The sequence below is a fragment of the Dactylosporangium sp. NPDC005572 genome, assembly GCF_040605515.1.
Taxonomy (GTDB): domain Bacteria; phylum Actinomycetota; class Actinomycetes; order Mycobacteriales; family Micromonosporaceae; genus Dactylosporangium.
Map to the genome: position 1 here is coordinate 1 of NZ_JBEXCY010000017.1, position 57,671 is coordinate 57,671.

At 71.2% G+C, this 57,671-nt stretch carries 38 protein-coding genes and 1 pseudogene (1 of these 39 running past the window's edge); 20 read left to right on the forward strand and 19 right to left on the reverse strand.

The window, feature by feature from the left end; all coding sequences use genetic code 11:
• Together ABZS66_RS11730 and ABZS66_RS11735 are read right to left on the reverse strand one after the other, a co-directional pair.
• Positions 1–254: pseudogene (locus ABZS66_RS11730) on the reverse strand (hypothetical protein); the annotation flags it as partial.
• 452 nt (positions 255–706) lie between these two features.
• Positions 707–1,027 carry a GYD domain-containing protein gene (locus ABZS66_RS11735; RefSeq protein ID WP_354757066.1) on the reverse strand — a complete coding sequence of 107 codons (321 nt, stop codon included), beginning with the start codon at positions 1,025–1,027 and terminating at the stop codon, positions 707–709.
• Positions 1,028–1,151: 124 nt separating this feature from the next.
• Here ABZS66_RS11735 and ABZS66_RS11740 point away from each other — a divergent pair, with 124 nt between their 5' ends.
• The 8 genes from ABZS66_RS11740 (at position 1,152) to ABZS66_RS11775 (ending at position 7,754) form a co-directional block, all read left to right on the forward strand.
• Positions 1,152–1,556, forward strand: a complete 405-nt coding sequence (locus ABZS66_RS11740; protein ID WP_354757067.1) for a Scr1 family TA system antitoxin-like transcriptional regulator — start codon at positions 1,152–1,154, stop codon at positions 1,554–1,556.
• 535 nt (positions 1,557–2,091) lie between these two features.
• Positions 2,092–3,282, forward strand: a complete 1,191-nt coding sequence (locus ABZS66_RS11745; protein ID WP_354757068.1) for an ABC transporter substrate-binding protein — start codon at positions 2,092–2,094, stop codon at positions 3,280–3,282.
• Positions 3,283–3,475: 193 nt separating this feature from the next.
• A complete protein-coding gene (locus tag ABZS66_RS11750; protein WP_354757069.1) occupies positions 3,476–4,438 on the forward strand; it encodes a D-2-hydroxyacid dehydrogenase family protein in 963 nt (320 codons plus the stop codon).
• Between the two features lie 66 nt (positions 4,439–4,504).
• A complete protein-coding gene (locus ABZS66_RS11755) occupies positions 4,505–5,074 on the forward strand; it encodes a nuclear transport factor 2 family protein (RefSeq protein WP_354757070.1) in 570 nt (189 codons plus the stop codon).
• On the forward strand, positions 5,071–5,199 hold the full coding sequence (locus ABZS66_RS11760) for a hypothetical protein (RefSeq protein WP_354757071.1): 129 nt from the start codon (positions 5,071–5,073) through the stop codon (positions 5,197–5,199). The genes ABZS66_RS11755 and ABZS66_RS11760 overlap by 4 nt, the downstream gene beginning before the upstream one ends.
• A gap of 677 nt (positions 5,200–5,876) precedes the next feature.
• Positions 5,877–6,149 (forward strand): pyridoxine 5'-phosphate oxidase C-terminal domain-containing protein, encoded by a 273-nt coding sequence (locus tag ABZS66_RS11765; RefSeq protein ID WP_354757072.1) that lies wholly within the window; start codon positions 5,877–5,879, stop codon positions 6,147–6,149.
• Positions 6,150–6,183: 34 nt separating this feature from the next.
• A complete protein-coding gene (locus tag ABZS66_RS11770) occupies positions 6,184–6,939 on the forward strand; it encodes a class I SAM-dependent methyltransferase (RefSeq protein WP_354757073.1) in 756 nt (251 codons plus the stop codon).
• Entirely contained in the window at positions 6,936–7,754 is an 819-nt protein-coding gene (locus tag ABZS66_RS11775; RefSeq protein WP_354757074.1) for an HAD family phosphatase, read from the forward strand. The genes ABZS66_RS11770 and ABZS66_RS11775 overlap by 4 nt, the downstream gene beginning before the upstream one ends.
• Positions 7,755–7,980: 226 nt before the next feature.
• On the opposite strand, the gene ABZS66_RS11780 is transcribed toward ABZS66_RS11775, so the two are convergent.
• From ABZS66_RS11780 to ABZS66_RS11835, 12 genes are all read right to left on the reverse strand, one after another.
• Entirely contained in the window at positions 7,981–8,982 is a 1,002-nt protein-coding gene (locus ABZS66_RS11780; protein ID WP_354757075.1) for a class I SAM-dependent methyltransferase, read from the reverse strand.
• Positions 8,979–9,926 carry a hypothetical protein gene (locus ABZS66_RS11785; RefSeq protein ID WP_354757076.1) on the reverse strand — a complete coding sequence of 316 codons (948 nt, stop codon included), beginning with the start codon at positions 9,924–9,926 and terminating at the stop codon, positions 8,979–8,981. The genes ABZS66_RS11780 and ABZS66_RS11785 overlap by 4 nt, the downstream gene beginning before the upstream one ends.
• The gene (locus ABZS66_RS11790; protein WP_354757077.1) at positions 9,923–11,002 is read right to left on the reverse strand and encodes an endonuclease/exonuclease/phosphatase family protein; all 1,080 of its coding nucleotides are present in this window, start codon (positions 11,000–11,002) and stop codon (positions 9,923–9,925) included. Before ABZS66_RS11790 ends, ABZS66_RS11785 begins: the two co-directional genes overlap by 4 nt.
• Positions 10,999–12,003, reverse strand: a complete 1,005-nt coding sequence (locus tag ABZS66_RS11795) for a glycosyltransferase (RefSeq protein ID WP_354757078.1) — start codon at positions 12,001–12,003, stop codon at positions 10,999–11,001. The genes ABZS66_RS11790 and ABZS66_RS11795 overlap by 4 nt, the downstream gene beginning before the upstream one ends.
• The gene (locus ABZS66_RS11800; protein ID WP_354757079.1) at positions 12,000–12,995 is read right to left on the reverse strand and encodes a glycosyltransferase family 2 protein; all 996 of its coding nucleotides are present in this window, start codon (positions 12,993–12,995) and stop codon (positions 12,000–12,002) included. The genes ABZS66_RS11795 and ABZS66_RS11800 overlap by 4 nt, the downstream gene beginning before the upstream one ends.
• Positions 12,992–13,996: an endonuclease/exonuclease/phosphatase family protein gene (locus ABZS66_RS11805; protein ID WP_354757080.1), complete on the reverse strand. Its 1,005-nt coding sequence runs from the start codon at positions 13,994–13,996 to the stop codon at positions 12,992–12,994. Before ABZS66_RS11805 ends, ABZS66_RS11800 begins: the two co-directional genes overlap by 4 nt.
• A gap of 227 nt (positions 13,997–14,223) precedes the next feature.
• Positions 14,224–15,252 (reverse strand): glycosyltransferase family 2 protein, encoded by a 1,029-nt coding sequence (locus ABZS66_RS11810; RefSeq protein ID WP_354757081.1) that lies wholly within the window; start codon positions 15,250–15,252, stop codon positions 14,224–14,226.
• A 28-nt stretch (positions 15,253–15,280) separates the two neighbouring features.
• A complete protein-coding gene (locus ABZS66_RS11815; protein WP_354757082.1) occupies positions 15,281–16,234 on the reverse strand; it encodes a UbiA prenyltransferase family protein in 954 nt (317 codons plus the stop codon).
• Positions 16,235–16,247: 13 nt separating this feature from the next.
• A complete protein-coding gene (locus ABZS66_RS11820; RefSeq protein ID WP_354757083.1) occupies positions 16,248–17,306 on the reverse strand; it encodes an NAD-dependent epimerase/dehydratase family protein in 1,059 nt (352 codons plus the stop codon).
• On the reverse strand, positions 17,303–18,622 hold the full coding sequence (locus tag ABZS66_RS11825) for an aspartate aminotransferase family protein (RefSeq protein WP_354757135.1): 1,320 nt from the start codon (positions 18,620–18,622) through the stop codon (positions 17,303–17,305). Before ABZS66_RS11825 ends, ABZS66_RS11820 begins: the two co-directional genes overlap by 4 nt.
• Positions 18,623–18,811: 189 nt before the next feature.
• A complete protein-coding gene (locus ABZS66_RS11830) occupies positions 18,812–19,291 on the reverse strand; it encodes a hypothetical protein (protein ID WP_354757084.1) in 480 nt (159 codons plus the stop codon).
• Between the two features lie 240 nt (positions 19,292–19,531).
• Positions 19,532–22,714 carry a BTAD domain-containing putative transcriptional regulator gene (locus ABZS66_RS11835; protein WP_354757085.1) on the reverse strand — a complete coding sequence of 1,061 codons (3,183 nt, stop codon included), beginning with the start codon at positions 22,712–22,714 and terminating at the stop codon, positions 19,532–19,534.
• Between the two features lie 286 nt (positions 22,715–23,000).
• Between ABZS66_RS11835 and ABZS66_RS11840 the strand changes: the two genes are divergently transcribed.
• The 3 genes from ABZS66_RS11840 (at position 23,001) to ABZS66_RS11850 (ending at position 25,024) form a co-directional block, all read left to right on the forward strand.
• Entirely contained in the window at positions 23,001–23,738 is a 738-nt protein-coding gene (locus ABZS66_RS11840) for a helix-turn-helix domain-containing protein (RefSeq protein ID WP_354757086.1), read from the forward strand.
• A gap of 19 nt (positions 23,739–23,757) precedes the next feature.
• Positions 23,758–24,480 carry a sulfite exporter TauE/SafE family protein gene (locus ABZS66_RS11845; protein ID WP_354757087.1) on the forward strand — a complete coding sequence of 241 codons (723 nt, stop codon included), beginning with the start codon at positions 23,758–23,760 and terminating at the stop codon, positions 24,478–24,480.
• Between the two features lie 349 nt (positions 24,481–24,829).
• Entirely contained in the window at positions 24,830–25,024 is a 195-nt protein-coding gene (locus ABZS66_RS11850) for a hypothetical protein (protein WP_354757088.1), read from the forward strand.
• A 211-nt stretch (positions 25,025–25,235) separates the two neighbouring features.
• Here the strand turns inward: ABZS66_RS11850 and ABZS66_RS11855 are convergent, their stop codons facing one another.
• Both ABZS66_RS11855 and ABZS66_RS11860 read right to left on the reverse strand, forming a co-directional pair.
• On the reverse strand, positions 25,236–26,252 hold the full coding sequence (locus ABZS66_RS11855) for a LacI family DNA-binding transcriptional regulator (protein WP_354757089.1): 1,017 nt from the start codon (positions 26,250–26,252) through the stop codon (positions 25,236–25,238).
• Positions 26,253–26,256: 4 nt separating this feature from the next.
• Positions 26,257–27,732 (reverse strand): alpha-L-arabinofuranosidase C-terminal domain-containing protein, encoded by a 1,476-nt coding sequence (locus ABZS66_RS11860; RefSeq protein ID WP_354757090.1) that lies wholly within the window; start codon positions 27,730–27,732, stop codon positions 26,257–26,259.
• 184 nt (positions 27,733–27,916) lie between these two features.
• Here ABZS66_RS11860 and ABZS66_RS11865 point away from each other — a divergent pair, with 184 nt between their 5' ends.
• The 3 genes from ABZS66_RS11865 to ABZS66_RS11875 are packed head-to-tail and all read left to right on the forward strand — an operon-like array spanning position 27,917 to position 31,020.
• Positions 27,917–29,233: an extracellular solute-binding protein gene (locus ABZS66_RS11865; RefSeq protein ID WP_354757091.1), complete on the forward strand. Its 1,317-nt coding sequence runs from the start codon at positions 27,917–27,919 to the stop codon at positions 29,231–29,233.
• 27 nt (positions 29,234–29,260) lie between these two features.
• Positions 29,261–30,202 carry a sugar ABC transporter permease gene (locus ABZS66_RS11870; RefSeq protein WP_354757092.1) on the forward strand — a complete coding sequence of 314 codons (942 nt, stop codon included), beginning with the start codon at positions 29,261–29,263 and terminating at the stop codon, positions 30,200–30,202.
• Positions 30,199–31,020, forward strand: coding sequence for a carbohydrate ABC transporter permease (locus ABZS66_RS11875; RefSeq protein ID WP_354757093.1), 822 nt, complete (start codon positions 30,199–30,201; stop codon positions 31,018–31,020). Before ABZS66_RS11870 ends, ABZS66_RS11875 begins: the two co-directional genes overlap by 4 nt.
• 89 nt (positions 31,021–31,109) lie before the next feature.
• On the opposite strand, the gene ABZS66_RS11880 is transcribed toward ABZS66_RS11875, so the two are convergent.
• Genes ABZS66_RS11880 through ABZS66_RS11890 form a run of 3 tightly spaced genes read right to left on the reverse strand, consistent with a single transcriptional unit; the run spans position 31,110 to position 33,325 of the window.
• Positions 31,110–31,745 (reverse strand): response regulator transcription factor, encoded by a 636-nt coding sequence (locus ABZS66_RS11880; protein ID WP_354757094.1) that lies wholly within the window; start codon positions 31,743–31,745, stop codon positions 31,110–31,112.
• Positions 31,738–32,964 (reverse strand): GAF domain-containing sensor histidine kinase, encoded by a 1,227-nt coding sequence (locus ABZS66_RS11885; protein WP_354757095.1) that lies wholly within the window; start codon positions 32,962–32,964, stop codon positions 31,738–31,740. The genes ABZS66_RS11880 and ABZS66_RS11885 overlap by 8 nt, the downstream gene beginning before the upstream one ends.
• Entirely contained in the window at positions 32,954–33,325 is a 372-nt protein-coding gene (locus ABZS66_RS11890; RefSeq protein ID WP_354757096.1) for a hypothetical protein, read from the reverse strand. Before ABZS66_RS11890 ends, ABZS66_RS11885 begins: the two co-directional genes overlap by 11 nt.
• 759 nt (positions 33,326–34,084) lie before the next feature.
• On the opposite strand from ABZS66_RS11890, the gene ABZS66_RS11895 reads away from it, so the two are divergent.
• The 6 genes from ABZS66_RS11895 to ABZS66_RS11920 form a co-directional block, all read left to right on the forward strand.
• Positions 34,085–34,909 (forward strand): TauD/TfdA family dioxygenase, encoded by an 825-nt coding sequence (locus ABZS66_RS11895; protein WP_354757097.1) that lies wholly within the window; start codon positions 34,085–34,087, stop codon positions 34,907–34,909.
• A gap of 46 nt (positions 34,910–34,955) precedes the next feature.
• Positions 34,956–36,305, forward strand: coding sequence for a serine hydroxymethyltransferase (locus tag ABZS66_RS11900; protein ID WP_354757098.1), 1,350 nt, complete (start codon positions 34,956–34,958; stop codon positions 36,303–36,305).
• A 141-nt stretch (positions 36,306–36,446) separates the two neighbouring features.
• Complete coding sequence (locus ABZS66_RS11905; RefSeq protein WP_354757099.1) at positions 36,447–51,260, forward strand: amino acid adenylation domain-containing protein; 14,814 nt, start codon at positions 36,447–36,449, stop codon at positions 51,258–51,260.
• On the forward strand, positions 51,260–55,837 hold the full coding sequence (locus ABZS66_RS11910; RefSeq protein ID WP_354757100.1) for an amino acid adenylation domain-containing protein: 4,578 nt from the start codon (positions 51,260–51,262) through the stop codon (positions 55,835–55,837). The genes ABZS66_RS11905 and ABZS66_RS11910 overlap by 1 nt, the downstream gene beginning before the upstream one ends.
• Before the next feature lie 17 nt (positions 55,838–55,854).
• Complete coding sequence (locus ABZS66_RS11915) at positions 55,855–57,192, forward strand: diaminobutyrate--2-oxoglutarate transaminase (protein ID WP_354757136.1); 1,338 nt, start codon at positions 55,855–55,857, stop codon at positions 57,190–57,192.
• A gap of 13 nt (positions 57,193–57,205) precedes the next feature.
• Positions 57,206–57,671: the 5' portion of a cupin-like domain-containing protein gene (locus tag ABZS66_RS11920; protein WP_354757101.1), read on the forward strand. 590 nt of this gene lie beyond the right edge of the window; the window shows 466 of its 1,056 coding nt (coding positions 1–466); its start codon is at positions 57,206–57,208; its stop codon lies beyond the right edge, outside the window.

The window sequence follows — 57,671 nt, forward strand, 5'->3', positions numbered from 1 at the left end:
GTCGACGGGCGGAGGATGCCGGCGAGGTAGTTGCCGACGTCGGCTGCGCCGGCTGTGGTCTGGATCGCGGCGTTCGACGGCAGCGTGTAGGTCACGCCGGCCGCGGGCTGCGCCGACACCGGCGCGGGTACGACGTCGGAGAGGCTCACCGCGGCGCTGGCCGGGGAAGCCGCCAGCAGCCAGGCGACGCCGGTGGCGGCGGTCGCGATGGCCATGGCGGAGGCGAGCAGCAGGTTGCGCGGGGAACGGTGCACGGCATCCTCCAGCGAAACTGTTAAGTTTCCTGCTAGTTTGACGGCACGCTATGTCCCGCGCGGGAAACTGTCAAGGGAGTCACCTCCTTCCGAGCTGTTCCCAGCTGTGCTGGGGACACAACAGGGCGCCTCGCGGCGCACCGCTCATGCCGCCGATAGCGCACATTCAGCCGCCGATCGTCGCGAGGAAGTACGACCGTCGACTACCTAAGGTGACCGGCCGCGCCGGGGTCGACGGAGTCGTGGGGTACTGCCGGGTCCGGCGTCCGGCAGGAACCGCGCACCCTGGCGCTGGAACCATCACGTGACATCGCCGTTGGCGGCCCGCCCGAGCGACCTGCGGCATGCGGGCGTGAGCCTGCTGCTCCCGCCCGCGGTGCACACTCCCGAGGTTGCCGAGCGTCCCGGCCACGATCGTGCTCTCGCAACTGACTAGCCCGGATGCAGCTGGCTCAGGCGCCAGGCGCGCGGTAGTCGACGGTCTGCTTGACCGCTTCGTCGACCTCGGCCGGGGTCAGCAGTGCGATGGTCTTGGCGGTGGCCCCACCAGCTACGCCAATCGCGAGAGTCACGGCGGCGGCGGCCTTGCTGTCGGGCAGGTCGCAGATTACATGCACGTCAGGCTCCCCGAAGGAGAAGTCGAACGACTCCATTCGCCCGCCGACACTTTCGGCCATTTTCTCGACCGCCTCGACTCGTCCGCTGCCCCCTTCCTTGAGCAGCCCGTGGAGTCCGTCGGCCGTGTAGGTCGCCTCGATAAGGAATCTGGGCATCGAGATCACCCCCTCGAACCGAGTTTAGTCGCCGGGGCATGCCGGCCGAAGTGGCCCGACCCGCGGTAGCACCGCAGTCGTCCGGCTGCGAAGGATTGCGGCCTTCAAAGGACTGCCGGACGACGTGTCCGAGGCCGTGGCCGTTCGCATGATGCGGCAGAAGGTTCTCCAGTCCAAGGAGCGGCGGTTCTCGGTGGTGCTTGAAGAGGCTGCCGTGTCATCGCGCATCGGGTCCGTCGAGATGATGGCGGCGCAGCTCGGATACCTTACGGCTGCTGGCCTCAGGGAGAGCGTGAGCCTCGGGATTGTGCCGGCGCACATCGAGCGAACCATGTGGTCGAGCCCCGGCATCTGGATGTTCGACGACGACGAGGTGACGTTGGAGACTCCCACGGCGGCGCTCACCATCACGCAGCCGCGCGGGGTGCAGTTGTACGGGCGGGTGTTCGCCGAGCTATCGGGCATGGCCGTGGTTGGTAGCCCCGCACGAGCACTCATCATGGCCGCGATCGATCGTCTCGGCGTGTAGGCCTCGCGCCAACTTCGGGCGACATCGTGGTCCGTGGATGACCCGGCTTCGTCGCGTCTTCCTCAGGTCGCGGGGTGAGCGCCGATCCCTGAATCCGCTTGCCTCACGACCGTCAGTGACGCGGGGACGGGGAGGCGCGAATCCATGTCGGTGTACGCGGTCCGGAGGTTTCCGCGCGACGGCAGGCGCTATCCCCTTCGGGCTGCGTCCGCGCGTTCCTTGACTGAGCCCGAACAGACGGAGGGCGGCTTCGCTGAAGTCGCCACGAACCAGCAGGTCAACCCGCCGACGGGAGTATTCGGGACCCACCGGGTCGCCGTGATGACCGGCTTGATCGTTCTGTAACCCGCTCGACATTGTCGACCCTTGACACGGGACGGCGCCCGACGGGATATTGGGCAACCAAGCGCTTGCTAGGTTTCGAGAACTCCTCGTCAGACCCCGCACGACGTGGCGGTAGCGACGTAACAGTTGAGCCCATTTTCACTTTGTCCCAGTAAGGCAGGGGGTAGACGTGGCCACATCCAGGAGATCAGTGGCGCTTGCCGGCGCGCTGGTCGCCGCGCTGGTGGCGTTCGCGGGCTGTAGCAAGAGTGGCTCCGACGCACCGAGCACCGGCACGGCGACCGGTGATCCCATCATTATCGGCCTGGACCAGGACAGCACCGGTCCGGGCGCTTCATACAGCAACATCTCCGGCAAGACGATCCGGCTGGCCATTCAGGACATCAACGACAAGGGCGGCGTGCTGGGCCGTCCGCTCCAGCTTGTGGTGGGCAACGACGAGAGTGACCCGACAAAGTCGCCGGCCGTCGTGCAGAAGTTGGTCAGTCAGGGCGCCAAGCTGGTGCTGATGCAGACGGGTGGCGCGGCATCGGCGCAGGCCAAGCCGACCCTCACCCAGCTCGGCGTCCCGGCCATCGCCCCCACCAGCGTGACCCAGACGCTGGTCGACGCGCCGAACAACGAGTTCATCTACATGCTCGCCAACGCGACCGGCGACTGGGCCGAGGTGTACTGCGGAGCGTTCCAGAAGGCCAACATCAAGAAGATCGGCGTGTTGACCGATGACTCGTCGACCATCGCGGCGGTGAACAAGTCGCTGTTCGACGCGATGCCCTGTGTGCAGATCGCGGCGACAGAGAAGGGCGCCACCGCGGCGTCCGACCTGTCCGCACAGGTGGCCCGAATCAAGGACGCGAACGTCGACGCGGTGATGGTGACCAGCCTCGGTGGCGCGTTCGAGGTGCTCGCGCAGAACACGCTCGCCAGCCAGTTGGCCGCGAAGCCGCGGTTCTCGCTCGCGTCGATCGGCAACCAGCCGGAGGCCTGGAAGCTGGCCAACGCGGGTGCCCTCAACGGTTTGGTGTTCATGGGTTCCATCAACAACCAGAACCCTCGTACCCAGGAACTGACCAAGTTCCTGAAGGACAAGAACGGCGCCGACTACGAGGTCACCGCCTATGACGCCCAAGCCTGGGACACCGTGCACATCGTCAAGCTCGCGATCGAGAAGGCCGGCGGCGCGGACGACTCGAAGAAGCTGAACGAAGCGATCCAGAGCATCTCGGGATATCCGGCCTCGTTCGGCCAGGCGAGCTTCACTCTGTCCTACTCCGCCACCAAGCACCTCGGTGCGGATGGCCTCTGTGGCCTGTCGCTGATCGAGTTCGGCGCGGACAACAAGCCGAAGGGGCCGTGGGCGCCCTACCAGCCGCCCTGCTAGACCGATAGTCGGCCGTGGGGCGGACATCCTCCGCTCCACGATCCTCATCCGTCCCAGATGATGATGTGTTGCAGTTCGTGGACGAGCTGCCTCGCGGCTCGGGCGACAAGGTCGCCAAGGCGGAACTTCGCGCCTACCTTCGTCGCAGGATGTCCCTGACCCCGTAGCCAGCCTCATCGAGGGAGCCCGTGCCATGCCGATTCGGATCGCCGTCCTTGACGACTATCAGTGCGTCGCCCGGTCGAGTGCCGATTGGACGCCCCTCGACGGCCGGGCCGACGTCACATTCTTCCACGACCACATTGCCGACCCGACTGACCTGGTGCGCCGGCTGGAGCCGTTTGAAGTGGTCGTGGCGATGCGCGAGCGGACGGCGTTCCCGTCGGCGATCCTCGACCGGCTGCCCAATCTGGCCCTCCTGGTCACCACCGGTCCGTTCAACGCGGCGATCGACGTCGCGGCCGCACAAGCCCGCGGGATCGTGGTCTGCGGAACTGGCAGCGTTCCGCACACCACGGCCGAGCTGACCTGGGCCCTCATCATGGCAGTCACCCGCAGGGTTCCGGCGGAGGATGCCGCGCTGCGGGCAGGGCAGTGGCAGACCACGATCGGTCCTGAACTGGCTGGTTCGACCCTCGGCATCATCGGGCTGGGCAATATCGGCTCGAGGATTGCCCGCTACGCACTGGCCTTCGACATGGACGTCGTCGCCTGGAGCCAGAATCTCACCAACGAGCGGGCCGAGTCGGTGGGCGTGAAACTCGTCGGCAAGCGCGAGTTGTTCGAGCGCGCCGATGTAGCTACCGTCCACCTCAAGCTGAGTGAACGTACGAGGAACCTGATCGGTCGACCCGAGCTGGAACTGCTCGGCCCGCGGGGCTACCTGGTCAACACCTCGCGCGGGCCGATCGTGGACGAGAATGCCTTGGCCGAGACCCTGTCGGACGCCGTCATCGCCGGCGCGGCGCTGGACGTGTTCTCCGTTGAGCCGTTGCCAGCAGACCACCCGCTGCGCGACGCGCCGAACACTGTGCTGACGCCACATATCGGCTATGTCTCGGTGCCGATGTACGAGCGCTTCTTCTCGCACGTGGTGGAAGACGTCGTGTCATGGCTGCAGGGCACCCCGGTTCGGGTAATCCCGGCCGATTCGTAAGCGCCGAAAAGGTCGGGGAGGAGTACCACAGAACAGCCTTGACCAGATCCAGGAAGTGGGTGACCAATGCCGCGGGAAGGCCAGTTCGAGCAATCACGGGTCGATGTGACCATGGCCGTGACTGATTGCCTGTACCGGTATGCGAGGGCGGTCGATCGATGTGACTGGGACTCGGTGCGTGCGTGCTACCACGATAATGCCTTCGATCACCACGGCGCGTACCAGGGCGGGGTCGACGGGCTCATTGAGGACATGAAAGTTCGCCACGCACAACTGGACTCTTCGGTCCATGTCATCACCAACGTCCTCGTTGACTTGCCCGATCCGGATGTTGCATTGGTCGAGTCCTACTGCCTGTGCTATCTAAGGCGCCGTAAACAAGAAGCCTCTGGCGCGCAGCAGTTGACGACCGTGAAATGTCGATATCTAGACAAATTCACGCCGGATGCTGGTGGTCGGTGGCGTATCGCATCCCGCATGGTTGTGTTTGATGAGCTGTGCGTCGGCGAAGTTCAGGACAGTCGACCACAGGCAGGCGCTCGATCGGAGAGGGATCAAAAGGACCCATTGTGGGCCTTTCTTGATCGCGGAGTGGACTGGAACTCAGAAGATTATGCCTCTGGGGTCGGGGCATGAACGGGAGCGCGGCAGTCCTGCAGGGCGCCAACGAGGACCTCGGCAACCGCGAAGCGTTGATCGACTCCTATCTCGGTCAGCGTTCGCTCGCCGACGTCGCCGGGCACACGGTGGGCCAGGACTGACGTGGCCGCCGGGACGGGATCTGCGTGCTGCCGGCCGCACCGCACTCCGCTCCGGCCGACCACGACCGGATCGAGGATGCGGTCCGGTCGGGTGGGGGCACTCTCACTGGGGTCGCCGACGCCGACGGGGTGACCTGGACTCACTGGTCCGGCCCGGCGGCTCCGGGCGGCAGCTGAGCGAGCACCCGCAGGTGCGCTGGGAACAAACGACCGTGGTGAGCGTCGCGTCCGGTGAGGCGATGAGCACGGCGAAATGCGGTTGGCGGGCGGACAGGAGGTCACCGCCGAGTCGGCGCGGGACCTGGCGCTTGCCGAAGGCACGACCGTGGTGGTGTTGGTGAGTCGACCGAGGTGGCGGTCGCGGCCAGCGCAGTGCCGCAGGTCACGGCCGCGATCACCGAGGACGCCGACGAGGACCTTGACCTGACTGAAGTACCCCTGCGGTCGCGTTGATCAAGTCGACCCAGGTGAGCGTGGCGTTGCCGTAGCCGGCCGGGTGCGACGCGCGGGCGTCGCGCCCGGCCGGACGGTGCCTCGGGGCCGCTCCTACGGGGAGAACGCACGGACCTCAGCGCTCGTCGCCGATGTGACGGAGCGTACGGCAAAGCGGGTCGCGCCCATGAGACCGCCATCGTTACGGTCGGAGCGGCTGGCGATGATCCGGACGGGGGTTCGGCGTGACGATCGAGACGCTGACAGGCGACACCTCACTGGTCCTGCAGGAGTTCGACGACACCGTCCCCCCGGGGGTCCGCGAGCCGCAGAGCGCTCCGCTGCACGACGAGGCAGCGCTGCGCCGACGCGCGGCGGACCTGCTCATGGCCGGCGCCCGATACCGCGTCACGCCGACCGGCGTGGAGTTCTGGCACGGCAGCGTCGACCGCCGGCACCGCCGCCTGCGCTACGACCAGCAAACCGCCGGCTCAAACCCGCAACGCCTGCAGCCCTGACCAGCCCGCGCCACTGCATCACGGGAGGAACCGCATGCTCGCCGGAGACGTCGACTATGAACACCACGGCCACGGGTACGCCAGCCAGCGCCGCACCGACCCGCGCATCGAGGCGCAGGTCCACACCGCGCTCGGCGACGCCCGCACGATCGTCAACGTCGGCGCTGGAGCCGGCTCCTACGAGCCCGCTGACCGGTACGTCGTCGCCGTCGAACCGTCCGCGGCGATGCGCGCCCAGCGCCCGTCCGGGCGGGTGCCGGCCCTGGACGCGACGGCGGAGCGGCTGCCGTTCGACGACGACAGCTTCGACGCCGCTCTCGCCTCCGTGACCGTGCACCAGTGGTCGGACACCGTTGCCGGGCTCCGCGAACTGCGCCGGGTTACCAGGGGCCCGGTCGTCGTGCTCACCTTCGACGGCGACGCGCTCGACCTGCTGTGGCTCGCCGAGTACGCGCCGGAGCTCATCGCGGCCGAGCGCCGCCGGTACCCGGCGCTGGACCTGATCGCCGCGCACATCGGCGCCACCTGCGGCATCCAGCCGGTCCCGGTGCCGATCGACTGCGTCGACGGGTTCACCGAAGCGTTCTACGCCCGCCCCGAACGGTTCCTCGACCCCGCGGTCCGCCGGTCGCAGTCGGCGTGGACCTTCGTCGACGACGCCGACGAGGCCCGCGCCGTCGACCACCTGCGTCGCGACCTCGACAGCGGCGCCTGGGACGAACGATACGGCCACCTGCGCACCCAACCGGAGTTCGTCGGCTCGCTGCGCCTGCTGATCGGCCGCCCGTGACCCGGCCGCGCCGAACCGGTCCGCCGCTCGACGGCGGGGTGTTCGACGGCTGGATGCCGGACGGGGTGGTGTTCGACTGCGACGGACTCCTCGTCGACACCGAACCCTGCTGGAGCGTCGCGGAGTCCGAACTGTTCGCCCGCCGCGGTCTGCCGTTCGGCGTCGAACAGAAACGCCTGCTGATCGGAAAGTCCCTTGCTGCCGCCGGGGCGGTGCTGGAGGAGGCGTTCGGCGAGCCCGGCCAGGCAGCGGCGATCGGTGCGGAGCTCGAAGCGCTCGTCGCCGAGGTGATCGCGGACCAGGCGCAGCCGATGCCCGGCGCGCGTACAGTCGTCGACCTGACCGCGGCCAGAGTGCCGGTCGCCGTCGCGAGCAACTCCTCACGCCGGCTGCTCGACCTCGCCCTGCGCCGGGGCAGCTTCGCCGACACGTTCACCGTCAGCATCGCCGCCGACGAAGTCGGCCACCCGAAGCCGGCGCCGGACCTGTACCTGGAGGCCTGCACCCGGCTCGGGATCGCACCCGCGCGTGGGCTGGCGTTCGAGGATTCGCTGACCGGCATGCGCGCCGCCGTGGCCGCCGGGTTACGGCTCGTCAGCGTGCCGACGCTGACCCAGCCCGGCCTGCCCGGTGACTGGATCCTGCCCAGTCTCGACCATGCGAGCCTGATCGACTGGATCACCGCCTGGCCGACCACCGGTCACGTCTCCACGCGCGACCGTGCCGCCGGTCAGGAGACGTCGCACTGCCACCACGCTGGTGTGATGGACGACCAAAGGGACCCGATCACCGAGTTCGGCGAGCGGGGTCGGTGAAGTCCGGTGACAGGCATCCGATTGGCGCTCGCTTGGCGTCAACGGATCGACGCCCTCGACCGCTTCCGCCCAGGAACGTGGTGCCGCTCCCTGGCGCTGATCGACGACGAGCTCCTCCGGGCCGCCGGCGGCCCGGAGGAGGCGTTCGGGCAGCGAATCTACAACCGGGTCAAGGACCACCGCGGCGCCGACGCAGCGACTCGCCGGGCGGGAGCAGGACGCGACTTCAGGGCTCCACCGAGAGCCAGAACGAGGAAGGATGCAGGCGGTCGCTCAGGCCCAGGTCCGCCCACAGGTCGTCGAAGAGGCCACCCAGCGCCGGGTCGTCGGCGATGTACGCGTTGGGCAGTTCCACTACGTATCGCCCCCGGTCGGCCAGCAGGAACGCCGCCAGCAGGTACTGCTCGGAGTAGGCCCGCCAGCGCCACTCCGGCGGATAGTCGCTCGGCAGCAGGATGTCGTGGATGTGTACCAGCACGCCCGGCCGCAGCCGGGGCAGCACCTCGAAGAAGAACACCGTGACGTCGGAGCCCATGAACGCCCGGTGCGAGCCGTCGAAGAAGATGATGTCGCCGGCCTCCAGCTCGTCGAACCGGCTGAGGTCGGTGTGCTCCAACGGTTCGCGGATCACGGTGTCGCACAGCGCGTCGATCTCGGCTCGCGGCGCCGGGTCGATCGAGGTGATCGTGGTTCGCAGGTCATGGTCGGCGATGGCTCGGCGGGCGAACTTCGTCGAGTTGCCCGAGCCGATCTCCAGGTATCGGCGCGGGTTGGTCCCCGCCAGGAACCCGGTGAGCGCCAACGCGTCGAGCGGCGGCAGCCAGCCGTTGCGCCAGTACGGCATCGGGTCGGTCAGCTCGGCCTGCAGCGGGATCGCCCGGAAGGCGTCCAGGTGGGAGCGGAAGCCGGACAGGTGCTCGCGATACCGGTCCCGCCCCTCGGCGAACCGGGCGGCGAGCTGCGGGTGGACCGGCCGCCCGTACCCGTAGCGGGGCTGCGGATCGCCGAGGTGGTCGACGAACAGCGGGCGGCGCAGCCCGAACGCGGACAGGACCGTGCCGTGCAGGACCGGGTGGCGGTCGAGGTAGCGCACCGGCGCGCGCAGGACCGGCAGCGCGCTGAGGAGCTCCTGGCCCGACGAGGTGCTGATGGCGGCCCGGACCCGCCGCCCCCATCGGCGGACACCGGGTCGATCAGGGGACGCGGAAGACATCGGGAGAGAGGTCACGACGGAGTCCTTTCGAGAGTGAGCGGAGCGGGAACCCGGGTCGGGCGGAGCACGCCCAGCGCGGCCAGGACGACCAACGTGGAAGCCGCGTCGACGACGGTGATGAGGATCCGGCTCAGCGCCACCACGGTGACCAGGGCCGGGCCGGTGAGCAGGGTGGCCAGGGTGAGCCCGAGCACCAGCTCGCGCACGCCGAGGCCGGACGGGAGCACCAGCGCCACCACCCCGGCGACCACCGAGAGTGCGAAGCCGCCGATGCCGACGGTGAGCGTGGTGAGCGGATCCGCGCCGAGCGCGACGGCCAGGACCGCCACGTGGGTTCCGCTGATGAGCCAGCCCAGCGCCATCAGGGCGGTGGCCTTGCCCAGCGCGGCGCGGCCGGGCAGCTCCAGCGTGGCGCTGCGGCGCAGCAGACGGGCGCCGAGGGTCAACGGCGCCTGGAGCGTTCCCGGAGCCAGGACGGGCACCGCGGCGGCAGCCAGCACCGGCAGCAGCAGCCACCACAGTGGACTCGTCGCCACCAGGGCGGGCAGGGCGAGCAGCCCGACCAGCAACCCGGCCACCACCGCGAGCCCCTGACTGGCCAGGAACGCGGCGGCCAGCCGGGCCGGAGGCTCCCCGAGCGACGTGGCCATGCTCGCGTGCGCCACGGCCGGCCAGATGCCGCCAGGGATGTAGCGGGCGAGCCCGCCCACGAAGTACACCCGCAGTGCCTCGCGGGTCGGCAGCCGGGTGCCCAGTCCGGCCAGCAGGATCCGCCAGCCGAACATGCCGGGCAGGCCGCCGACACTCGCGAGGACCGCCGCGAGCAGCGCGTTACCCAACCCGACCGTTCGGACGCTGTCGACCAGGCCGTGCCGCGCCAACCACAGCTGGCTGCCGAGGAACACGACGACCAGCCCGTATGCGAGGATGCGCAGCACCGCGAAGACCCGCCGTCTCATGGTGCCCTCCGCACGGTCAGCTCGATCCGCTGCAGGCTGTGGTCCGACATACGGCGCGGGTCGACGAACTCGTACCGCTGCACCGTCACCGCGTCGGACGTGAACGCCCAGTCGAGGCGCCACAGCTGGACCGGCCAGTATGAGCGCCACGACGCCGGGTACAGGGATCGGGAGCCGCTCGCCGCGTCGTGCAGCGAGTCGGCCAGCCACCGGAGGTCGCCCATCACCGGGCTGGTGTTGAAGTCCCCGGCGACGAGGACCGGGTTGCGGTTGTCGCGCACGTCGTTCTCCAGGGAGGTGTACTGCCGGTGCCGCGCCGCGTCGCGGAGGCGCAACTGCCGGTAGAAGTCCGCCGACAGCGGGCTCACCAGGTCCAACTGGATCGGCATGTGCACGTTGTAGACCGACAGGGTTTCGCCGCCCGCCGTCACGTCCACGCGCAGCGATTTGACCTGCTCGTACACCTGTCGCCAGCTGCTGCCGGGGGCCGGTTCGGCGGGCAGCGCGACGACCCGCCGCACCGGCAGCCGGGTGAGCGTCAGCAGCTCGCCGCGCTCGATCGCGCTGTAGCCGGGGAAGTCGGCGGGGTGCAGGCCGTTCTCCGCGTACTCCTGCAGCAGGTATACGTCGGCGTCCTGGGCGCGCAGGAAGGCGAGGAACCCCGCCGGGTCGTCCCACTCGTCCCACACCTCCGTGTTCCACGCCACGACCTTGAAGTGCGTGCCGGCCACGTCCCCCGACGGCGGCAGCAGCGCCGCCGGGTTGAAGCCTGCCTGTGCCCCGCCGACCGCAAGGCCGGCCAGCGCGATCACCAGCGGCCGGCGGCCCAGCCGCAGCAGGGCGGTGCCGGCGGTGACCAGGGCCGGCACCACGGCGAACACCAGCGGTGGCAGGAGACCCGGCACGAGCCACAGCCACCAGCGACCGCTCAACACCACGTTGAGCCCGGCAAAGACCAGCCAGGCGACGCCGGCCGCCACGATGACACGCCGTCCGGCGCGGGCGATGCGGGCCCGCACCGGCCGGTCGACCACGGTGGGCGTCGAGGTGGGCGTCGAGGTGACGGTCGGGGTCATGCCGCGAACCCGGTGTACAGGCGGCGGAAACGCGCGGAGCCGGCCCACTGCGTGAGGCCGACGGCGATCCCGGCCGCGGTGGTGAGGTTCACCAGGTAGTGCAGCGCCACCACGGCGGTGGCGAAGCCTGGTCCCCGATGGCGCAGGGCAGCGCGGAAGAACCGGCGCTCGCCGAAGCACCAGGCGGTGAGGAACGCCAGCGGGATCAGCGCACCGATCGGGCCGAGCAACACGGGCGCCGGTGCGGCGGCCAGGGCGAGCGCCGCGGCGAGGCAGCCGCCGGACTGCTGGCTGGTCGCCACCTGCGCGACCCGGCTGCGGTCGAGGAAGAACGGGATGTGCAGCCGGGTGCGGTGGAAGACCTTGCGCAGCACCACCCGCAGGGTCGGGTCGTTGTCGTGCTTGCCGCGCACCGTCGTCATGAGCAGCATCCGGTGCCGCGCACCGAGCCGCCGGCCGAAGTCGGCGCCCTCGGTCTCGCGCAGGTGCGGCAGGAATCCGCCCAGCTCGGCGTACACGATCGCGGGGATGGCCATGATGGCCGTCGGCACGAAGTCGTGCAGTTCGCCGGCCGCCGCCTCCAGCCAGTAGTACTGGTGGAAGTTGCGGTACCGCTCGACCACACCGTTGACGATGAGCGGTTCCGGCTCGTAGGTGCCGGCGACCACGCCGACGGCGGGGTCGGCCTGCAGCGCGGCGACCGCGTTGGCCACCGCGTCCGGGTGCATGGCCACGTCCGAGTCGACGAAGACCAGGATCGCGCCCGACGCCTCGGCCGCACCGAGGTTGCGGGCGACCGCGACCCCGCCGTTGACGCCGGTGGACACGACCCGCGCGCCGAGGGACCGCGCGACCGCGACCGAGTCGTCCGTACTGCAGTCGTCGACGACCAGGATCTCCAGCGGCTGGTAGGTCTGCCGTTGCGCGGCCTCGACGCACAGGCCGATCGTGGCGCCGTAGTTGTAGTTCGGGATGATCACGGAAACCAGGGGAGTGTTCATGATGTCGCACCGATCGTGAAGCGGCGGCTCGGGCCGAAGGTTGGGTCGGTGAGGACGCGCAGCAGGCCGCGGGCGCAGCCGGCCAGCAACGCGAGATGCAGGAGCAGGTTGACGCCGGTGAAGTAGGCCAGGTAGGCGAGACCCTTGCGGCGGACCACGAATCGGGCCAGCGGCGGGTCGGCCACCGCGAAGGCGGCCAGCAGCACGCCGGGCACGGCCAGGAGGGCCGGGTCGAGCAGGCCCAGTGGCAACGTCGCCAGCATGAGTGCCACGACGGCCACGCCGGCGGTGCGGTTGACGGCCAGCCCGCCGCGGCGCATCCGGTTGCGGGCCGAGAAGGGCATGAGCTGTGCCCGCCGGTACTGCTCGCGCAGCGCATCCGGCAGCCGGTCCACCTCGTCGTGGTAGCCGACCATCGTGTCGGTGAGCCGGATCTGGTAGCAGGTGCGGAGCCGTTCGCTGTACTCGTCGTCCTCCGCGCTGCGCAACCGCTCGTCGAACCCGCCGATCTCGTCGAAGACCCGGCGCGGCATCGCGGCCAGCGCGAACACCGCGGTCTCGGTCCGCCCGACCTGCCGGGTCAGCGCGAAGTGCAGGTGCAGCACCCGGTGGCGCTCCACCGGGCCGTCGTCCATGAGCGGCTCCGGCCCGTACACGCCGAAGACGCAGCCGCAGTCCGGCTCCGCGGCCAGGATCCGCACGGCCTGCTCGATCGCCTCCGGGGCCAGGGCGACGTCGGAGTCCACGAAGAAGACGACGTCGCCACGGCTGGCCGCCACCCCGGTGTTGCGGGCGGCCGACACGCCCCGGTTGACCGCGTGCCGCACCACCGTCGCCCCGGCCGCTTCCGCGATCCGGACCGAGTCGTCGGTGCTGCAGTCGTCGACCACGATCACCTCGATCGGCTGGAGGGTCTGCTGCTGGACTGAGCGCAGACACGCGTCCAGGGTCTTGCCGTAGTTGTAGTTGGGGATGACCACCGAGACGTTCATCGAGACTGTCCTTTCAGGACGATCCGCACCCGTTGCGCCCGATGGTCGGAGAGCCCGTCCGTGGCCACCAGCTGGTAGTCGTCGGCGACCAGCCCGGCCGTGGTGAAGGTCCAGTCGACCCGCCACAACGGCAGGCCGGCCGGCCACGACCCCGGGTACAGTGCGGTGTTGGCGTCGTGCAGGGTCGCGCGCAGCGCATCGAGGTCGCCCATCGCCGGGCTGGTGTTGAAGTCCCCGGCGATGATCGCGGGACGGTTGTTGGCGGCGAGGTCGGACTGCAGCCCGGCGAGCTGGCGGCGCCGGAGTCCGTCGCGCTCCTGGATCAGGCTGAAGAACCGCCGGCTCACCGCGAGGTCGATCTGGACCGGCAGGTGCACGTTGTAGGTGGAGATGATGTGCCCGCCGACGTCGAGATCGCTGCGCAGCACTTTGGCCGCGACGAACACCTGGCCGAAGTCGGCGGCGACGCCGGCCAGGTCGCGGTCCGGGCCGACCGGCGGCCGGGCCACGATCGGGAACCGGCTGAGCGTCAGCAGCTCACCGCGGCTCGCGATCGAGTAGCCGGGGAACGCCGCCCGCAGCGCCGCCTCGTCGTCCACCGGCCGGGCGCCGTCCAGCCCGGCCGTCTCGTCCCAGTGCAGGTACTCCTGCAGCAGGTAGACGTCGGCGCGCTGGGCCTGCAGGAACGCGTAGAACCGGTCCCGCTCCACGCTCTGGCCCCAGTACTCGGTGTTCCACGCGAACACCTGCAGCCCCGGGCCGGCGCCGGACACTCCACCACGGACATGGAGGCCGTTGTACGGCCAGCCGAGCACACCGGCCGTGATGGTCCCCGCCAGGACCAGCCAAGTGGCGTTGGCCGGCACCGGCCGCCCCAGCAGGCGCGCGGCCGGCAGGGCGGCGACCAGCAGGACCGGCACGACCAGGAACATCAGCGGCGGCATCAGGTCGGGCAGCAGCCACAGCCACCAGCGCCCGGTGAGCAGCCACTGCAGGCCCACGAAGACCAGCCAGGCGCCGGTCGCGGCGACCAGGACCCGGCTGGCCCGGCACCATCTGCTCGTTCGTCCTCCGCTTCGCTCCGGCCGCCCGAGCGCCGAGCTGTGCCTCTGATGAGCGGCCCCTCCGCTTCGCTCCGGACCGCTCGTTCGCCCTCCGCTTCGCTCCGGCCGCCCGAGCTCCAAGCTGTGCCTCTGATGAGCGGCCCCTCCGCTTCGCTCCGGACCGCTCATGCCGCGGACAGCCGGATCGGCCGCGGCTGCGGAGCGAGGTCGTACAGGGCGCGGAACTCCCGCGACGCGAGCCACTGCAGCGCGCCGAAGCCCGCGCCGGCCACGATGGCCACGCTCTGCAGCACCTGCACGCCGGTGAAGAACAGGCCGAAGCCGGCGCCCCGGCGGCGGAACACGAACCGGTACATCTCGGCGTCGCACCCGATCGACACGGCGAGCAGCGCGGCGGGCGCCAGCGCGAGGAGGGGGCTCACCAGGACCGCCGGGAGGCTCAGGACCGCGGCGGTGGCGGCGACGCTGCCGAAGATGCGGGCCGAGGTCTCGAAGCCCTTGGCGAAGCTGCGCCGCCTGGTGTACAGCGGCACCCGCAGCCGGCTGCGGCGGAACAGCTTGCGCAGCAACGGCCAGAGCCGCGGCTCGTCGCGGTGCCGGCCGGACAGCGCCGAGGTGAGCAGCACCTGGTACCGGGTGGACAGCCGCTGCCCGTACTCGACCTCCTCGGTCTCGCGCAGCCGCGGGTCGAACGGGCCCATCTCGGCGAAGACCTCGGCCCGCATCGCGCAGATCGCGCTGAACAGGAACGACACCACGCCCTCGGAGCTGATCCGCCAGTAGTGCGCCTGGAGGCACCGGCACTCCTGCAGCAGGCTGTCGCGCTTGAGCGGGACGTCGTCGAGCATGCCGCAGACCGCGCCGGCCTCGGGCCGGGCGTCCAGCAGCGCGGTGGCCCGCTCGATCACGGTCGGCGCCAGTTCGACGTCCGAGTCGAGGAAGAGCAGCACGTCGCCGGACGCGAGCTGCGCGCCCAGGTTGCGGGCCGCCGCCGGTCCGCTGTTGACGGGGGTACTGACGACCCGCACGCCGGCGGCCTCGGCGATCGCCACCGAGTCGTCGGTGCTGCAGTCGTCGACGAACAGGATCTCCAGCGGCGGCACGGTCTGCGCGCGGACGGCCGCGATGGTGCGGTCGAGCGAGTCGGCGTGGTTGTAGTTGGGCATGATGACCGAGACCCGGGGTACGGACACGGTGCCTTCTCCTTGGTCGACGAGGTGGTCAGTTGATGAGCGACTGGAGCCGGTGGGCGAGCGCCGGGTCGCGCGAGAGCACCAGCGCGGTGACGAACAGCACGCCCCAGACGAGGCCGGTGCCGACGATCGCGCGGTCGCGGAGCAGGGCGAGGACGGGGTCGCCGACGCCGCGCACCAGGACCGCCTGGATGTAGCGGGCGAGCGCGAAGAGGGCCAGCGGCACCGACGCCAGCATCGCCGGCTCCGCGAACGCGCCGAGTTGCGCGTCGCCCCGCAGGTACAGCAGGAACGCCACGGCGGTGAGCACCGCGGTCAGCTGAATCAGGTGGTCGGTGAGCTCGACGGTGTAGCCGCGCAGGGCGGGCCGGTGCGCGCTGCCGCCGACCGACAGCTCCTGACGCCGCTTGCCGAGGACCAGCAGCAGGCACAGGGAGAAGACCGCCACGAGCAGCCAGGTGGGCACGCGGGCGCCGACGGTGAGGTAGCCCTCCAGCATCCGCAGGACGAACCCGGCGGCGACGCAGCCGGCATCCACCAGCGGTATGTGCTTGAGCACCCGGCTGTACAGGACGTTGAGCACCAGATAGGCCAGGATCGGGCCGGGCGGCACGCCCGGGACGGCGACGAGCAGCAGGGCGAGCAGCCCCAGGACGCCGGCCGCGACCGTCACGGCGAGCGTGCCGGAGACCCGGCCGGACGCGATGGGCCGCAGCCGCTTCACCGCGTGCAGCCGGTCGCGGCCGCGGTCGGCGAGGTCGTTGCCGAAGTACACGGCGATCGAGGCGAGGGTGAACGCCACCGTGGCCAGCAGGACGCTGCCGGCGCCGGACGCCGAGACCGTGGGCACGGCGAGCAGGGCCGCCGGGACCACCAGGACGTTCTTGGCCCAGTGGGCCGGCCGGGCGACCCGGAGGAGATCGAGCAGCAGGGGAGTGGTGGGCACGGCGGTGGATGCGGGGGTCGTTTCCAGAGTGGTCATCGCATTTCCCGTCCTAGAAGAACACCTTGGCGGCGGCGAGAGCCCCTTGCTTCCACGGCTCCCGGCTGGTGACCCCGCTCCCGGACGGCGAGCCGCGCTGCTCGCGCCACCAGTCGAACGTGGCCAGGATCGTGTCCCGGTTGGACCGGGTGGGTGCGTAGCCGAGCCGGTCCCGGGCCTTGGCGATGCTCACGTAGGAGTCGGCGAGGAGCTTGTGCAGCAGCCGCCCGTACACCGGGGACAGCCCGACCCGCTGCAGCGTCGAGAGGACCGCCACGGCCGGCCGGGCCGGCACGCCGACGACGCGCCTGCCGTGCCCGGCGGCGTCGAGGACCGCCTGGAAGTCCTCGCGGATCGTGCCGAACTCGGCGGCGGCGATGTTGTAGGTGTCGATCGCGACGTCCGGCGGTGCGGCGAGGGCGGTCTCGATCGCGGTGACCAGGTCTTCGACGGCCAGCATCTGCACCCGGACGTCGCCGCGGCCGAGGACCGGGAAGTTCCGGCCCTCCTCGGCCCACTCGAACAGCATCGCGAACAGCCCCATCCGGCCCGGCCCGAGGAACGTCTTGGGCCGCAGGGTGGTGAGGCACATCCCGTCGGCGCGGGCCTTGTCCGCCACGACCTCGGCGTCGGTCTTGGCCTCGCTATAGACGTCGACCGGCTCGCGCGGGTGCTCCTCGGTGGTGGGTACGACCTTCGGCAGGCCGTAGACCGCGGTCGAGCTGATCTGCACCACGCGCGGCACGCCGGCTTCCCCGGCCGCGTCGAGCACGCTGCGGGTACCGTCGACGATCACCGATCGGATGACGTCGGCCGGATAGCTGGGCAGCGCCGAGGCACAGTGCACGACCGCGGTCGCGCCGGCGAACGCCCGCCGCATGGCGGCGGTGTCGCGGATGTCGGCCTCGACGTGCTCCAGCCGGGCGTGCGCCGGCACGGCGCTGCCCCGCCGGTCGACCCCGCGGACCCGCCAGCCCGTCGCGAGCAGCCGCTCGACCAGGTACGTGCCGAGCATGCCGGCCGCCCCGGTCACCACGAACGCGCCCTCGGCGGGTCCGCCCCGGTGGCTCATCGGCCCGTCACCTTCTCGCGGACGAACGAGGTCAGCAGCGCGGGCAGGCCGCGGCTGAGCGTGGCGTCGAGGCTGTCCAGGAAGTGCTCCACGTCGTCGTCGGAGACGACCAGGCTGGGTGCGACCATGAGCGGGTTCTCGACGTTCGGGCTGTAGTAGGTGACGATCCCGTGCTCGCGGAACAGGTGGGAGATCACCGACAGCGTGATGAGCTTGGTCTTGAACCGCGGGTCGTGCGCGAATCCGGGCACCAGCTTGCCGGCCAGGGTCAGGATGCGCGGGCCGCCGTCGAGGAAGACGCCCCACAAGGCCCCGGTGCCCTTGACCTCGCGGACGACGTCGGGGTGTGCCTTGGCGATGCGATGCAGCTCGGGGCCGAGGTCCGCTTCCAGCCGCCGGGCGCGGGCCGGGTAGTCGTCCTCGACCACGACGTTGACCGCCTCGATGGCGGTGGCGGTCTCCTCACCGAAGCCGTAGTACGTGGTGCTGTGCAGGATCACGTCGGCCAGCCGGTCGTACGCCTTGCGGAACACCGGCTCCCGGGCGGTGTAGCCGGAGATGGACGCCTTGCCGCCACCGAGCGACTTCGAGTACGTCAGGATGTCCGGCACCAGGCCGGCGTGCCGCATGAAGTAGAACAGGCTGCCGGTTTTACCCCAGCCGGTGTAGATCTCGTCGAAGATCAGGATGATGTCGTTGCGGTCGCACAGCGCGCGCACGGCCCGCAGGTCGGCCTCGGACCAGTGACGCAGGCTGGAGGCGCTGAACGGCTCCAGCATGATCGCGTAGACGTCGCAGCCGCCGTCGGGGCGCCGGGCCGCCTCGACCGCCGCGGTCAGCCCGGCCAGATCGCCGTACGGGTAGACGCCGATGTTCGGCAGGCCCGGGAAGGCGAACGCGTTCTCCGTCGAACCGGTCAGGCTGCCTGCGCCCAGGGTCTTGCCGTGGAAGCTGATGTCGGCCCGCAGGATCGTGCTGCGACTGCCGCCGTGGTACTTGTACGCCATCTTGATGGCGCCCTCGTTCGCCTCGGCGCCGGAGTTGGGGAAGTACGAGATGTTCAGGTCGCCGGGCAGCAGCGCGGCCACGTTGTGGCTCAACGCGGCCAGGTAGGGCGAGAAGAACGCCTTGTGGACCTCCATCCGGCCCTGCTCGCCGTAGCGCTGCCGGGCCCGCAGGATGCGGGGGTGGTTGTGGCCGTGGTTGAGCACGCCGACGCCGCCGGTGAAGTCGAGCACCCGGCGGCCGTCACGCAGCCAGATCGACGCGCCCTCGGCTCGTTCGACCAGCTCCCGGCCGAAGCCGAAGGTGGTCATCAGCGAGACCTGGCTGCGGCTGACGTAGCGGCGGTAGAGCTCGTGCACCTCTTTGGTGGACAGTTGCTCCACCTGGTCCAGGCCGATCATTGCTTGGTTCATGTGCCGCCTCTCTTCGAAGTACCGATCGGAACGTTGGCGGCAGTGCAACGGGACGCCCTATCAGGCGGGCATTCGGTTGCTATCCGATTACTCTGTGTAGTCGACCGCCAGGTCCACGACGGTGAGGCGGGACCCGTGCAGCCGGCGGACCAGGACGGCGAGCAGCACGGCCCGCGGATCGGCGGCGGTGAGCAGCACGTCGGCGGCGGTCCGCAACGGGGTGGGCAGGCACCGTTCGCCGAGGTTCAGCACGACCGCGCCCGCGGCGAGCCAGCCGGCCCGCAGCGGCGCCGCGTGCACGGCGTCGACCGGGAGCACGAGGTCGGCGCCGCGCACCACGTGGCGGGCGTGCCGGTCGACGCACAGCTGGACGCCGCGGCGGCGCATCGGCTCGACCAGCCGGTCCCACAGCTCGTCGGCGGCCCGGTCGTCGCGGTCGAAGAGTGCGACCTGGCTGACGGTGGGCAGCAGGTCGGGCAGCAGCGCGAGGTAGTCGTCGGCGAGCGCGCCGCCCCCCAGCAGGCCGACGGTGAGCACCCCGCGGTTGACGAGCGCGCCAGCGACCATCAGCCCCAGGCGCGCGGGGCGTTGCTCGGGTGCGTCCCCGTGAACCACAACCGGAGACTGTGCGGCGCCGGGCTATCGATCCGCTATCCGTGGAGCATGCACCAACCCGAGTTGGCGGACGGATAGATCATTGAAATGCGGCAACGTTTCCGTGGTCCCCAGCGGTACCACACGGGAATCCGGCAGTCGGAAGGGACACCGAGATGACGCGCAGACTCGACACCAACTGGGGCAGCCCGTTCATGCCGGCGGGGTCAGCTCGCTGATCCGTTGCCGGAGCCCGCGGACCTCGGCAGTGTCGTCCTCGCGATCGACATCGCCCAGCAGAGCTCCCGCACTGACCGCGGCACGCATGGCGCCGTGCGTGTCGCCGAGGCCCAATCGCAGCTCACCCAGCACGACCAGCGCGTTGACCTGCTGTACGGTCGCCCCGACCGCACCGAACGTCCGCGCTGCGGCATCGAGCCACTCGCCAGCCCGTACCGGCTCATCCCGCTCGATGTCCAGCATGCCGAGCGCCTGCCGGGCGTGCGCCTCCACCAGCCGGTCCCCGAGCCTCTCGGCCAGCTGCAACACCTGCGACAAGGCGGTCTCCGCCGCTCCGTGCCGTCCCTCGCGGTGCCGGACCCGGCCGAGGCCCAGCAGCGCGTATGCCTCACCGAGCCGATCGCCGTGGTCCCGGGCCAGACGCAGGACCTGATGGAACGCATCCGCGCCGCGATCCAGCTCGTCCCGCCGCAGGTGGACCTCGCCGAGCCGGAACAGGATCTGCCCCTCAACCCGGCGGTTGCCGGCGATCTGAGTGATCGTCAGTGCGTCGTCGAGAATCTTCTGCGCCTGGTTCGCGTCGCCCGCGTCCAGCCGGAGCGCTGCCAGGCTGGACAGCACATGCGCCACCGCGATCTGGTCGCCGGCCTCACGCAGGATCGGCAGCGCCTGCTCGTACCCGAGGCGGGCCAGGTCCGGCCGCCCGGCGATCCGGTCGAGGAAGGCGAGGTTGCGCAGGACCAGCCCCCGCCCGTGGTGATCGTCGCAGGCGGTGAAGCCGTCGAGGGCCTGGCGCAGCCGGTCGCGCGCGTCGGCGTGGCGCTGTTCGACGATGTGCAGCGCACCCAGTGCGTACTGCATGGCGGCGATGCCTCGCCGGTTGTCCAGCTGACGGACGAGTGCGAGCGCCAGCTCGGCCGATTCCCGCCAGTCCACCAGGTAGCTGCGCGCCTCGAACAGCGTGACGAGCGTCATCGCGAGGTCCCAGGCCAGCTCGTCCCAGCGGTTGCGTACCGCCTGGCGCAGCGCGGCGGTGAGGGCCTGCCGCTCGGCCTCCAGCCAGCCGAGCGGCTGCTCCAGCAGGGCGGCGGTCGCGCTCTTCGGCACCACCCAGCGGGGCTCGGTGCCGTGGAGGACGGTGTACTGCCCGCCGTACTCGCGGCGGTGCGCCTCCTCAGCCAGGTACAGCCAGCCGGCGAGGGCCCGCCGGACCGCAGCGGCCCGCTGGTCGTCCGGCTCCTCCAACTGGGCCCGCTCCCGCGCGAACACCCGCACCAGGTCGAGCAGCCGGAACCGGACCGGCCCGTCGGCCGTCTCGGCGAGCACCGCCAGCAGGTGGGCCTCGACCAGGTCGTCGACCAGATCCTCGGCGTCGTCCAAGGCCACGTCGAGCAGCGCGGCGGCGGCCCACGAGCCGAACTCGGGCGCGTCGAGGCAGGCCAGCAGCCGCAGCAGGCGCTGGGCGTCGGGGCCGAGGCCGGAGTAGCTCACCGCGATGCTGGCCCGTACCCCGAGCGCACCGTGCTCCAGTTCGTCGAGCCGGCGGGTCTCGTCGCGCATCCGGCCGATCAGCCGGCTGGGCTTCCAGTGCGGGCGGGAGGCGAGTCTGGCCCCGGCGATCCGCAGGGCGAGCGGCAGCCCGCCGCAGAGCGAGGCCAGCTCGGTCAGGGCTGGGTCGTCGCGGCTGGCCCGGGCCGCCCCGACCACGGCCGCGAGCAGGTCGACCGACGGCTCGGGCGGCAGCACGTCGAGCGACACGTGCTCGGCGCCGGGCAGCGCGGTCAGCCGATGACGGCTGGTCACGATGACGGCAGCCGGTTCGTTGCCGGGCAGCAGCGGTAGCACCTGGGCCTCGTTGACGGCGCTGTCGAGCAGGATGAGCATCCGCCGGTCCGAGATCAGGTCGCGGTAGACCTCGCCGAGGGCGTCGACGCCACCGGGTATTTCCAGCCCGTTGACGCCGAGCGCGCGCAGGAACCGGCCGAGGATCTCCACCGGCTGGACGGGCCAGGTGCCGTCGGACAGGTTCGCGTACAGCGTGCCGTCGGAGAACGCGTCGCGCAGGCTGTGCGCGACGTGCAGCGCGAGGGCGGACTTGCCGACCCCGCCGGGGCCGGAGATCGCGACGATCGCCGGTTGCCGGGTCGCGCTGCGGCCGGTTGTGCCGGTGACCGCCGAGGTGACCCGGGCCACCTCGGCGGCGCGGCCGGTGAAGTCCGCGGTGTCCAGCGGCAGCAGGTTCGGCGGTACCGGACGGGACCGCGCCGCCCTCGGCGCATCGCCGGCGGCCGGCACCGGTGGCCGGCTCGGCGCCACCGGACGGAGTGGTGTCGGACCTGGCGGGTCCTCGGCCGCCGGCACCGGCACCTCGGCCCGTTCACGAGGTGGTTCCGGTGCGACCGGTCCCTCCGGGGCCCCGGCGAGCACCAGCTGTTCGATGCGGCGTAACTCCGCCCCCGGTTCGAGGCCGAGCTCGTCGACCAGGACGGTACGGGCCTGCCGGTACACGTCCAGGGCTTTGGCTCGTCGGCCGCAGCGGTGCAGCGCGGTCATCAGCGCGCCGTAGAACCACTCGTGCAGCGGGTGCTGGAGGATGAGCTCGCCGAGTTCCCCGACCAGCTCGGCGTGCCGGCCGATCTGCAGCTCGACCTCGATGCGCCGTTCCAGCACGGCGAGCCGCCGCTCTTCGAGGTGAAGGGCGCTGGCCTCCAGGATCGGGCCGGTCAGCCCGGCGAGCGGCGGACCGCGCCAGAGCTCCAGTGCGGAACGGAACAGTCCGGCAGCCTCGTGCAGCGCACCGTCGGCGACCAGCCTGGTCGCCTGCGCCGCCCGCTCCTCGAACTGCCGCGCATCGAGCCGCGCACCGGTGAGCATGAGCGCGTAGCCGGGCGGGCGGGTCTCGATGACCACCGGCGGGCCGGGCGACGCCGCGGCGGCGAACACCCGCCGGAGGATGGAGACGCAGATCTGGACCTGGGAGCGCGCGGTGGCCGGCGGGTGCTCGCCCCAGAGCACCTCGATCAACCGGTCGGTCGGGACCATCCGGCCCGCCTCGAGGCATAACACCGCCAGCACCGAATGGGTCCGGGGCCCGCCGAGCTGGAGCGACCGGCCGTCCACCGAGACTTCGACCGGCCCGAGGATGCCGATGTCCATGCCGCTCCGCTCTCCAGCCGCCTGCTCCGGCCGCAGCATCGAGGACTGGGAGATCCATGACGGTGAATTGAGCGTAGCAGCGGACATGATCCCTTGGCCATGTGGAGCAATCGGCCACGGCCACCCCAGTCGGGCGGAACCGGTCGACATCGCCGTGTTCTGCTGCTCGCGCCGGTGGGTGCCGTGGGTGCGTTCGGTGCGGCGATTGCCGGTACCTTGATCACGCAGGTGGCCTGGGCCGCGTGGACGGTCGGTCGGACCTGTGCGGGTAGCTCGAGGGGGTGCTGTGGCGCGGCAGTGGCGGTACGGCATGGTCGGCCAGGCCGAGGTGGCGCGGACAGTCGGCACCGGTCCGTTGACGATCGGCGCGCACTACCACGAGACGGTCCAGGTCACGATCGTCACGTCGGGCCGGCGCGCGTTCCGCACCCGGACCGGGTCCGTCGCCGCGGGTGCGGGGCACGCCATCGTCATTCCGGCGAACCTGCCGCACGCCGCGGCGCCGATGGCCGAGCGCGACGACAGCGTCAACGTGTACCTGCCGCCGCATGCCTTCGATGGCGTCCTCGGTGACGTGGCGGCAATCGTGCCGGTGCCTCCCGGCGTCGAGCGGCTGGCGCCGTCACAGGTGGCGTCGGTCCTGCACCCGTTGCTGGCGGCCGCGCCGGTCGCTCGCCGGGAGGCCGGGTCCGCCGGGTCCGCCGGGCTCACCGCCCTCGCCGCCGCCGTCATCGGCACGGACGCAGACCTGCGGACCCTCGCGGCGCGGTTCGCGACGTCCCGGGAGGCGGTGATCCGCCGGTTCGCCCGGGAGACCGGGATGACGCCGCACGCGTTCCGGGTCGTCGCCCGGCTGAACCTCGCCCGGCGACTGCTGCGCGCAGGGGCGGCCCCGGCGCAGGCGGCGGCGGAAGCCGGCTTCGCGGACCAGAGCCACCTGGGTCGGCAGTTCCGGGCCGTCTTCGGCACGACGCCCGGACGGTACCGCGCGCACCGCACTTTCGTTCCAGACAGCCGGCCGTGAGGACGCCAGGATCGGCGGCGTGGAACTGCTCGCGCTGCTCGCGGCGGGCCTGTTCGGCGGCGCCGTCAACGCGCTCGCCGGCGGTGCGACGCTGCTGACCTTCCCGGCGCTGATGGCGGCCGGGTTGCCACCCGTCGTCGCGAACGCCTCGAACGCCGTGGCGCTCGCGCCCGGCCACCTCGTCGCCGCCGTGGCCGACCGGGACAGCCGCCCCGAGGTCGACCGCCGCCTGCGCGGCCAGGTCGGGATCGCGGTCGCCGGTGGCGCGGCCGGTTCGGTCCTGTTACTGGTCCTGCCGGCCCGGCAGTTCCAGGCGGCGGTACCCGTCCTCATCGGCGCCGCCACCGTCCTGTTCGCTGCCGCGCCCCGGCTGCGGGCGCGCGGCGTGGGCGTGTCCACCGGCCCGGGGCTGTGGGTCGCGTGCGTTTACGGCGGGTTCTTCGGCGCGGGCCTCGGCGTCCTGCTGTCGGCGCTGCTCACGATGAGCTCCGACGCCGACGCCCGGCGCGTCAACGCGCGCAAGAACCTCCTCGCCTCGGCCGCAGGCCTCACGGCAGTGGGGGTCTTCATCGGTACCGGCACGGTGGCGTGGCCGGCAACCGCGGCGATGCTGACCGGCGCCTTGGCCGGCGGGTGGCTCGGCGGACGCGTCGGCGGCCGCGTACCGCCGGGCGTGGTCCGTGCAACGGTGATCCTCGGCGGCGCCACGCTGACGGCGGCCTACGCGATCCGGTTCTGGTGAGCTGCCCCGTGTGGGGGCAGCGGTGGCAAGCCAAGACGGTGCGGCCTGCGGTCGTCTGTCACGTGGGCCAGGGCGGCGGAGTCCCGGAGGCCGGGAACGGAGTCGCTGCCGGAGTTTTGTCCCGCTACGGCGACGTTCGAGGTGTCGCCAGGGGCGGACGAGGCGACGCGGGTCCGACAGCTGACTTTCACTCCCGTCCCGCCGGTACATGATCGACCTCGCGGCGACCGGCAGCGGCGCCTTTGCCGCAGGCAAATGACGACGGGAGCGTCGATGCAAATCCCAGCTCATCGGTCGCATCGCAGAGAACTGGCAGGACGAGGAACTCCTGCGCGAAACGGCCGACCTGGTGAGCGAGCTCAACGAGAAGGCGCGGATCAGCGGGCAACTGGACCGGCAGGACGAGCTCACGCTCGACGAGGCGTTCATCCGCCTGATGGACTCGTCCGCCGATCGTGCCCACCCCGTCGTCGCGCGACTGCGAGAGCTCATCGGCGAGCGTGGTTGGACCGGGTGGACTCGCTTCGAGAAACGCGAGCCATGAATCGTCAAGCCACGACCGCGGTCGTGCTCGACGAAGGCCATCGGTGAGGTCGAGAACGGCGAGTTGGTGCTCGCCACCGATCCCGTCACCGGCGAGACCACGGCCTCGGCACCGACCCGCATCGGCTCATCCAGACCTCTTGCCGGTGAAGGAGGGCGATGAGGTTTGGCCGGCTCGGCACGATCGGTCTCAGCGATCCGACTCAGCGGTGTCAGGCCGACTTGCGCACCACGAGCGAGCAATCGGTGAGCACTTCGGTCGGCGGCGCGCCACGGCCGGCGACGCGTGCTGCGAGCAGGTCGACGGCCTGCTTGGCGACCTGCGCGGTGCCTGGCTCGATCGTGGTGAGCGGTGGTGTGGTGAACTCTGCCATCGCCACGTTGTCGAATCCGATGACGGCCACGTCGTCGGGCACGCGCACGCCGCGGGCCGCGAGCGCGTGGAGCGCGCCGAACGCCATCGTGTCGTTGAAGCAGAAGACTGCATCAGGCGGCTGCGGCAGGCCGAGCAGGCGCGTCATGCCGGCGGCGCCGTCGCGCAGGTGCCACTCCTCGGCGGTGACGACGTACTCGGCGGGCATCGACAGGCCGTTCTTGGCGAGCGTGTCGCGGAATGCATCGAGACGCAGCGACGCCGCCGACGTGGTCGCGACGCGCGGGTTCGCGCCGATCGCGGCGATACGGCGGTGGCCGCGATCGATGAGGTACTGCGTCGCGAGCCTGGCCGCCTCGGTGTTGGCCATCGTGACGTGGTCGACCGGTCCGCGGAAGATCCGCTCGCCCAGGATGACCAGCCGGTCGTTGCCCGTGAGGTGCCGTTCGTCGCCGGGCCCGAGCGCGTGGGGCTGGAAGATCAAGCCGTCGGAGTGCTGGCGGCGTGCGCCCGAGAGGATCGCGATCTCGTTCTCGCGGCGTGCACCGGTCTGCTGGATGACGACGGTCCAGTCGTGCCGTTCGGCCTCGGTCATGATACGCCGGGCGAGGTCGATGAAATAGTCGATCATCAGGTCGGGGATGGCGAGCGTGATCGTGCCGGTCCGCCCGGTGCGCAGGCTGCGCGCTGACGTGTTCAGGCGGTAGCCGAGATCGTCGACAGCGCGCAGCACACGGTCACGCGTCTCGGGCCGCACCGACGTGTGCCCGGAGAGCACGTTGGACACGGTTCGGGCCGTGACGCCGGCGCGGGCGCCGACGTCGGCCATCGTGACGCTCCCGCCCTTGCGTGCCATCTGCTCACCTACCTTCGGTTGCGCAGCCGACGCGGACAGTGGCCCACGATACAGGCGGCAGCCGAAGCGCGAGCGTCCCGTCGTCGAGTCGCGTGTCGAGCGGCCGCGGCACGACGGCGTCAGGGTCGTCGACCGTGTTCGTCGCCGTGGGGTCCGGCGCCCACAACAGTTCGGCGTGCTCGACGGAGCGCGGGGTCAGCTCGCGCAGGTCGAGCGTGATGTCGGCGACCGTGACCGTCGAACGGTTGGCCAGGTGGACGAGCGCGTGGTCGCCGCCGGGGGAGACGGTGACGACGCACGTCGCGTCGGCGCCGCCCGTCGTGTCCGCCGTGGTGTCCAGCACGGTGTGGCCCGCGCTGCGGGCGACGGCGGCGAACGGGTGGAACGTGGTCTGCCGCCAGGCGGGCCGACCGGGCTCAGCGCGGATCGGGCCGATCACATTGACGAGCTGCGCCATCGCGGCGATGGCGACGACGTCTGCGTGACGCAGGATGCTCTGCAGTAGCGTGCCGACCACGACCGCGTCGGCGAGGGTGTACTTCTCCTCAAGGATGCGCGGCGCCTCCTCGAACACGCGCTGCGGCTCGATCTCGTCGTACGACGTGTAGTTCCACACGTTCCACTCGTCGAGGCTGATGCGGACGTCGCGCTCGCTGCGCGTCGCGGCCCGCACGTGCGCGATGGTCGCGGTGACGTCGTCGAGGAACCTGTCGAGCACATCCGACGAGCGCAGGAACCGCGCGCGGTCGCCCTTGTCGTAGAAGTAGATGTGGCACGACAGGTGATCGACGAGGTCGATCGTGCCCGTCAACACCTCGCGCTCCCACGTGCCGAACGTGGGCATCCGCTCGTGCGAGCTGCCGACCACGACGAGTTCGAGCGCGGGGTCGAACCGGCGCATCGCGGCGGCGGTGACGGTCGCGCGCTCAGCGTAGGCGGCAGCGGAGAGATGGCCCAGCTGCCACGGGCCGTCGGCCTCGTTGCCGAGGCACCACAGGCGCACGTCGTGCGGCTCGGGCGAGCCGTTCGCGATGCGAGCGTCGGAGAGCGTCGTGCCGCCCGGGTGGTTGGCGTACTCGAGCAGGTCGAGCGCCGAGCGTGCGTCGCCGAGGCCGAGGTTGAGCGCGAGCATCGGCTCGACGTCGGCCTGACGGCACCATGCCACGAACTCGTCGGTGCCGAATGTGTTCGGCTCGATGCTCTTCCAGGCGAGGTCGAGGCGGCGTGGGCGGGCGTCTCGTGGGCCGACGCCGTCGCGCCAGTCGTAGCCCGAGACGAAGTTCCCGCCGGGATAGCGCACCACCGTGACGCCGAGCTCGCGGACGAGCTCGAGCACGTCGCCGCGGAAGCCCTCAGGCGTCGCGGACGGGTCGTCGGGGGCGTACAGCCCGCCGTAGACGCTGCGGCCCAGGTGCTCGACGAACGAGCCGAACAGGCGCGGGTTCGCAGTGCCGATCCGGCGGGCCAGCCGGAGCCTCACGGGCGCGGCGGGAGTGTGGTCATCCACGTCGACGATCTACCTCTCTCGTTTGTTCATCGATGAAACTAGGCGACACAACTGGCAGCGTCAACGTGGGCAGTGCTGGAACTCAGACTGGCAGTAGACGCTTGACGAAAAGCTTTTCGGCAGGCAAAGTCACTGCCCTAACAGGCCTGGTTCATCGATGAAACAAATCCGGGTCCGGCGGCGCCGCCGCACGGTCAATGGCGACAGAGGGAGACAGCTCATGAGGAACGCACGCCTCGCTCGCGCGCTCGTCGCGCTGGTGGGGGCCGCAACGCTTGGCCTGGCGGCCTGCTCGTCCGGCAGCCCGGGTAGCGGGGACACGGCCGGCGGCTCGACCACCCTGACGGTCTGGCACTACTACAACACCGACGGACAGGTGCAGGGCCTGGAGCGGCTTGCGTCCGCGTTCGAGGCCAAACACTCCGGCGTGCACGTCCAGTTCCAGTACGTGCCGGTTGAGCAGATGACGACGAAGGCAGTCACCGCCGCGGGCGCCAAGACGGGCCCCGACGTGCTGGTCTTCGGCGCCTCGGGCACCTACCCGCTGGCGCAGGCCGGCGCGATCAAGCCGATGGACGATTGGTGGTCCACGTACTCCGATGCCAAGCAGTTCCCCGACGGCGTGCTGCAGAAGGTCGACGGCAAGCTGTACGGCGTCCAGGGCTACGTCAACCTGCTGGGCCTCTGGTACAACAAGGACCTCCTCGACCAGCTCGGCGCCCAAATTCCCACCACGATCCCCGAGATGGAGGACGTGATGGCGAAGGCCGTCAAGGCCGGTAAGCAGGGCATCACGCTCACCGGCAAGCCGGGCCTCGAGAGCCAGTGGCAGGGCTTCCCCTGGTTTACGTCGAACGGGTTCACCTACGGGAATGCGCAAGCCGCGCCCATGGCGCAGACGTACGCGATGCTCCAGGACTGGACGGCCAAGGGATACCTGTCCAAGGAGGCGGCGGCGTGGGACCAGGTGGTCCCGTTCCAGCAGTTCGCCGCAGGCTCTTCGGTGTTCGCGGTCAACGGCAACTGGCAGATCGCCGCCGCGGCCCAGGCGAAGTTCAAGTACGGCGTCGCGCCTCTGCCGATCACGTCTCAGGGCGGTGTGCTGCTGGGCGGCGAGGTACAGAACGTCGGGGCGTTCTCGAAGCACCCCGACCTGGCGAAGGAGTTCCTCGAGAACTCGTTCTTCTCGGTTGATGGCGAGCTCACTCTGCTCGACGCGTTCGGCTCGATCCCGGCGCGCGCCGACGCCGCCGCGTCCGCAAAGATCAGCAGTGACCCGATCCTGAGCGTGTTCGGCAAGATCGTGCAGCAGCAGGGTCGCCCGTCGCCGAGCCCGCAGGTGCCGTCCAAGAATGTCGACAAGGTCGAGACGATCGTCGGCAACTACTGGTCGAAAGCGATCTCGGGTCAGGGCAAGCCGGAACAACTCGCCAACGAGCTGGTCGACCAGCTCAAGCCCCTCTTGAAGGGCTGAGGTCGCATGAGTTCGAGCGTGCCCCCGGTGTCCGCGCCGACGAGCACGACCGCCGCCGGCCTCTCCGCACCCGTGCGGGCGCGGAGAGGCCGGCGCTACGGCCGCACCGTCGACCGTCGTATTGCCTTGGCGACTCCCGCAGGTGCCCTGTTGCTCGCGCTGGCCGTCTGGCCGCTCGTACAGCTCGGCAGCATGAGCCTGCACGCAGTGAGCGCGGCGACCCTGAACTCCGAGTGGGACTTCGTCAGTCTCGACAACTACGCGACGATGCTGCGCCAGCCTGATTTCGGTCGGGTCGTAGTCAACACGTTGGCGTTCGTCATGATCGTGACCGTGATCGGGATGGTCGGCGGTTTCATGGTCGCGGTCGCCGTCTTGTCGTCGACCCGCGGTGGCTCCTTCCTGCTCGGTCTGATGGTGTTCGTCTGGGCGTTGCCGCCGGTCGTCAGCGGGTCGATCTGGAAGTTCCTCCTAGCCGACCAGGGCCTGGTCAACCAGATCCTTCGCGCCCTCGGCGGCCACGGGCTGGGGTTCCTCTACGACTCCAAGTTCGCCCTGTGGTCGGTCGCGCTGGTCAATGCTTGGGCGGTCGTGCCGTTCAACGCGCTCGTTCTGCGCGCGGCTCTGCTCGGCGTCGACCCGCAGGTGCTTGAGGCCGCGGAGCTCGATGGGGCGCGGCCCTGGAAGCGGGTATGGCATGTTTTGGTGCCTGCGGGCCGCGCCGCGGCGACCGTCCTCACGATCTTGACGATCGTGTACGCCTTCCGCAGCTTCGACTTCATCTACGTCATGACGTCCGGCGGACCGGGGACTGCATCCACGACGCTGCCGTTCCTTGCGTACTCCGAGGCGTTCCTGACGCTCGACTACGGACGGGGAGCCGCCACGGCGCTCGTAGCTCTCGCCGTTGTCGTCGTGCTCGCGCTGATCTACTCCCGCGACGTCCGCCGAACCGAGGGGGAGGCATGATTCGCCGCCGCCGCGAGCCAATCGCTTTCTCGTTCCGCGCCGTGCTCTATGTGCTCTACGGGCTTCCGTTACTGTGGATTGTCCTCACGTCTCTCAAGAGCCAGGGCGACGTGCTGTCGAGCCAGGCTTCGATCGTGTTCCATCCGACGCTCGACGCGTATCGCGCTGCCATCGCTGATCCGGCGCTCGGCGCCGCTGTTCGTCAGTCGGCGATCGTGGCGATCGGCACGACGGCCGTATGCCTCGCGTTTGCAACGCCTGCCGCGTACGCGCTCGCCAGAACGCGGAGCGCGATCGTCGTGCCGGCGCTCACACTTCTCGTCGTCCTCCAGATGGTGCCGCAGACCGCGAATCTCATCCCGCTGTTCTGGCTGCTATCAAAGTGGGGACTGCTGGATACAACGTTCGGCCTCGTGCTCGCGGACGCGGCTATGTTCCTCCCCTGGGCGATCCTGCTGCTGCGCCCGTTCTTCGGGCAGATCCCGACCGCGATCGAAGAGGCCGCACGCGTCGACGGCGCCTCCACAATCCGCACGTTCCGGTCGGTGGCGCTGCCTCTCGCCCGCAACGGGATCCTTACCGTGTCCTCGGTGATCTTCCTCGTCTCGTGGGGCGAGTTCCTCTATGGCATTACGTTCATGCTCTCGCCCGAGAAGTACCCGCTGTCGTCACTGATCGCGGTTCAGTCCGGTGCCTACGGCGCCGACTGGCCTGCGATGATGGCGTTCGCCGTCGTCGCCGCGGTGCCTGTGCTCGTGGTGTACGTAGCCAGCTTGCGGCTGCTGTCCTCGGGATTGACCATGGGCGCAGTCAAGTAGCCGTGACCATGCGCCGGTGCGGGCGCGTGCAGCCTGAGGCGTCGCGCTTTGTGAGCGACGCGACTGCGCGAGCTTGCTCCTCGCCGCGGTCAGTTGATGCCGGCGTCCCGGGCGCGCGCGATCGCCTCGGCGCGGCTGGCCACGTGCAGCTTGGTGAAGATATTGCTGACGTAGTTGCGGACGGTCTTCGCGCTGAGGTTGAGGCGGGCGGCGATCGCGTCGTTCGGCAGGCCGCGCGCGACGAGCTGGAGCACGTTGCGCTCGCTCGCGGTCAGGTTCGGGAACGGCTCGGCGGAATGGCCGGCGAAGAACGCCATGATGCGGGCGGCGACGGCCGGGCTGTAGATCGCCTCGCCGTTGGCGACGGCCAGGATGGCCCGGGTCATCTCATCGTCCTCGGTGTCCTTGAGGACGTACCCGAGGGCGCCGGCGCGCAGGGCGGCGAAGACCGAATCGTCGTCGGCGAACATGGTCACGACCAGGATCCGCCGGTCGGTGCCGGGTGCGGTGAGTTGGCGGATCGCGGCGAGGCCGTCGACACCGGGCATCTGCAGATCCAGCAGCACCAGGCGCGGCCTGAGCCGGTCGGCGAGCGTGATCGCCTCGTTGCCGTCGGCGGCCTCGCCCACGACCTCGACCTCGGGCATCGTCTGCAGCAGCGCGCGCAGACCCTTGCGGAACAGGGGATGGTCGTCGGCGATCAGGACGGTGATCGGGTCAGTCATGCGACCTCATCGGAAACGTGACGGCGACCCGGGTGCCGCCGCCGTCGGCCGGGCCGATGTCGATCGTGCCACCCAGCTCCGTGCTGCGCTCCCGCATCGAGTGGTGACCGACCCCGGCTAGGTACGTCTCCGGCAGACCACGCCCGTCGTCGGTGACGGTGAGCGCCACGGCGTCCTGCCCGAAGGTGAGCTCGACCGCGCACCTGGTCGCGGCGGCGTGCCGGGCCGCATTGTGCAGGGCCTCGGCGGTGATCCTGTAGATCGCCACCTCGACCGCCGCGGGCAGCGGCGGCACCGGCTCGGGGACCGTCACTGTGCGGGCGAGCCCGTCGGTGGGGTTGAGGTTGCGCAGCGCGTCCGCCAGGCCGAACTCGTCCAGCATCGGCGGGCGCAGTTCGTACACCAGCCGGCGGATGTCCGCGGTGGCCTGCCGCACTCCGGTGCGCAGCTCACCCGCGAGCTGCTCGGCCGCCGCCGGGTCGGACCGCAGGGTGCGCTGCAGCACGCGCAGCTGCAGCCCCAGCGAGGCGAGGGTGGGGCCGAGCCCGTCGTGCAGGTCGCGGCGGATGCGCCGGCGCTCCTCCTCCCTGGCCGTCACCAGCTGCTCACGGGAGGACTGGAGCGCCGTTGCGAGCCGGGCGGTGTGCAGGGCGACGGCCACGTGCCGGGCCAGGTCCTCCAGCAGGTGGACGTCGGCGGCCGACAGCCAGTCCCGTCGGCGCGCGCTGACCCGGAGCGTGCCGAGGGTCAGCTGGTGATGGCGCAGCGGGATGGCGATGACGGCCGCACCGTCGGGCACCGCACCGTGCACGGTGACGACCCGGCCGTCCGCCTCGATCTCGACGTACGGTAGCGCGAGCGTCTCGGCCAGCAGCGTGGTCACGCTCGGCAGCAGCTCGTCCGGGTGCGGGTCGGACTGCAGCTGCCGGTACACCCGGCCGGCGACGTCGTAGGCGTCGTCGCGCTGCCCGTACGCGAGCTGATGTACCCCGCCGTCGACGTGCGCCGAAACCGGTGACCAGGTCACCACCACGACGGCGACCGCGATCACATGCGACCACCACGGGACCTCGGCGAGTGATCCGATCGGACGGTCCGGCCACGTGACCACCACGGCGACCAGCGCGGCGACGACGAGCACGTACCAGAGCATCAGGAACGGGAACAGGATCCGGTACAGCCAGCCACTGAGGACCGAGGACAGCCGCTCACGCCGCACGGACGACCCGTTCCCTCCACAGGCACAGGCTGATGACGACGACGTGGTGGACCAGCATCACCGACGCGAACACGGCCTCGCCGAGGGTGGAGTCGAACAGCAGCGAGCCGACCGCCTGGACGAGCCAGAACGCGTTGACGACGATCAGCAGGACCGCGCCCCACTTCTGTCCCCGCCACGCCCCGTACGCGGCGACGAGCGCGACGACGTCGGACGCGAAGCTCCCGATCACGATGGCGAACGGGTCCTTGCTCCCGTCGGCGCCGAGCACCAGGTTGGGCAGGTCGAACAGGCTGATGCCGATGAGGGCCACCAGCACGGAGAGCACGGCCGCGATCTTCAGGGCGGTGGAGCGGGTCATGGCTGCCATCAGATTCCTCCAGGTCGGGGATTGTCGAGAGCTTCACGGTAGGAATCCCGCGACCCATCCCGCAGCGGGCAGCTGTCCCGAACCGTTGGGACATGCTCCTGGGACAATTGGCAGCCCGTTCAGGGGACGCAGCGTGGTCTCCGGCCAGACGATCTGAGCTCGCTCGTCCTGCGAACCGATTTCACCGATGACGCCACCTGGGCCGAGCTCCAGGCCGCCACCGGTGCCGAGGGCGCGACCTATGTCAGCGACGTCCGCTACGCCGGCGTAACCATCCAGGCCCTGGCCCAGGTGCCGGTGGTCAGGCCGGCAAGGGCCACGGCCGCGCTCACGGTCGCGGCGGCGGAGAGCGCCCGGCTGATCCAGGCGCGCGAAACTGAACGCTCGGACTCGCGGCCCGCCGAGCGGCCGCCCCGCGCCCCTCCGCAGACGCGGCTGTCCAGCACCCCGTGACGACCGGGCTCGATGCACCGAGCCCACGGCACGCGCGGGGGACGCGATGCCCAACGGTACACGGCCGCGACCGGGCCGGGCGGGTGCTCGACCGGCGCAAGCGGTTCCAGGTCATGACTACCCGCTATGACGTGTGTGAATACTGATGGATGCCGTGGCTAGGGGTCGCTGGGGGTTGCGGAGCCGCAAGATATTACGTACGGTCGATCGAGGCATTGAATGTCGTAGGTCAATCAAACGGGGACTGCCATGACGACGCCACTGTTCTCCACGTGTGCGCTCTCGCCGCATCATGGTGTGATCATCGAGCGGGGAAGCCTCGCTCTCGCTGATCTTCCATACGCGGATATCGCCGCACTCTTCAAGCAGCACGGCACATTATTGTTCCGGGGGTTCGACGCGACTTCGGACGATTTTCGCGCCGTCGTCCAGCGCTTCTCAACGAAGCTCTACTTTCATCAGAACCCGAATCGCGAGACCATTTCCCAGGATGGTGCGGTTCTGCTGGTGGACGCGCACCGCAACCCGATCCCGGCGCACGCGGAGATGAGCTACTGCCCGCTGCACCCCGGCCTGCAGTGGTTCTTCTGCGTGCGGCCGGCCAGCGACGGCGGTGCGACCACGGTCTACGACGGCATCCAGGCGCTCGACCGGCTGGCCAAGGAGACCCGTGAGCTGTTCGAGGAGCGCCGGCTGACCTGGCGACTGCCGTTCCCAACTGGTGCCGAGCACCAGCAGCGGGTGTTCGGCACGTCCGACCGCGCGGAGCTCGACGCGCTCTTCGCGCAGTTCGACGACTTCACCTACGACTTCGACGACGCCGGCAACCTGAACTGGAGCTACACGGTCTCGGCCGTGCCCCAGGCGCCCTACGTCGACGCCCGCACGTTGTGCAACAGCTACCTGGGCTCGGGCGCACTCGTCACGTTCGAGGACGGCGCGCCGATCCCGCAGCACTGCCGGTGGGACGCGCTGGACGCCACCGAGCAGGTCGCGGTCGACATCGACTGGCGGGCCGGCGACATTGTCATGATCGACAATCGGCGCGTGATGCACGGGCGGCGCGGTTTCGAGGACCCGAACCGGAAAGTGGCGGCGATGCTCTCGATGCCGAACTTCTGATGGTCCGTCCTCGCCGCTGTCTGTGCCTGACAGGATGGATGTCTTCGTGACCGTAACGTCGGACCACGCCACACGACTGTCATCGTTCTACGAACAAGCGCTCGACAGCCTCGGGCTGGAAGACCCGACGCTGTACGGACTGCTCAACGACGAGTTGGGCCGCCAGCGGCAGACCCTGGCGCTGGTCGCCTCGTGCAGCCCCGTCACGCCGGCGGCGCTGCTCGCCGAGGGCAGCATCTTCGCCAACGTGACCGCCGAGGGGTATCCGGGGCGGCGGTTCCACGCCGGGTGCGTCAACGTCGACCAGGTCGAGCGGCTCGCCGTCGAGCGGGCCAAGAAGGCGTTCGGCGCTCGATACGCCAACGTCCAGCCGCACACGGCGAGCACCGCCAACCAGGTGGTGATGATGTCGCTGCTGCGGCCCGGGGACCCGATTCTGGGGCTCGACCTCGACGCCGGTGGCCACCTCAGCCACGGCGCGTCGGTGAACATCTCGGGCCGTGTCTTCGCCGCGCACAGCTACGGGCTCGGCCCGGACGGGCTGATCGACTACGAGGAGCTGCGGGCGAAGGCGCTGGCGCACCGGCCGCGGCTGATCATCGCCGGCACCACCGCCTATCCGCGGACCATCGACTGGGCCGCGTTCCGGGCGGTCGCCGACGAGGTCGGCGCGTTCCTGCTCGCCGACATCACGCACATCGCGGGGCTGGTCGTCGCGGGCCTGCACCCATCGCCGATCCCGCACGCCCACGTGGTCACCACCTGCACCCACAAGCAGCTCTACGGACCGCGCGGGGGGCTGATCCTGCTGGGCGAGTCCGCCGACATGCGCCTGCCCGACGGCCGAACGCTCGAGCAGACCATGCAGAGTGGGCTGTTCCCGCTGATCCAGGGCGCGCCCGTCGTCAACAGCATCGCCGCCAAGGCCTATGCGATCGGCGCGGCGAGCACCCCGGCGTTCGCCGAGACGATGTCCAGGGTGCGGGTCCTCGCCGCCGGGCTGGCGGAGCACCTGATGCTGCGCGGGGTCCGGGTCATCTCCTCCGGCACCGACAACCACATCGTCGTCGCCGACGTCCGCACGTCCTTCGACATCACCGGCGTCAACGCGGAGAAGGCGCTCGAGGAGTGCGGCATCCTCGTGAACAAGAACCGGATCGTCGGTGACGTCCACTCGGCCAGGGTGACGTCGGGCGTGCGGTTCGGCAGCAACAGCATGGCGGCGCGCCGGTTCGACGCCGACGACCTGGCCGAGGTGGCCGAACTGGTGGTGGAGATCCTGGCGGCGACCGCGGACACCTCCGACACCACTTACGTGCTGGATTCCGCGGTCCGGGCACATGCGCAGAGACGTGTGCAGCAGATCTGCCACCGCCGACCGATCGCCGGCTATTAATAAATTCCAGAAATGTACGTCTAGCAATAGATGAAGTCTGCCACCATGTCCGGGAACGGAATGGTTGGCAGCCTGTGCGAATCGCAGTATGGACCACCGCACCGGAGTTTCCGAAACTCGATGCTGACACGGGGAATTTCTATGCGCCTCAACAACTCCATCGTTGAAGTCATTCGCCGCAACGTGCACGAGCGCGGCGCCGACGTGACATATGAGTTCCTCGCTGACAGCGGGACGACGGGAACGACGCTCAGCATTCTCGAACTGGACCGACGGGCTCGGGCCGTGGCGGTCGCGCTGCTGCGCACCGGCACCCCCGGCGCACGCGTCATGTTGCTGTTCCCGCCCGGGGAACACTTCATCGTCGGCTTCCTCGCCACCCTGTACGCCGGCATGGTCGCCGTGCCCGTCTACCCGCCCGACCCGATGCGACTGGCCCGGACCCTGCCCCGGCTGCGGGCCGTGACGCAGAACTCGCAGGCCGAGATCGTGCTGTCGACCGGCCTGGTGCACCAGTTCACCGCGGTGCTGGTCGACCAGGCGCCGGAGCTGGCCCGGCTGCCGTGGCTGGTCGTCGAGGACGAGATGTCCGACGGCGCCGACGACTGGCGTGAGCCCGACCTGCGCCAGGACTCCGTTGCGCTGCTGCAGTACACCTCCGGCTCAACCGGCACCCCGCGAGGTGTCGTTGTCACGCACGAGAACCTGCTGGCCAACGGTCTGGCGATCGCCGACAACTTCGGCCTCGTCCGTGGCGACGTCACGGTCTCCTGGCTGCCGTTCTACCACGACATGGGCCTGCTCGGCGGTGTGCTGCAGCCGCTGCTGTTCGGCATGAACAACATCCTCATGTCACCGCTGGACTTCCTACGCCGCCCGATGCGCTGGCTGGAGACGATCTCGGCCCGCGGCGGCACGCTGAGCGGAGGACCCAACTTCGCCTTCGACCTGTGCGTGAGCAAGAGCACCGCGCAGGAGCGCGCCGCCCTCGACCTGTCGAGCTGGCGGGTGGCGTTCTGCGGTGCAGAGCCGGTCCGCCACCAGACCCTGACGCGGTTCACCGAGGCCTTCGCCGCCAGCGGGTTCGACCCCTCGGCGTTGCTGTCGTGCTACGGGCTCGCCGAGGCGACGCTGTTCGTCGCAGGCAGCGGCCGCGGGCGCGGACCGGAGCGGCTCCAGCTCGACCGGCAGGCGCTGGAGAAGGGGCGCGCGGAGCTCAGCCCGGACGGCGACCACGTGGTCTCCTCCGGCCGCGTCGCCGCCGACCACGCCGTCGCCGTCGTCGACCCGGAGACGGGTGAGGCGGTCGCCCCGGGCACCATCGGCGAACTGTGGGTCAGCGGCCCGTCCGTCGCCGCCGGCTACTGGTGCGACGACACCGCGACCGCGACCACGTTCGCCGCCCGACTCACCGGTGACCAGCGGGCCTACCTGCGCACCGGCGACCTCGGGTTCGTCCACGACGAGCAGCTCTACGTCACGGGACGACTCAAAGAGATGATGGTCGTGCGCGGCAGGAATCTCTACGCGACCGACCTCGAGGAGACCGCCGTCCTCGCCAGCGACCGGGCCCGCCCCGGCTGCGCCGCCGTGTTCTCGGTCGAGGCCGACGACGGCGAGCAGTGCGTCGTCTTCCAGGAGGTCACCGCGGACACGCCCGCGGACGAGCTGCCGCTGGTCGCCGACGCGATCGCCGCGGCGCTGCTGGACGAGCACGGCGTGACCATGCGCGACGTCGTCCTGCTCGCCCCGCGTAGCCTCGCGAAGACCTCCAGCGGCAAGGTGCAGCGCCTGGCCAGCCGGACCGCGTACCGCGACGGCGACGTCGAGGGCGAACTGTACCGCCGCTCCGCCGCCGACCCGGCGACGCGGGCGGAGGCGCTCACGTTCGGTTCGCGGGCCGAGCTGCTCGCGCTCAACGCCGAGCAGCGCATCGCCGCGATCGAGGACAGCCTCAGCCGCGCCGGCAGGCGCGCCGAGCGGGCCGTCACCGTCGCCGACCTCGACCTGGACTCCGTCGCGGCGATCGAGCTCGCGTTCACCATCGAGGAGCACCTGGGCGTCGTCGCCGACCCGAGCCTGCTGCTGCGGCCGGTGAGCCTGCGCGAGGTGGCGGCCACGATCGACGCCCGGCTGCGGGCACAGCCGCAGGAGACGGCCGCGGCGACACCGCGATCGGGGGACACCGAGCTCGTCCCGCTCTCGGCGGGCCAGCAGTCGCTGCTGTTCATCCGCGACCTCGAGGGCCCGGACACCCAGCAGAACGTCTCCGTCGCGGTCCGGCTGGCCGGACCGGTCGACGTCGAGGTGCTCGCCGACGCGGTGCGTCACGTCGGCGCCCGGCACCCCATCCTGACCTCCAGCTTCGGCGTGGACGGCAGCCGGCGCTGGCATCGGCTCGACCCGCAGCGACCGTTCGAGCTCGCCGTCGTCGACCTCGCCGGGCAGCCGGAGTCGGCGCTGCGCGAGCAGGTGGACGCGTGTGCCCTCGCCCCGTTCGACCTCGAACGCGGCGACGTGGCCCGGGCCGGGCTGTTCGTCGGCAGCGGCGCACCCGTGCTGGTGGTCGCGCAGCACCACGCGATCACAGACTTCTGGTCGGTGGTGACGTTCTTCGACGAGCTCGCCACCATCTACAGTGGACTTTCGCGCGGGCGGGAGCCCGTCCTGCCGGCGGTCGTCGGATACGAGGAGTTCGTCCGCTGGCAGCAGGACTACGAGCGCTCCGCGCAGTGGCAGGACGACCAGCGGTACTGGCTGGACCTGCTCTCCGGCGACGCGCACGCCCCGACGCTGCCCTACCAGGAGCAGCCCGGCCAAGGCATCGCCGGCCACCGGGTCACCGTCGGCCCCGAGGTGCTCGGCGAGCTCGAGCGCATCGCCGCCGGCTGCGGCACGACCCTGTTCACGGTGCTGCTGGCGGCCTTCGAGGTGCTCATCGGCGCGCACAGCGGCGAGGACGACTTCATCGTCGGCGTCACCACGACCGGCCGTCCGCAGGCGCGTTTCCGCAACACCCTGGGCTACTTCTCCAACACCGTCCCGGTGCGCGTCGGTCTGGACGCCCACGCCAGCGTCGCCGACCTGATCCGCAGCACCGGCGGGCAGCTGCGCGAGTCGCTGTCCCATGAGCACTTCCCGTACAGCCGGCTGGTCGAACTGCTGCGGGCGCGGGGCAACGTGTCGGCCGCCATCAACACCGCGGTCGTGTTCGAGCGGCCCCACAACGGCATCGGCAGCGACGTCACGTCAGTGATGTTCGGCGGCGGCACCGGGTCCACGTCGCTCAAGGACCTCACCCTGGAGCCGTTCCCGGTCACCGAGCTCGCCACCCAGTTCGACATCACGCTGCACGCCGTTCCCGCCGGCGACGGCATCCTCGCGCACCTGCTGGTGCGTGCCGACCGCTTCGACCCGGCGCTCGCCGAGCAGCTCGGGCAGCAGTACCTGGACCTGTTGGGGCAGCTGGCCGCGGGGGCGGAGGCGCCGATCGGGTCGCTGCGCCTCGCCGGGCGGACGGAGTCGTTGACCCGCGCCGCCGTCCCGGCCCGGACCCTGCCGGGCGTGACCTCGGTGCACGAGCTGTTCGAGGGGACCGCCGAGCGTATCCCCGACGAGGTCGCGATCGCCGCCGGTGACCTGGAGCTGACCTACGCGGAGGTGGAGCGGGCCGCCAACGCCCTGGCCCACGAGCTGCGGCAGGCCGGGCTGCGGCCCGAGGAAACGGTCGGGCTGTGCCTGCGCCGGTCGCCGGAGCTCATCATCGCGATGCTCGCCGTCATGAAGTCGGGCGCCGCGTTCGTCCCGCTCGACCCGAAACTGCCGCAGGCCCGCCTCATCGACATGGTCGGCGACGCGCGCTGCGCCCGCATCCTGTGCCACGCCGAGACGGCCGAGCTCGCGGGGCACCTGGGCGCGACCACCCGCGTTGACGCCCCGCGGCCGGATGCGGACCGCCCCGAGCTCGTCGTGTCCGGCGGCAGCCTCGCCTACGTCATCTTCACCTCCGGCTCCACCGGCCGGCCCAAAGGCGTCCAGATCGAGCACAGGTCGCTGGTGAGCTACCTGCTGTCCTTCCTGGACGCGATCGACGTGCGCCCCGGTGACCGGGTGCTGCAGTTCGCGCCGCTCACCTTCGACCCGTGCCTGGAGGAGATCTTCTCCGCCTGGATCCAGGGTGCGACGCTCGTCCTGCGCGACGAGTCGGTGCTGGACTCCCCGCAGCGGTTCTGGGCCTGGTGTGAGCAGCAGCGACTGACGCTGCTCGACGTGCCGACGGCCTTCTTCCACGTGCTGGTCAGTGCGTTGGGCGATGGGGTCACGGTGCCGCCGACCCTGCGCGCGGTCCTCATCGGCGGCGAGGCGACGCACCCCGACAAGCTCGCGCAGTGGTTCGCCGCCGACCGCGGGCACGTGTCGCTGTTCAACCGCTGGGGCACCACCGAGACGACCGTGTGCTCGACGGTGGCGCTGCTGCGCCCGGACTCGGGCCGGGGCGCCCGCGCCCGGGACGTCTCCATCGGCGCGGACATGACCGACGCGGTCGTCCACGTGCTCGACGCGGCGCTGCGGCCTGTCCCCGACGGCATCGTCGGCGAGGCGTACATCGGCGGCATCGGTGTCGGGCGCGGCTACGCCTCGATGCCGGGCCGCACGGCGGAGCGGTTCATCCCCGACCCGTTCGCGACCGAGCCGGGCCGGAGACTCTACGCCACCGGTGACCTGGTGCGCCGGGCCGGCGACGGCGAGCTGCGCTATGTCGGCCGTGCCGACCAGCAGGTGAAGGTGCGCGGCTACCGGATCGAGCTCGGCGAGATCGACGTGGTGCTGCGCCGCCACCCCCACGTGGTGGAGGCGGCGGTCATCGCGTTGCGCGGCTCCGGCGAGACCGAGCTCATCGCGGCCGTCACCGGCGCCGGGATCGATATCGCCCAGGTGCGCGACTGGATGCACCGGGAGCTGCCCAGCTACATGGTGCCGACCCGGCTGCTGACCCTGGAGCAGATCCCGCTCAACCCCAACGGCAAGGTCGACGCGGCCGCGCTGCGCGAGCTCGCCCACGAGGTGGCCCGGGCGGACAGCTCGGCGACGATGTCCCCGACCGAGCAGCGGCTCGCAGCCCTCTGGCGCGAAGTGCTCGAGGTCTCCGACGCCGGGCCCGACGACGACTTCTTCTCCCTCGGCGGGCACTCGCTGCGCGCCGCCGGCCTCAACACCAGCGTCCGCCGGGAGTTCGGCGTCGAACCGCCGCTGCGGATGTTCTTCGAGTCGGTCACCCTGCGCGCCCAGGCGACCCGCATCGACGAGCTCGCCGCCGCGGCCGGCGACACCGGGCCCGACGCGGCAGGTGCCGGCGAGACGGCCGACGCCGCGGCCGGTGTACCGGCGGGCACGGTCGAGCCACGGCTGTCACTGGGCCAGCGGCGGCTGTGGTTCCTGGAGAAGTTCGCACCCGGCTCCAGCGCCTACGTCGTGCCCGGCGTGCTGCGGCTGTACGGTGCGCTCGACCAGGATGCGCTGCGCGCCGCGCTCGACGCGGTCGTCGAGCGCCACCCACTGCTGCGCACCGGGTTCCGTGACGACGACGGCCGCCCGGTTCCCGTCGTGCGCGAGGGGCTGCGATGCCCGTTCGAGGTCCTCGACCGCAGCGGCAGCGCGCCGGCGCAGCGCGAGCCCGAGCTGGCGCGGCTCGCCGCCGGGTTCACCGGCCGGGCCTTCGACCTCGCCACGCCGCCGCTGATGCGCGCCGCGCTGGTGCGGTTCGCGCCGGACGAGCACGCCCTGCTGCTCGCGTTCCACCACATCGTCTCCGACGGCCGGTCGATCCAGGTCATCGCCGACGACCTGGCCGAGCTGTACGCCGGCGGCGCCGACGCGTCCGGCGGCCCGGCGCACGACTACACGCGGTGGGCCGTGCACGAGAGCGCCCGGCTGGAGTCCGAGACCGGCCGGCGCGGCCTGGAGTTCTGGGCGTCGCACCTGAGCGGCGCACCGCGCGCCCTGGACCTGCCGTTCGACCGGCCGCGGCCGGCCCTGCAGACGTTCTCCGGCGCGCGGGTACCGCTGAAGCTCAGTGCTGCGGACTCCGCGCTGCTGCGCAGTCTCGCCCGGGACCAGCAGGCGACCGTGTTCATGGTGCTCTCCGCCTGCCTCGCCTCGACCCTGAGCCGGCTCTCCGGCCAGCGGCGGGTCGTCATCGGCGTGCCCGACGCCAACCGCCCCGCGGACGGCGCCTACGACGACGTCGTCGGCTTCTTCGTCAACACGGTCCCGCTGTGCTTCGACGTGCCCGGCGGTGACACCGGGCGGAAGCTGCTGACGCGAACGCGGACCACGACCCTGGAGGCGATGCCGTGGATGTGGGTCCCGTTCTCCGCCATCGTCGAGGCGGTCGGCCACGAGCGTGACACCAGCCGCAGCCCGGTGTTCCAGGTCATCCTCGACGTCCACAGTGGAGCCCTCCCCGCCCCGGCCCTGCCCGGGCTGCGGGCCGAGACGGCGCCGCTGTACACCGGCACCGCCAAGACCGACCTGACGTTCGAGATCGCGGACGACGGCGGCGCGCTGAGCGGATGGCTCGAGTACAACTCGGATCTGTTCCATCCCGAGACCGCGCGGCAGATCGCCTGGCTGTTCAGCGAGACGGCTCAGGCGATCGCGCGGCGCCCGGACGAGCGCGTCGCGACACCGTCCGCCACCGCGTCCCTGCACCACTGGCCGCACGACAGGGCCGGGCAGCCCACCGTCGACACGTTCTGGGCACAGTTCACGCGGGTCACCGGCACCCGCGCGGACGCCACCGCGGTCGAGGACGGCGAGCGGGCGGTGACCTTCGCCGAGCTGTACGCGCAGGTCGAGCACGTCGCGCGGGTCGTCAGGCGGCGCTTCGACGTCGCGGCGGGTGACGTCGTCGCGGTGTCGGTCGAGCCGTCCATCGAGGCCGTGGTGGCGCTGCTGGCCGTGCAGCGCGCCGGCGGCGCCTACCTGCCGATCGACCCTGCCTACCCGGACGAGCGCCGGGCCTTCATGCTCGCGGACTCCGGTGCCCGCGGCGTGCTCACCCGCGAGCTGGTCGAGGCCGCGCTGAGCGAGCCGCCGACCGCCGACCCGCTGCCGAGCGCCGATCCAGGCTCGGCCGCCTACCTGATGTACACCTCGGGCTCCACCGGCCGGCCCAAGGGTGTGCTCGTCGCGCACCGCAGCCTGGCCAACCTCACCGCCGCGCAGGGCCCATGCTTCGGCATCGGCGCGGACTCACGGATGCTGCAGTTCGCTAGCCTCAGCTTCGACGCCTCGGTCTGGGAGATCTTCTCCACCCTCGCCGCCGGCGGCACGCTGTGCGTCGTCAGGCGTGCGCACGCGCTGGTCGGTGAGGCGCTGGCCGACGTCCTCGCCGAGCGTGACATCACCATCTGTCTGCTGCCGTCGTCGGTGATCGCGTCGCTGCCGGACCGGGCACTGCCCCGGCTGGCGACGCTCGTCTCCGGTGGCGAGGCGGTCCGCGGCGAACTGGTCGCCCGGTGGGCGCCCGGTCGTCGTTTCGTCAACGCCTACGGCCCCACCGAGTGCACGGTCGCCGTCACCGCCGCCGACTGCCTGCCGGGCGATCCCGCCTCGCTCGGCTCGGTCCTGCCGAACGGGGCCGCGTACATCCTGGACGCCGACCTGCGCCCGGTGGTGACCGGTGCCATCGGTGAGCTGTACGCCGGCGGCGCCGGCCTGGCCGTGGGCTACCACCGCCGGCCCGGACTGACCGCCGAGCGGTTCCTGCCCGACCCGTTCGCCGCCGTCCCCGGCGCGCGGATGTACCGCACCGGCGACCTCGTCCGGGTTCGTGCGGACGGCACGGTCGACTACTGCGGCCGCGCCGACAGCCAGCTGAAGCTGCGCGGTTTCCGCATCGAGCCGGGTGAGATCGAGTCGGTCCTGCTGGCGCAGCCCGGTGTGGCCGAGGCCGTGGTCCGCCAGGCGGACGAGGTGCTGGTGGCCTACGTCGAGTCGGCCGAGCCCGAGGTGACTCCACAGGCGCTCGAACGGGCCTGCGCGGCCGTGCTGCCGGCGCACATGGTGCCGGTCGCCTACACCGTGCGGTCCGAACTGCCCCGGCTGCCGGGCGGCAAGCTCGACATGAGCCGGTTGGGCCGCCCGCACCGAGACGACTACGTCAACGCCGCGTTCGCCGAGCCGGAGTCGCCGACGGAGCGTGCCGTCGGCCGGATCTGGTCGGAGATCCTCGAGGTCGGCGCGGTCGGCGCCGGCGACGACTTCTTCGCCCTCGGCGGGCACTCCCTGCTCGCCACCGTGATCACCTCCCGGGTGCGGGAGGAGCTCGGCCGGGACGTGCCGCTGCGCACGTTGTTCGAGACGCCCGTGCTGCGTGACTACGCCGCTCGCTGCGACGCCGCGGCGAGCGGCCCGGCGGACGGGGTCGCCGCGTACACCGGCCCGGGCGACGCACCGCTGTCGGTCATGCAGGAGCGGCTGTGGGTGCTGGAGCAGCTGGAGCGCGACGCCGGCCAGCGCGCCACCAGCGGCCGCTACCACCTGGCCGGCGCGATCCGGCTGGCGGGCCGGCTCGACGAGGCCGCCCTGCAACGCGCCGTCGACCGGCTCGTCGACCGGCACACCACGCTGCGCACCGTCGTCATCGACGAGGAGGGGCTGCCTTCCCAGCGGGTCCTGCCGCACGTCGAGATCCCGCTGTCACGCACCGTGCTGCGCGGGGCGGACACCCGGGAGAGGATCGCCGAGGCGCTGGACATCGTCGCCCGTGAGGCAGCCACGCCGATGGACCTCACCGCCGGGCCACTGCTGCGGATCCGGCTGCTCACGATCGACCCCGAGGACACGGTGCTGGTGCTGACGCTGCACCACATCGTCGGCGACGGCTGGTCGATGGAGATCCTCAAGCGCGACCTGGCCGTGTACTACTCGCACGAGGCCGGCGGCCCGGCGGAGCTGTCGCTGCCGCCGCTCGACGTGACCTACCAGGACTTCGCCCGGTGGCAGCGTCACCAGCTCGACTCCGGTGCGCTGGAGGACTCCATCAGCCACTGGACCGAGCGGCTGGAAGGCCTGCCCAACCTCGTGCTGCCGGCGACCCGCACCGGGTCGGCCGACGCGAACCCGGACGGCAACCGGGTGCGGGCCGGCATTCCGGCGCCGCTGCGGGCACAGCTCGAGCGGCTCGCCGCCGCGTCCGGCGGCACGCTGTTCATGGTGCTGGCGGCCGCGCTGCAGGTGACCCTGGGCCGGCGGTCCGGCCAGCGTGACTTCGCCATCGGCGCCCCCATCGCCGGTCGCGGGCAGCGCGAGGTCCAGGACCTCATCGGCTTCTTCATCAACTCGGTGGTGCTGCGCGCCGACCTGACCGGCAACCCCACGTTCGGGGAGCTGCTCGACCGGGTCCGCAGCAGCACCCTCGACGCGTACGAGCACCAGGACGTCCCGTTCGAGACGCTGGTCGGCAGGCTGGCGCCGGAGCGGGACCTCACCACCACGCCGCTGTTCCAGGTGTACCTCAACCTGCTCAACATCCCGCAGCACGACGCCGGTCTGACGGGCCTGGAGGCCAGCCCGTTCTCCACGCCGGACCTCGGCGCCAAGTTCGACCTGACGTTCTACGTCGAGCCGGGCGACGAGCTGACCCTCGACCTCGTCTACGCCGCCGACAGGTTCGACGCGGCCTCGATGCGGGAACTGCTCGCCCAGTGGATCCGGGTGCTGGAGCAGGCCGCCGAGGACAGCGGCCGCCCGATCGACGAGCTGCGGCTGGACACGCCGCTGGCTCGCCGGCAGCTGCCCGACCTCACCGCGACGCTCGACGCGACCTGGATGGGCTCCGTCGTCGAGCGGTTCGAGGACTGGGCCGAGCGGGAACCGCAGCGCATGGCCCTCATGGAGCCCGGACAGGACCTCAGCTACGGTGACCTGGCCTGGGCGACCGCGGCACTGTCCGGCATCCTGACCCAGCACGGGGTGGCCAAGGGCGACGTGGTCGCCATCTACGGCGCGCGTGGCGCGTCGTTGGTCTGGGCGATCCTGTCCGTGCTGCGCACCGGGGCCTCGTTCGCCATCGTCGATCCCAGCTACCCGGCCGGTCGAATCGCCGACTGCCTCGAGGTCGCCCAGCCGTCGGCGTTCCTGCAGCTGGCGGCGGCCGGGGCGGTGCCGCTGCCGGTGGAGACGGCGCTGCAGGCGTTCCCGCTGCGCTGCCGCTTCGAGCTGCCCAGCCGGCTCGACGACGCCCGGCATCTCGTCCCGGCCGGCATGCAGCGCACCGCTCCCGTCGCGGTCACCGCCGACGACTGCGCCTACATCGCCTTCACGTCCGGGTCGACCGGCAAGCCGAAGGGCATCCGCGGCCGCCACGGATCGTTGACGCACTTCGTGCCGTGGATGGTCGAGACGTTCGGGCTGCGCGACACCGACCGCTACAGCATGTTGTCCGGGATCAGCCACGATCCGCTGCATCGTGAGGTGTTCACGCCGCTGTGCACGGGCGCGACGATCTGCGTCCCCGCGCAGGCCGACATCGAGACCCCGGGCCGGCTCGCGCAGTGGTTCCGCACCGCCCAGGTCTCCGTCGGCCACCTCACACCGCCGATGGCGCGGCTGTTCAACCAGCTCACCATCGCCCCCGGCACGCTGCCGTTGCTGGAGCGGGTCTTCTTCCTCGGTGACGCGCTCACCAGCCGTGACGTGCGGGCCATCGCCCGGATGGCGGGCTCGTCGACGTGCGTCAACCTGTACGGCTCGACCGAGTCACAGCGGGCGGTCGGCTACTTCGTCGTGCCGGCCGCGGACAGCACCGCCGAGGAGGATCCGGGCGTCACCTACCCGCTCGGCCGCGGCATGCGGGACGTGCAGCTGCTGGTCCTCACCGAGGCGGGCAACCTCGCGGGTGTCGGCGAGGCCGGCGAGATCGTCATCCGCTCGCCGCACATCGCGCTGGGCTACGCCGGCGACGAGCGGCTCACCGCCGCGAAGTTCGTGCGCAACCCGTTCACCGGCGACGCCGCAGACCGCATGTACCGCACCGGCGACATCGGCCGCTACGCGATCGACGGTGTCGTCGTGCCGCTCGGACGGGCGGACAACCAGGTGAAGATCCGTGGCTACCGGGTCGAGACCGACGAGGTCCAGCACGTCGTCTGCGCCGCGCCGGGTGTGCGCGACGCGCTCGTCGTGGCGCGGGAGGACGCCGGCGGCGAGACGGTCCTGGCCGCCTATGTGATCCCGGACGCGGGCACGGCCAAACTGATCGGCAACGACGTGAAGGCGTTCGTCCGTTCGCGGCTGCCGGAGTACATGGTGCCGGCCTCCGTGGTGGCTCTCGACGCGTTCCCGCTGACCCCGAACCGCAAGATCGACCGGGCGGCCCTGCCGGACCTGTCGACCCAGGCCGCGGCGCAGGACGACAGCCCCGAGGCGGCGTTGACGCCGACGGAGGAACTGGTCGCCGGCGTGTGGCAGGACGTCCTGGGCGCGCCTCGGGTGTCGCCCGAGGACAACTTCTTCAACCTGGGCGGCCACTCGCTGATGGCAACGCAGGTCGTGTCGCGCATCCGGCGGGTGTTCGACTGCGAGATCGCGCTGCGCACGCTGTTCGAGCTGCAGACGGTCCGGCAGCTTGCCGCGCACATCGACGGCATGGCCCGCGGCGCGGCCCCGGCCGAGCCGGTCGTCGCGCTGCCCCGCACCGGCCCGCTGCCGTCGTCGTACGGCCAGGAGCGGCTGTGGATCCTCGACCAGCTCGAGGGCGACACGGGGGCGTACAACAGCGCCACCGTCGTCCGGTTGCGCGGGCCGCTGGACACGGACGCGCTGGCCGCCACGCTCGACGAGCTTGTCGCGCGGCATGAGGTGCTGCGGACCCGGCTGGTCATGCGCGACGGCGTGGTGTCGCAGGTCGTCGAGGACATCGCAGCCGTCACCATGCCTCTGGCGCACGTCGATCTGGGCGGCGAGCCCGACGAGACGGTCGAGCGGCGCTGGCAGCAGTGCGTCCAGGACGCCGCAGGCAAGCGCTTCGATCTCGACCGGGCGCCGCTGGAACAGGCGACGCTCATCCGCATCCGCGACGAGGACCACGTGTTCGTGCTGACCGTCCACCACGTCGTCGCCGACGGCTGGGGGCTCCAGGTGCTCGTACGGGACTTCGCGGCCCTGTACCAGGCCCGCTGCCTGAACACGGCGTCGCCACTGCCGCCGCTGGACGTGCAGTACGCCGACTGGTCCGCGTGGCAGCGGGCCCGGGTCGAGCAGGGCGACTACCAGTCGCAGCTGGACTTCTGGTGCGCCACCCTGGCGGACCCGGCGCCGCTGCTGGAGTTCCCGGCTCAGCGCCCCCGGCCGGCGACCATGAGCAGCCAGGGCCTGACGATTCGCCGGGTCATCGGCAGTGACCTGGTCAACGACGTCCGGCGGATCGGTCGGGCGCACAACGCGACGCTCTTCATGACGCTGCTCGCCGCGTTCAACACGCAGCTGCATCGCTACAGCGGCGCCCGGGACATCACGGTCGCCACCCCGGTGTCGACCCGCTCGGTCGAGACCGAGAACATCGTCGGGTTCTTCGTCAACACCATCGTGTTCCGCAACCAGCTGTCCGGTGACGAGCCGTTCACCGCGCTGCTGGACCGGGTCCGGGCGACGACGCTGTCGGCCTACGCCAACCAGGACGTCCCGTTCGACCGGGTCGTCGACGCGCTGCAGCCGAGCCGGGACCTGAGCCGCAGCCCGCTGTTCCAGGTCATGTTCGTGCTGCACAACGCCCCGTACTCGGAGATCGACCTCGGCGACCTGAAGCTGGAGCGGCTGCACGCCCCGGCCGGCACGGCGAAGTTCGACCTGAGCTTCGACCTGGCCGAGGAGAAGAACGGCCTGCACGCGACGCTGGAGCTCAACGCGGACCTGTTCGACGCCGAGACCGGCGAGCAGCTCCTGGACCACTTCGAGGCGCTGCTGCGCAGCATCGCCGAGGCCCCTCAGCACCCGCTCAACGCCCTCGAGCTGCGGCCGGCGGAGGAGCTGCGAGCGCAGGCGGCCCTCTGCGCGGGGCCTGCGGCCTTCACACCGCCGAGCACCGCCGAGGCGCTGCAGCGGTGGGCCGAGCGGACCCCGGACGCACCGGCCGTCGTCGACGGCGCCAGGGTCTGGAGCTACCGGGAGCTGCGCGACGTCGTGGCCGGGCTGGCCGACCGGCTCTCCGCGCTGGTCACCGGCGCCGAACCGGCGGTCGTGGTGTCCGCCCGGCGCTCGGCGGAGCACATCGCCGTGGCGCTGGCCTGCGGTGAGATCGGCGCGACGTACGTGCCGGTCAGCCCGGGGCTGCCGGACCAGCGTGTCACCGCGATGCTCGACCGGCTCGGCGACGCGGTCGTGGCCACCGACGTCGGGGCGGCGGACCGGTTCGACGCGCTGGCCGGCGACCGGCCGCGGCTGCGGCTCGACGAGCCGGTCACCGGGGAGCGGACCCTGGGGCTGCACCGGTACGACCCCCGGCACCGCGCCTACGTCATCTTCACCTCCGGGACGACCGGTGAGCCCAAGGGTGTCGAGATCGAGCAGGGCGGCCTGCTCAACCACCTCGAGCTGATGGCGCAGGATCTGGACCTTGCCGCGGGTGACGTCATCGCGCAGACCGCGTCGCAGTCCTTCGACATCTCCGTGTGGCAGATGCTGGTGGCGGTCATGCGCGGTGCGACCGTGGTCGTCAGCGACGACGACACCAGCCGCGACGCGGCGGCGCTGACCGCACTCGTGCGCGACCGCGGGGTCACCGTCCTGCAGCTCGTGCCCGCGATGATCCGGACGCTGCTGGACCGGGCCGCCGGGACGGACCGGGCCGACACGGCCGGTCTGGGCAGCCTGCGGTACCTGATCGCGACCGGTGAGGCGCTGCCGCCGGACCTGTGCGCGGACTGGCTGCGCCGCTTCCCCGGCATCCCGATGGTCAACGCCTACGGGCCGGCGGAGTGCTCCGACGACACCCACCTGGCGCTGCTGACCAGCCCGCCACCGACCGACCGCGCCGTCACCATCGGCCACCCGGTCGCAGGCGTGACCAGTTACGTCGTCAACGAGGACGGGTGGGCCCAGCCGCTCGGGGTGCCCGGCGAACTCGCCATCGGCGGTCTCGTGGTCGGCCGCGGCTACCTCGGCGACCCGCGGGTCACCGCGGACCGGTTCGTTCCCGACCCGTACGCCACCGAGCCCGGCGCCCGGCTGTACCGCACCGGCGACCGCGCCCGGCTGCTGCGCGACGGGCGGCTGGAGTTCCTCGGCCGCCTCGACGAACAGCTCAAGGTGCGCGGTTTTCGGATCGAGGCGGGTGAGGTCGAGACGGCGCTGCGCGCGGTGCCGGGCGTGACCGAGGCCGCCGTCGTGGTCCGCGGCGGTGACGACGAGCCGAGCCTGACGGCGTGCGTCGCCGGCACCGAGCGCGACCCGGCCGCGATCGCCGCCGCCCTGGCGGCCCGCCTGCCGCGGTACATGATCCCCGGTGGCTACGTGTTCGTCGACGACCTGCCGCGCACCCCCAACGGCAAGGTCGACCGCTCCGCGCTGCTCGCCGACGACCTGGTGGTCGAGCGCGTCCGGCGGCACTACGAGGACCTGACCGGCCCCGTCGAGCGGCTCGTCGCGGCGGCGTTCGAGACGTTGCTGGGCGCGACACCCGTCGGCGCCCTCGACGACTTCTTCGAACTGGGCGGCCACTCCCTGCTCGCCACCCGGCTGGTGTCGGAGCTGTCCACGCAGACGGACGTCGAACTGCCGCTGCGGGCCGTCTTCGAACGCTCCACCGTGCGCGGCATCGCCGGCGCCCTGCAGGAGCGGCAGCTGGAGAGCCTCAGCGACGAGGAGCGCCTGGAGTTCGAGGAACTGCTGGGGCAATTGACCGACGACGAGGCACGCGCCCTGCTGACCCCCGAACCCGAGAGCGAGGCGTGATGACGCAGACCGAGGCAGAGCAGGGCCTCCTGCAGCAGCGGGGCCCGTTGCAGAGCCTGTCCGACGCCAAGCGCGATCTGCTGGCCTCCCTGCTGCTCGACCGTGGTCGCAAGCGGGCCGTGGAGCGGCTGATCCACCGCCGCGACCCGCAGCAGCCCTGCCCGCTCTCCCGAGGCCAGGAACAGCTCTGGATCGCCGAGTCCCTCGCGGACGGGCAGCCGCTGTACAACGTGCCCTACGGCGTCCGGCTCCGCGGTGACCTGTCGGTGCCCGCCCTGCGCACCGTGCTGGAGGGTGTCGTCACCCGGCATGCCGTCCTGCGCACGGTGTACCACCAGCACCCGGACGGCTCGCTCGAGCAGGTGGTGCAGCCGGCCGGGCCGGTCGACCTGCCGGTCGAGGATGTCGACAGCGAGGAGGCCGCGTTCGCCGCCGCGCAGCGCGAGGCGGCCGCCCCGATCGACCTGCGCCACGGTCCGGTGCTGCACGGGCGCCTGCTGCGCATCACCGCCGAGGACCACCTGCTGGTCCTCGTCGTGCACCACATCGCCACCGACGCCTGGTCGGTCGGGGTCCTGCTGGAGGAGCTCGCGGAGCTGTACGACGCGGCGAGCACCGGGCGGCCGCCGAAGGTCGCCGAGCTGGACATCGACTACGCCGACGCCGCCGCGCACGACCGCGCCCGGGAGCCCGCCGACCACGACGAGCTCGTCGGGCAGTGGCGGGAGCAGCTGCACGGCGCGGAGCCGCTGGCCCTGGCGCCGGGCGTGGACCGCGCCACCGCCAGGACCGGCCGGCGCATCCGCCGTCAGTGGGACGCGCAGCTCGGCCGGGACCTGCAGCGCACCGCCGGCGCGCACCGCTCGACGTCGTTCAACGTCATGCTCACCGCCTTTGCCGTACTGCTGCACCGCTACACCGGCGTCTCCCGGTTCGCGATCGGCACCGTCATGGCCAACCGTAACCGGCAGACCGAGCGCCTCATCGGCTACTTCGCCAACACGGTGCCGGTCGTCGCGGACGTGGCGCCACGGGACAGCCTGGCCGCCGTCCTGGCCCGGATCACCGACCGGTCACTCTGGGCGCGCGAGCATCAGATGCCCTTCGACGTTCTCGTCGACGGCCTCGCGCCGCAGCGCAGCCTCGCCGAGAGCCCGCTGTTCGAGGCGATGTTCGTGTTCAACAACGGCCCCGGGCGCGAGCTGCATCTGCCGGGTCTGTCACTCGCCCCGGCCCATCTGCACTCCAGCACCGCGAAGTTCCCCCTCGACCTGTCGTGCGCGGTCACCGACGGCGAGGTCCTGGTGTCGCTGGAGTTCGACGAGTCGGTGCTGGACACCGAGGCCGCCGAGCGTCTGCTCGACCACTACCACCGGCTGCTCACCATGCTCTGCGCCGCCGCGACCGACCGGGTCGGCGACCTGGAGCTGCTCACCCCGCAGGAGCGGGACCTCGTCGTCGGCGCGTGGAACCGCACCGAGGAGCGCTTCCCCGCCGACATGACCGCGCACGGACTGTTCGAGGCGTGGGCGGACCGACAGCCGGACGCACCCGCCGTCATCTGCGGTGACGTGACGGTCAGCTACGCCGAGCTGGACGCCCGGGCCAACCAGCTCGGCCACGTGCTGCTGGCGCGCGGCTGCGGCCGCCACGACCGCGTCGGGGTCTGCCTGGAGCGCGGTGTCGACCTCGTCGTCGCACAGCTGGCGATCGCCAAGATCGGTGCCGGCTACGTGCCGCTGGACCCCCGGTACCCCGCCGACCGCCTCCGCTGGATGCTCGCCGACTCCGGAGCCCGGATCGTCGTCGGCGGTGCCGCCGGGTTCGCCACCGACGAGCTGACGGTCCTCGACGCCGGAGCCGGCGACGGGAGCCCCACCACCCGGCCGGACCGCGCGGTGCGCCCCACCGACCTGCTGTACCTGATCTACACGTCAGGCTCGACGGGCCGGCCCAAGGGTGTCCTGCTCGACCATCGGGGACGGATCAACAACTTCACCGACTTCAACCGGCGCTTCGACGTCGGACCGGCGGACCGGGTCTTCGGCGTGTCGGCGCTGGCGTTCGACATGAGCGCCTACGACGTCTTCGGCACCCTCATGGCCGGCGCGGCCGTGGTGTTCCCGCAGCCCCGGGACGAACGCTCACCGGACCGCTGGATCGAGACGATCGAGCGCGAGCGGGTCACCGTCTGGCACTCGGTACCGGCGCTGTTCGGGCTGCTCGTCGAGGAGGCGGAGGCCCGCGACGGTGCGCGGCTGCCGATCCGGCTGGTGCTGCTCGGCGGTGACTGGATCCCACTGTCGCTGCCCCAGCGCGCCGCCCGCCGGCTGCGCGCGGACGCACAGCTGGTGAGCATGGGCGGAGCCACCGAGGTTTCGATGGACTCCACCATCTACCGCATCGACCGCGTCGACCCGCGCTGGCGGAGCATCCCGTACGGGGCGCCGATGGCCAACCAGACCGCCTACGTGCTCGACCCGGCGCTGCGCCCGCTGCCCGTCGGGGTGGCCGGCGAGCTGTACCTCGGCGGTGCCGGCGTCGGCTGGGGCTACCACCACCGGCCGTCGCTGACCGCCGAGCGGTTCGTGCCGGACCCGTTCAGTGACGTTGCCGGGACCCGGCTGTACCGCACCGGCGACCGCGCCCGGTGGATGCCCGACGGCAACCTGGAGCTGCTCGGCCGGATCGACTTCCAGATCAAGATCAATGGATACCGGGTCGAGACCGGCGAGGTCGAGGCGGCCCTGCGGGACCTGCTCGGCGGCGGGTCCGGTCTGGTCACCGCGCACGGTGCGCGGGACGGCGTGAAGACGCTCGTCGCGTACCTCGTCACCCCGCCCGGCACGCGCAGCCCCGACGACGAGGCGCTCAAGCGGGCGCTGGCGGCGCGGTTGCCCGAGCACATGGTGCCCGGCGCGTTCGTCCGGCTGGAGACCTTCCCGCTGACCCCCAACGGCAAGATCGACCGCAAGGCGCTGCCGGTGCCGACGGTGGCCGCCCCGGCCGGGCGCGCCGCGGCCACGGACACCGAGCGGCGGCTGGTGACGCTGTGGCGCGACGTCCTGCAGACCGACGACGTCCCCGTCGACGCGGGCTTCTTCTCCCTCGGCGGCAACTCGATCGGCGTCATCAGGATGGCGAGCGCCGCCCGCCGCGGCGGGCTGCCGGTCACACCGAGGATGGTGTTCGCCCACCAGACGATCGAAGCGCTCGCGAAGGCCCTCGACGAGGACGACACCGTCGCCCCGGTGAGCGTACCGGCGCAGGGGCCGCACGCCGGCCTCCTGCCGACGCCCATGCAGCGGCACATGCTCGACGTCCTCGAGCGCGCCTGGGTGCCCGGCCTGTACCAGATGCAGTCCACGATGGAGCTGCCCTTCGACGTCGACCCGGTCGGCTTCACCACCGCCTGGCGCGAACTGTCCCGGCGGCACGCGAGCCTGCGCACCGGATTCCGCCGGCGCGACGACGGCACCTGGCTGCGGGTCGTCGCCGACACCCTCGACCCGGTCGTCGAGGTGCTCGACTGGCACGACCGGGAGACGGGAGCGGTCGCCGACGAGCTCATCGCACTGCTGGAGCACGAGCGGTCCGGCCGCACCGACGTCACCGCCGTGCCGCTGTGGCGGGTCTGGCTGGTGCGCGGGCCGTCGTCGTGGTGGATGGGGCAGGTGCAGAGCTACCTGCTCGCCGACGGCTGGTCCAACCTGGTGCTGCTCGACGAGCTGCTGGCGCTGTACCTCGCCGCGGTCACCGGGCAGCCGGCCGCGCTGTCGCCCGTGCCGCACGACGTCGTCGACGACGCCGATCCCGCCGCGGACGCCGCCTTTTGGCGACAGCGGCTCGACGGCGCGCGGCCGTCGAGGCTCGCGGCGGCCCCGGGTGCGCTCGGCCCGTCCCGCTTCAGCCGCCTGACGACCGCACTGGACGCACCGGTCGCCGACGCGCTGCGCGCCCGGGCCGCCGAGCACGGGCACACGGTGTCGACCCTCGTGTGCGCCGGCTGGGCATTGACCGCGGCGGCCCGGCTGAACCGCACCGACGTGACCGTCGGGGTGGTCTCGGCCGGCCGCGACCGTGGCGTCGACGAGCGGGCGGTCGGCATGTTCGTCTCGGCGCTGCCGGTGCGCGTGTCGATCGATCCGGACGAGTCGCTCACGGCCCTGTTCGACCGCTTCCAGCTGGCCCGGGTCGAGGGTGCCGAGCACGCGTCGGTGCCGACCGGTGCGTTGCAGGGCACGGATGACGGCGGGCCGCTGTTCGACTCCGTGGTCGTCGTGGCGAACTACCCGGTGTCGCCCGCACTGCAGGCGCAACAGACGTCGAACACGCCGGACGGCACCCAGCGCGACGGCACCCGCAACCAGACCGAGTTCTCCGTACGCCTGGACGTCACGGAGGACCCGCGACCACGGATCGTCTTGTCCTACTACAACGACCGTCTCGAAGACATGGGAGCCCACCGGTTGCTCGAGGGCTACCTCGCGGTGCTCGGCGCCATCGCGGGCAGCACCGCGGTCACCACCGGACAGGCGCTTCTGTTCCTGCGACCCACGACAGGAGACCATCAATGACGAAGACGACCGACAAAATGGAAGTCGACGTGACCGCTCTGGGCGCCGCGGTCGACGACCCGACCGCAGTGTTCCAGGCCCGCGAGTCCGTGGCGCGGTCCTACTGCCGGGTGTTCCCGGCCGTGCTGTCCTCGGCGCTGGGCAGCACCGTGGTCGCCGAGGACGGCACCGAGTACCTGGACTTCTTCTGTGGTGCCGGTGTGCTCAACTACGGCCACAACCACGAGCACATCAAGCGGCGGGTGATCGACTACCTCGAGGGCAGCGGCCTGGTGCACGCGCTGGACTGCTACACGCCGGCCAAGCGCGAGTTCCTGGACCGCTTCGCCGGGGAGATCCTGGAGCCGCGCGGGCTGCCGCACCGGGTGCAGTTCTGCGGCAGCACCGGCACCGACGCGGTCGAGGCCGCGCTGAAGCTGGCCCGCAAGCACACGGGTCGGGCCAAGGTCGTCGCGTTCTCCGGCTCCTACCACGGCGTCAGCCGCGGCAGCCTCGCCGCCACCTCGGACCTGAAGCTGCGCAAGGCGGCCGGGGTCGCTCTCGACGAGGTGACGTTCCTGCCGTTCCCGGTCGGTCCGAAGGGCGCGTTCGCGACGGTGGACCTGCTGGAGCGGATGCTCACCGACGACCTGTCCGGGCTGGAGCCGCCCGCTGCGGTGATCCTCGAGGCGGTGCAGATGGAAGGTGGTGTCTACCGCTTCCCCGACGTCGAGCTGCGTCGGCTGCGCGAGCTGTGCGACATCCACGGCATCGTGCTGATCATCGACGAGATCCAGGCCGGCTGCGGCCGGACCGGCACGTTCTTCTCCTTCGAGACGGCCGGGATCGTCCCCGACCTCATCACGGTGTCCAAGTCGATCAGCGGGCTGGGCCTGCCCATGTCGGTGCTGCTCATCCGGGAGGGCATGGACTCGTGGGACGTCGGGGACCATCCCGGCACGTTCCGCGGGAACCAGTTGGCGTTCGTCGCTGCCTGTGCCGCACTCGACCTCTGGCAGCGGCCGGACTTCGTGGCGAAGGCCCGGCAGGGTGCCGAACTGCTGCGGCGGTTCTGGCAGGACAACACGCCGCCCGGGGTGGAAATCCGCTGCGAAGGGCACGCCATCGGTATCGACCTGCGTGCCGTGGGCGGGCGGAGCGCGGCCGACGCGGTGGTCTCGCGGTGCTTCGAGCACGGGCTGATCGTCGAGTCGACGGGGCGTGACAAAGCGGTGGTCAAAGTGTTTCCCGCGCTCACCATGAGCCCCGAGGTCCTGATCCTCGGCTGCGAGATCATCCACGACGCGCTCCGGTCCGTCCTGCCCCACGCGTCGCCCTACGGGGTGTCGAACATCCGCATCACTCGGAATGTCTAGAACAGGAGGAACGATGACCATCGGCGACCCGGAACAGACCGACGACACCGCATCCGCCGGCACCTTCTTCGACGGAGTCACCATCAAGCTCGACGCGATCGATCGGGTGCACAACCCGTCGCCGGAGGAGTTCACCCGCAAGTACGTGTACAAGCGCAAGCCGGCGATCATCACCGGCCTGATGGACTCGTGGCCGGCGATGGAGCGGTGGAGCCTGGACTACTTCCGCAAGCATTTCGGTGACATGGACATCCACGCCAACATCCAGCGGTTGGACGACCAGCTGATCCTCGGGCACGTCGGCAAGTTCAAGTCGATGAAGTTCACCGACCTGCTCGATCTCATCGAGCACAGCACCGAGGAGAACCGGGCGCACTACCTGCGCGCCTACCCGGTGCACCGCATGATCGAGCACTACCCCGAGCTGGCCGACGACTACGACCTGCCCGACCTCGTGCCGAACTGGGCCGACATCCGCT

What these genes read in the sequence shown, in the direction of transcription:
- ABZS66_RS11795 (WP_354757078.1), bottom strand. Translation starts at nt 12,003, where the DNA reads ATGAACACTCCCCTGGTTTCCGTGATCATCCCGAACTACAACTACGGC.
- ABZS66_RS11890 (WP_354757096.1), bottom strand. Translation starts at nt 33,325, where the DNA reads ATGACCCGCTCCACCGCCCTGAAGATCGCGGCCGTGCTCTCCGTGCTG.
- ABZS66_RS11755 (WP_354757070.1), top strand. Translation starts at nt 4,505, where the DNA reads ATGCCGCGGGAAGGCCAGTTCGAGCAATCACGGGTCGATGTGACCATG.
- ABZS66_RS11735 (WP_354757066.1), bottom strand. Translation starts at nt 1,027, where the DNA reads ATGCCCAGATTCCTTATCGAGGCGACCTACACGGCCGACGGACTCCAC.
- ABZS66_RS11880 (WP_354757094.1), bottom strand. Translation starts at nt 31,745, where the DNA reads ATGACTGACCCGATCACCGTCCTGATCGCCGACGACCATCCCCTGTTC.
- ABZS66_RS11875 (WP_354757093.1), top strand. Translation starts at nt 30,199, where the DNA reads ATGATTCGCCGCCGCCGCGAGCCAATCGCTTTCTCGTTCCGCGCCGTG.
- ABZS66_RS11750 (WP_354757069.1), top strand. Translation starts at nt 3,476, where the DNA reads ATGCCGATTCGGATCGCCGTCCTTGACGACTATCAGTGCGTCGCCCGG.
- ABZS66_RS11910 (WP_354757100.1), top strand. Translation starts at nt 51,260, where the DNA reads ATGACGCAGACCGAGGCAGAGCAGGGCCTCCTGCAGCAGCGGGGCCCG.
- ABZS66_RS11815 (WP_354757082.1), bottom strand. Translation starts at nt 16,234, where the DNA reads ATGACCACTCTGGAAACGACCCCCGCATCCACCGCCGTGCCCACCACT.
- ABZS66_RS11820 (WP_354757083.1), bottom strand. Translation starts at nt 17,306, where the DNA reads ATGAGCCACCGGGGCGGACCCGCCGAGGGCGCGTTCGTGGTGACCGGG.
- ABZS66_RS11830 (WP_354757084.1), bottom strand. Translation starts at nt 19,291, where the DNA reads ATGGTCGCTGGCGCGCTCGTCAACCGCGGGGTGCTCACCGTCGGCCTG.
- ABZS66_RS11800 (WP_354757079.1), bottom strand. Translation starts at nt 12,995, where the DNA reads ATGAACGTCTCGGTGGTCATCCCCAACTACAACTACGGCAAGACCCTG.
- ABZS66_RS11760 (WP_354757071.1), top strand. Translation starts at nt 5,071, where the DNA reads ATGAACGGGAGCGCGGCAGTCCTGCAGGGCGCCAACGAGGACCTCGGC.
- ABZS66_RS11825 (WP_354757135.1), bottom strand. Translation starts at nt 18,622, where the DNA reads ATGACCACCTTCGGCTTCGGCCGGGAGCTGGTCGAACGAGCCGAGGGC.
- ABZS66_RS11785 (WP_354757076.1), bottom strand. Translation starts at nt 9,926, where the DNA reads ATGAGACGGCGGGTCTTCGCGGTGCTGCGCATCCTCGCATACGGGCTG.
- ABZS66_RS11915 (WP_354757136.1), top strand. Translation starts at nt 55,855, where the DNA reads ATGGAAGTCGACGTGACCGCTCTGGGCGCCGCGGTCGACGACCCGACC.
- ABZS66_RS11855 (WP_354757089.1), bottom strand. Translation starts at nt 26,252, where the DNA reads ATGGCACGCAAGGGCGGGAGCGTCACGATGGCCGACGTCGGCGCCCGC.
- ABZS66_RS11835 (WP_354757085.1), bottom strand. Translation starts at nt 22,714, where the DNA reads ATGGACATCGGCATCCTCGGGCCGGTCGAAGTCTCGGTGGACGGCCGG.
- ABZS66_RS11790 (WP_354757077.1), bottom strand. Translation starts at nt 11,002, where the DNA reads ATGACCCCGACCGTCACCTCGACGCCCACCTCGACGCCCACCGTGGTC.
- ABZS66_RS11865 (WP_354757091.1), top strand. Translation starts at nt 27,917, where the DNA reads ATGAAACAAATCCGGGTCCGGCGGCGCCGCCGCACGGTCAATGGCGAC.
- ABZS66_RS11770 (WP_354757073.1), top strand. Translation starts at nt 6,184, where the DNA reads ATGCTCGCCGGAGACGTCGACTATGAACACCACGGCCACGGGTACGCC.
- ABZS66_RS11905 (WP_354757099.1), top strand. Translation starts at nt 36,447, where the DNA reads ATGCGCCTCAACAACTCCATCGTTGAAGTCATTCGCCGCAACGTGCAC.